This is a genomic window from Streptomyces sp. NPDC002104 (assembly GCF_053593795.1).
The window spans coordinates 221225-266052 of record NZ_JBSFDF010000003.1 but is presented as its reverse complement, the minus strand read 5'-3'; the positions used below and the strand labels follow the sequence as shown (position 1 = coordinate 266052).

The window sequence follows — 44828 nt, the reverse complement described above, 5'->3', positions numbered from 1 at the left end:
CCCGGGCCCCCCTGACCGAACGCCGGTCACCCCGTGTGCGGGCCAGGACACGGGGCGACCGGCGGTTGTCCGGGTCGACCGGGGAGGTCGGCCGGTCAGACCCGGCCGCGGATCGGGCGCCGGCGGCGCATCACGTGGGCACCGGCGCCGAGGGCCGCCGCACCGACGAGGCTCGCGCCGATGGCGGTCTCGGTGGTGGACGGGCCGAGGGAGCCGCCGAGGCCTCCCTGGGCGCCGCGGCCGTCCAGGATCGTGAAGCGGTGCGTGGCGACCAGGCTGTTGTCGTGGCACTTGACCGACAGGGTCTGGTGCCCGGGCGAGGCGTGGTTGAAGATCCGGACCGTCGCGAAGCCGATGGAGCCGGCCGACAGGTTCGTCTGGGGAAAGTTGCCGTGCGAGAAGACGATGCCGCCGTGGCCGCAGCCGGCCGCACTGACCTGCATCGTGGAGCCCTGGTGCACGGAGTACGGGTTGACCGTGACATTGCTCGGCCCGCCGTTGCCTCCCGAGGGCGGACCGCCCGCTGGATTCGCGGCGGCGAAGGGGGCACTGAGGGCGATGGCGGCGCAAGTGGCCGCCGCGGTCACGGTAAGAGCGCGGAGAACACGCATGGTGGAACCTCCAGCGGGAAGCGCCCCGGAGCGGTGGCCCGGGCAGATCGACGAGAACGCCTCCCACCACGAACCCTCGGCTCGGTCCGCAACCAGCGCATTTCCGCCTTTGGGCCGCAAGGTTGAGCGACACGCCGATGCGCGGTCGCGTTTGCTGACGGATCCGCAGGTCACGACCCGTCAGGCATTTATGTGACGATTACCTGGATGGGCGCACCCCTTCCGGCCCCACCACCCGTTCGCCCTTCCCCGATCGCCGTCCCGCACGCGCCGCCTTAGCGTGCGTGAAGTAGGGCGTGAAGGGGTGGGACAAGAACGCGGGTCGGGACCCCCGCGTCGGGAAGGGAGAACCATGCTCGAGGACGAGAGTGAGAGGCCACCGAGGAGACGCTCCCCCTGGGGTGCGATCGCGCTGGTCATGCTCACCGGCCTCGCCATGATGCGCAACGGAGCCGAGGCCGGCGACGGCCCCCCGCAGCCGGCCGCGGCCGCGGCGGTCAGCGCACCGGCCGGGGCGACGGTCGGGCAGCCGGCCGACCAGGCACCCGCCGAACCGTCCACGCCGCCGCCGGACGTGGAGGCGCTGGACCACTCGTCGGTCCAGCGCATCCGGATCCCGTCGATCAGCGTGGACGCACCGGTGATGACGGTCGGGCTGGACGCGCAGGGATGGATCGACGCACCGCCCCCGCAGGACAAGAACCTGGCCGGCTGGTACCTCAACGGCATCTCGCCGGGTCAGCAGGGTTCGGCGGTGATCGTGGGCCACGTGGACAACGCGCAGGGCCCCGCGGTCTTCTACGGGCTGGGTTCGGTCCAGAAGGGCAGCCGCATCGAGGTGGCGCGCTACGACGGGCGCACGGCGGTGTTCGAGGTGTACGGCGTGGAGGTGTTCTCCAAGAGCACCTTCCCGGGATCCCGGGTGTACGGGGACACCGGACAGCCGGAACTCCGGGTGATCACGTGCGGCGGAGGCTACTCGAAGGGGCGCGGCTACGACGGGAACGTCGTCGTGTTCGCGCGGATGGTGGAGGCCCGCTGACGCCGGCCGGCTCGGACCGGCTCCCGCGGACCGGCCCGCGCGGCGGCGGTGGGCGCCGCCGCGCGCGGGGTACGGCCCTCAGCGCGGCGGCAGCTCGGGCAGCGTCATCCGGAACCCCCGTGCGAGCAGGTGCGGCAGGTAGCTCGCCAGCGCCTGCACGCTCTGCGAGCGGTTGCCGCCCGCGTCGTGGTTCAGCACGATCACGCCGGGCGCCGCCTGGCTGAGGACCCGCGACACGATCGCGGTGGTGCCCGGCTCCTTCCAGTCCAGGGTGTCCACGGTCCAGGCGAGCGGTTCCATGCCGAGCTCCGCGCCGATCTCGAAGGCGGCCCGGTTCCAGGCCCCGTAGGGCGCCCGGAACCACAGCGGAGCCGTGCCCACGGCCTGTTGTACGACCTCGCTCGTGCGGCCGATCTCGGAGGCCATGGCGGGCCGGCTGATCTTGGTGAGCTGCGGGTGGGTCCAGGTGTGGTTGCCGATGACGTGGCCCTCGGCCACCATCCTGCGCAGCAGGTCCTGGTTGTCGACCGCCATCTCCCCGCAGACGAAGAACATGGCCCGGACGCTGTGGCGCGCGAGCGTGTCCAGGATGCCCGGGGTGTAGCGGGGGTCGGGGCCGTCGTCGAAGGTGAGGGTCATGGCGTTCGCCGTGCTCGCGCCGGCGGGCAGTTCCAGGATCGGCCGGGTCCGTACGGCGGGCTTCGCCACGGGCACGCGCTCCGGGGCCCCTTCGGAGGTCATCGGTTCGAGCCGGTACGGGGATCCGCGCGGGAACCGCGGCAGCGCGGCGGGGGCTCCGTTGAGGGGACCGGGCCCCGCGGCCCCGCCGGGCGGCGGTCCCGCAGCGGGAGCCCCCGTACCTCCGGCGCCCGGGGTCGGCAGATCGGTTTCGCCGCCCGTGAGCAGTCCCGCGGCGGCGGCGACTCCGAGGAAGACGGCGGAGCGCAGGAGCACGCGTCGCCCTACTGTCGGCTCGTCATTTTTCATTACTCCTACGTATCAACGACATCGCCGCAGATGTCGAGAGGCGCGGACGCACCTCCGCGCGCTCACCCGCTGGGAGTAGTCCTCGCGGTCAGCCCCGCCTCACCAGCGGGAACGGCAGCGTCTCCCGGATCGTCAGACCCGTGAGGAACATGACGAGGCGGTCGACCCCGATGCCCAGGCCGCCCGTGGGCGGCATGGCGTACTCCAGCGCGTCGAGGAAGTCGTTGTCGAGTTCCATCGCCTCCGGATCCCCGCCCGCCGCGAGCAGCGACTGCGCGGTCAGCCGGCGCCGCTGCTCGACGGGGTCGGTCAGCTCGGAGTAGGCGGTGCCCAGTTCGGTGCCGAAGGCCACCAGGTCCCAGCGCTCCGCGAGCCTGGGGTCCTTGCGGTGCTGCCGGGTGAGCGGGGAGACGTCCGTCGGGAAGTCCTTGTAGAAGGTGGGCAGCTTGGTCCGCTCCTCCACGAGCCGCTCGTACATCTCCAGGACCACGTCGCCCCGGGTGTCGTCGGGGGTGTGCGGCACGGCCGCGCGGTCGCACAGCCGGCGCAGGACGTGCTCCTCGGTGTCGGCGTCGACCTCCTCGCCGAGGGCTTCGCTGATCGCCCCGTACATCGTCTTGACCGGCCAGGGTCCGGAGATGTCGTGGACGACGAGCTTTCCGTCGGGTCCGGCCTTGTGCGCGATCGGCGAGCCGAAGGCGGCCGTGGCGGCGCCCTGGATCAGCTCGCGGGTCAGATCGAGCATCACGTCGTAGTCGGCGAAGGCCTGGTAGGCCTCCAGCATCGTGAATTCGGGGTTGTGCTTGTAGGAGACGCCCTCGTTGCGGAAGGTGCGGCCCATTTCGAAGACCTTCTCCATGCCGCCGACGCACAGCCGCTTCAGGTACAGCTCGGGCGCGATGCGCAGGTACAGGTCGAGGTCGTAGGCGTTGATGTGGGTGCGGAACGGCCGGGCGTTGGCCCCGCCGTGGATCTGCTGGAGCATCGGGGTCTCGACCTCCAGGTAGCCCCGGTCCAGCAGCCCCTGCCGCAGGGCCTGCACGGCGCTGGAGCGGGCCCGTACGACATCGCGCGCCTCGGGGCTGGCGACCAGGTCGAGGTAGCGCTGGCGGACCTTGGCCTCCGGGTCGGCGAGGCCCTTGCGCTTGTCGGGCAGCGGGCGCAGGCACTTGCCGGTGAGCTGCCAGGAGCCGACGACCACGGACAGTTCGCCGCTCCTGCTCGCGCCGACCTCTCCGCTCGCGACGACGTGGTCGCCGAAGTCCACCTGCGAGGTGAAGGTGTCGAGCACGGCGGCGCCCGCCTCGTCCCGGGTGAACATCAGCTGGATGTCGCCGGACCAGTCCCGCAGCACCGCGAACACCACGCCGCCGAGGTCGCGCACGACCATGACGCGCCCGGCGAGGGTGACCGGCGAGCCGGTGCGGGCGCCGGGCGGACAGCCGGGGTGAGCGGCTTTCAGTTCGGCGACGGTGTGGGTGCGCTGCGGGATGCCGACGGGGTACGGGTCGGTGCCGGCGGCCCGGATCCGCTCCAGCTTGTCGTGCCGCACCCGGACCTGTTCGGGCTGCCGCTCGGCCCGTGCGGCCTCGGCGTCCTGCTCTCCCACGGAGTCCAGCCCGAGGTCCTCGATGGGCGGCAGGCCGGCGGTGGTGGCGGGGGCGGTGAGTCCGCGCGGGTGGCCGTTGCCCCACAGGGTGCGCATGCTCGGCACGGAGACGAACCCCTCGGCGATGCCGGAGGCGAGGCTGACCCGGGCGAGTGAGCCGGCGTCCTGGAAGCAGAGGAACCGCGGGTACCACTCGGGGCCGTACTTGACGTTCGAGCGGTACAGCGCCTCCAGCTGCCACCAGCGGGAGAAGAAGAGCAGCAGCTTGCGCCACACCTTCAGGACGGGGCCGGCGCCGATCCGGCCGCCCTCCTCGAAGGCGGAGCGGAAGACGGCGAAGTTGAGGGAGATGCGGCGCACGCCGAGGCCGGGTGCGGCCGCGCAGAGCTCGGCGACCATGAACTCCATGACCCCGTTGGGGGCGGCCCGGTCGCGGCGCATCAGGTCGAGGGAGATGCCGTCCTTGCCCCAGGGCACGAAGGAGAGCAGGGCGATCAGCTCTCCCTTGTCGTCGAAGGCCTCCACGAGCAGGCAGTCGCCGTCGGCGGAGTCCCCGAGCCGGTCGAGGGCCATGGAGAAACCGCGTTCGGTCTCGGTGTCGCGCCACTTGTCGGCCCGGTCCACGATGGTCTGCATCTCGTCCTCGGAGAGGGCGGAGTGGCGGCGGATGAGCGTGCTCGCCCCGGTGCGCCGGACACGGTTGACGGCCTGGCGGGTGACGCGCATGTCGCGGCCGTCGAGGTCGAAGTGGGCCACGTGCAGGATGGCCTCGTCGCCGAGCTGGAGGGCGCCGAGCCCGGAGCGGGCGTACGCGGTCGCGCCGTCCTCGGAGGCGCCCATGACGGCGGGCTGCCAGCCGTAGCGCCGGGCCACGGCGAGCCAGGCGTCGATGGCGGGGGTCCAGGCGGCGGGGTCGCCGACGGGGTCGCCGCTGCCGAGGCAGACGCCGGCCTCGACCCGGTAGGTGACGGCGGCCTTGCCGTTCGGGGCGAACACGACGGCCTTGTCGCGGCGGGTGGCGAAGTAGCCGAGGGAGTCGTTGCGCCCGTAGGCGCCCAGCAGGGCGCGGATGCGGGGCTCCTCGTCGCCGTGCAGGGCGGCGGTCAGCCGCTGGGAGCGGAAGAGCGTGGCGGCGGCGTTCAGCAGGGCGAGGGCGCCGAAGAGGCCGAGCAGGAAGTACAGGGGCCTGGCGGGGCGGCCGTCGAACTGCCGGGCCGAGAACAGCCCGCCGAAGACCTGCTTGGCGGACCAGTCCAGCCACTGCCCCTTGGGCAGGGTTCCCGGGAACAGCGCGACCAGGCCCCAGCCGAGGAGGACGGCCGCGAGCAGGCCGAGACCGAGCACGAGCAGGGCCCGCCACAGGGCCCCCGGCCGGGAGGCGGCGTTGAACTCCTTGCGCGCGGCGATCAGGATCGCGAGGGCGGCGACCGCCAGGGCCATGGAGGAGAAGCCCACCCAGTAGTCCTCGGCGGCGATGGTCAGCACGTCGACCAGGAGCAGCAGGGCCAAATAGGTGACGACGATCCACCAGGCGACCTTCTTGCGCATGCCGAGTGCCGCGGCGAGGAGGAAGAGGAAGACGGCGTAGGCGAGGTTCGCGCTGACCGGTACGACGATGAGGTCGAGGAAGCGCACGACCGGACGCAGCAGGCGGCGCAGCGTCGGGGAGAGCGCCAGCAGGGCGCAGAGCAGCCCGAGCGTTCCGAAGAAGGCGCCGAAGGCGTCGGGCACCCGGTTCAGGAAGCGGCTGCGGCTGCCGCGCGTCCCGCGCGTCTCCTCCACGGTGGCACTCATGTTTCGCACTGTAGGGAGGGCCGCGACCCTTCGCGCGGTGAGCGGGTTTAGCCTCGGAAGGGTGACGGAGCATGTGAGTACGGGATTCGAGCGCGGTACGGACGGTCCGAAGGTGATCCTCGCCGGGGTGGACGGTTCGCCGTCCTCGCTCCGCGCGGCCTCCTACGCGGCGGGGCTGGCCAGGCGGCAGAACGCGCTGCTGGCGCTGGTGTACGTCCAGCCGGTGATGCCGGCCGGGGCCTCGCTGGGGGCTCCGGTGGCGGAGGCCACCGAGGAGATCGCGGAGGGGCTGGTGGCGGAGATCCGGGAGTCCGCGGAGCGGCTGAAGGGCGTCTACGACGTCCGCTGGCAGTTCCACACCTTCCGCGGGGACGCGTACGCCGGGCTGGTGAGCGCGGCCGAGGAGCTGTTGGCGGACGCGGTGGTGGTCGGGGCCTCGGAGCAGGCCGGGCACCGGATCGTGGGCTCGGTGGCGATCCGCCTGGTGAAGGCGGGGCGCTGGCCGGTCACGGTGGTTCCGTAGCGGTGGCCGTCGGTGCAGGCCGTCGGCCTACGCCGTAGCGGTGGCCGTCGGTGCCCGCCGCTTCCCCGCCGTCGCCCTGACCTGCGGGAGCGCTTTGCCCATGCAACCTGATCACCGTGGACGGCGGGCTCGGGACTGACGTATCTTCGGGCGACTCGGGCCGCCCGCGGGCCTGCCCGATTCCATGTCACACGTCGCACATTGTCCCGTGGGGGGTCCTCCGTCATGTCCTCGATCGCGCCCGGTCAGCCGCCGCCACCGTCGCCGTATCCGTATGCGTACCCGCCGCCGCAGTCCCTCCGGGTCCTGCGCTCCCCGCAGGGGACCGCGACCGCCGCGATCGTGCTGCTGTCCGTGGGAGCGGGGGGCGCCCTGCTCTCCGCCTGCGGAAAGTTCGCCAAGTGGCAGCAGATGAACGAGGTGCTCGCCACTCCCCCGGGTACCGATCCCGGCAGCGCGCTGGCCGCGACCGACATCATCAACAACCTGATCGGACTCCTCCAGAGCCTGATCGTGCTGGCCACGACCGTGGTCTTCCTCGTGTGGTTCCACCGGGTCCGCTGCAATGCCGGGGTGTTCCGCCCCGACGGCTTCAGCCAGTCCGCCGGCTGGGCCATCGGCGGGTGGTTCATCCCGATCGCCAACATTTTCCTCGTGTACCGGACGGCGCGGGAGACCTGGAACGCCAGCACGCAGAACGCGCCCGACGGCTCCTACCGCTCCGCCTCGGGCGCGCCGGTGGTCATGTGGTGGCTGGCGTGCCTGGCCGCCTGGTTCTTCGACGGGCTCGCCCGGTACAAGGACGGGACGGCGATGGGCGCCGAGGCGGTCCGCGGCGCCTCCGCCCTCGGCGTGGTCGGTGACCTGCTCATCCTCGGGGCCTCCGTGCTGGCCGTCCTCTTCGTGCGCAAGCTGACCGCGCTCCAGGGAATCAAGGCCGCCCAGGGGCCGAACGCCACGACCTGACCGGCCGGCCGCGGCGTCGTACGGAGGCGCGGCGGCGTCCGGACGCCGCGCCTCCGTGCCTGCTTCGCCGTGCCTGCTTCGCCTCCGGGTCTACTTCGCCTCCGTCAGCCCGTCCTTCGCCGCGCCGCGGCCGAGGACGGCCTCGGTGATCTCCTCGCGGGCCTCCTCGTAGTCCTCGCGGCCGGGCGACTGGGCCAGCGCGGCGGGCAGGTTGACGACCCGGCCCGCTCCGAGGTCCATCATCTGCGGCACGAACTCGGCCTTGGTGACCTGCCAGCGCTGCCCGGGGGCGGCCGGCGGGGCGAAGGTGAAGCGGCCGATGGAGCCGTAGTTGCCGCGCATGTCGCGTGCGCCGCTGTGGTTGAACATCTCACCCGCGACCTGGTCGCCCATCCCGTAGACGATCCAGGTCCCGTTGACCTTCTCGTACGCCTGCGGGATGTGGGCGTGCGTGCCGAGGATCATGTCCACGTCGGGGCGGCCGCCGGTCTGCGAGGCGGTCAGAGCCTTGCCGAGCGCGAGCTGCTTCTCGTCCGGTTCGGTCTGCCATTCCGTGCCCCAGTGGAGGCTGACCAGGACCACGTCGGCGCCCGCCTTCCGGGCCGCCCGGGAGTCCGCGACGATCTTCTCCTGCTCCATCAGGTTGACCGCCCAGGGCTGGCCCTCGGGCATCGGGTAGCCGTTGGTGTCGTACGTGTACGCGAGATGGGCGACCTTCGCGGAGCCCGCGGTGTACATCGTCACGGTGCCCGCCTCGGCCTGCGTACGGGCCGAACCCGCGTGCTTCAGGCCGACCTTGTCGAAGCGGTCCAGGGTGCGCTTCAGGCCGTCCGCGCCCCCGTCGAGGGTGTGGTTCGAGGCCGTGGAGCAGCCGTCGTAGCCGGCGTCCTTGAGGCCGTCGGCGACCTCGGGCGGGGACTGGAAGGCGGGGTAGCCGGTGAACGGGCCGCCCTCCGGCCCGTAGATGGTTTCCATGTGGCAGAGGGCCAGGTCGGCGCCCGAGACGATCGGTTTGACCGCGGAGAACATCGGCCGGAAGTCATGGCCGTCTCCGTCCGCGTCGGCGGCGGCCCGCCGGATCACCGACTCGTGGGGCAGCACGTCGCCGCTCGCGACGAGGGTGAAACCCTTCTGGGCGCCGGTGGCGGGGGCGGTGGTCGATCCGGGGGCGCCCGAAGGCGCTTGGGCGGAGGACGGGGAACCGCCGAGGCGGGCCGGCGCGTGGTCCCCGCCGGCCGAGCACCCGGCTACGGCGGACAGCGCCAGGGCGGTCAGGAGGGCGAGGGCGTGGCGGGTGCGTGCGGTCATCTGTCCCGGCTCTCCTTGACTGGCCCGTCCTCGACCAGCTCGATTTGTATGACTACCTGATCTTCAGTCAATCCATAGAAAGAGACGCCACAAGTCAAGGAACGGCTCCGCCTCCCGGCGGCACGCTCACCCCAATGGCCGTTCGGCGCGCCGTTCGACCGTTCACCGCCGCGCGCGGCCGCCCACCGGACGACCCGGGTGCTTGGGCGCACCGTCCGGGCGGGACGGTTCCCGGGCGGCCCGGTGCAGGTCAGGGTGGATCCGTCGACCTCGAACGGACCCCGCACCGCCCCCGCACCGACCCCCGGAAGGAGCCTCCCGTGCCCCTTGCCCCCGCCCTCCGACGCACCGACCCCGAGGCGCTGGCCGAACTCCAGCGCGAACACGGACGCGCCCTGTTCGGTTTCCTGCTGGGCCTCACGGCCGGGGACGCCCAGCGCGCGGAGGACCTCGTACAGGAGACGCTCCTGCGGCTCTGGCAGCATCCCGAGGTCATAGGCGGTGCCTACGAGTCCCTGCGGCCCTGGCTGTTCACGGTGGCCCGGAGGCTCGCCATCGACGCCCGGCGGGCCCGCCTGTCCAGGCCTCTGGAGGTGGACCCGGAGGGGCTGGACCAGGCGCCCGCGCCGGGGGACGCGGTGGCGGGCTCGGTGACGGCCATCGACGTACGGCGCGCCGTGGGCTCCCTGGGGCCGGAGCACCGGGACGTCCTGGTGCAGGTCTACTTCCAGGACCGCTCGGTGGCCGAGGCCGCGGCCGAGCTCGGCATTCCGGCGGGAACGGTCAAGTCCCGTACCTACTACGCCCTGCGCGCCCTGCGGAAGGACCTCCAGGGCTACGGGTACGGACTCGGCGCCTGAGGGCGGGCCGGTGTCCGCGGGGCGTTGTCGGTGCCGGCTGCGTTGTCAGTGCCGGATGCGTTGTCAGTGCCGGATGCGAGACTCGCGGGATGCCGACCTCCACGAACACCGCCGACATCAGCGCCTATTGGGACACGGCCGCCGCCCGCTTCGACGAGGAGCCGGACCACGGGATGCGCGCCCCGGAGACCCGCGACGCGTGGGCGGACCTCCTCGCTTCCTGGCTGCCGGCCGGGCCGCTCGACGTCCTCGACGTGGGCTGCGGCACCGGGTCGCTGTCCCTGCTCGCCGCCGAAGCGGGGCACCGGGTCACCGGCGTGGACCTCTCCCCGCGGATGGTCGCGTGCGCCCGGGCGAAACTGGCCGCCGCCGGGCACATCGGCCGGTTCCTGGTCGGCGACGCCTCCGTACCGCCCACCGGCGACCGGAGCTTCGACGTCCTGCTCTCCCGCCACCTGGTGTGGACCCTGCCCGACCCCGAAGCCGCGCTCGGCGACTGGACCGGCCGGCTGCGCCCGGGCGGCACCCTCGTCCTCGTCGAGGGCCGCTGGCGCGAGGCCGGCGCGAGCGCAGCGCCGTACGTGCCGGGCGCCGAGACCCTGCCCTGGGCGGGCGGCGTCGGCGCCGCCGAACTCGCCGCCGTCGTACGGCCGCTCGTCACCACCCTGCGCATCGAGCCCCTCGTGGACGATCCGGCCCTGTGGGGACGCCCGGTGACCGACGAACGCTACGCGGTGATCGCCACGGTCTGACCGGACCGAGGTGCGGCGAACGCGTCAAAGAATGGCCTGAACACCCGCGAACCGGACAGGAACCGCATCGAAACCGGCATCGCACCGTTCAAGTTGAGTAAACATCCCCCGCTCCGCAAGCCGCGCAAGGAAGGCTCGGCGCAGACGGCGGGAAGACGCGACGCATGCGGGAGAAGGTGGAACGGTGCAGCCCGAGGGTACGAACGGCACCAGTGACGGTGGGCTCGCGGTGCCCATGGCGTGGCTCTACGCGGAGTACATCGCCGACGAACTGCTGCGCACGGGCCGGCTGATCCCGGTCAGCACCCTGGAGTTCCGCGCCGGACGCGACACGCTCGCGCTGACCATCTACCTCTCGGACGCCGCCGGCGAACTCTCCGGGATCCGGGTCGTCTCGCAGCTCGACGAATGGATGTCGCTGACGGCGTACGGTCACCCCTGGCGGGACTGGGTCCACACCCGGTTCCTCGCGCTGGGCGAGGAGGCCCGGGAGCGCGGCCGGGGCGAGGACCCCGACCTGGAACTGGCCCGGGCGGCCTGGCGCTGGCTGGACCGCACGGAGCTGTTCGCCACCAACCTGGACCCGGGCCGCCACGGCCACGCCGAGACCCCGCCGGGCCTGGACGAGAACGCCCGGGTCTGGACTCCGGCCTGGCAACTCGGTCTCCCACTGGGCCACTTGGCGATGCACCTGTTCTGAGCCCGGGCCGTTCCGCACACGGACCGCCCCCGGGTCCGCCCGGCCCCGCTACTCCGGCCGCCGCGGCCCCGGCGGCTCCGTCGGGTCGGTGACCAGCCCGGTGAAGTCGGCCTCGTTGCGCTCGGCCCGGACCACGTACGCGCGGGCCACGCACCACAGCACCGGGTACACCAGCACCCCGAGCACGATCCAGACGAGCGGGCCCGAGGCGACCCGCGGGATCAGGAACAGCAGCGGCAGCAGGCCCACCAGGACGACGAGCGCGGCCAGGGCGGCGAGTCCGGCACGGAGCTGGCTGCGCATGAGGGCCCGTACGTAGGTGGCGCCCAGGGTGGTCTGCTCGGAGATCTCGGACCGGGCCGGCGTGTGCGCGGGGGCCCTCCTGCGACTGCCCCGCGGAACCCCGGTGACGACCTCTCGCCGGGGCTGCTGCGGCTGCTCCTCCTCGGCCATGGGCCGGAGTCTAACCGGGGCCGGTCTACTTCAGGAGCTTCGAGAGCCTGCGGTCGGCGAGGGGCTTGCCGCCGGTCTGGCACGTGGGGCAGTACTGGAGGGAGGAGTCGGCGAAGGAGACCGAGCGGACGGTGTCCCCGCACACCGGGCAGGGCTCGCCCGCGCGGCCGTGGACCCGCATCCCGCTCTTCTTCTCGGCCTTGAGCCGTCCGGCGGCCACCCCGTGCGCCCGCTCGACGGCGGTGCGCAGGGTCTCCTCGACGGCCCCGTACAACTGGTCCACCTGCGCCTCGTCGAAGGAGGCGGCCAGTTTGAAGGGCGAGACCTTCGCGTGGTGGAGGATCTCGTCGCTGTAGGCGTTGCCGATCCCCGCGATGACGCTCTGGTCGCGCAGCACGCCCTTGATCTGCCGCCGTTCCCCGGCGAGCAGTGCGCCGAAGGCCTCGCGGCCGAAGTCCCCGGCGAGCGGGTCCGGGCCGAGCCGGGCGATGCCGGGGACCTCCTGCGGATCGCGGACCACGTACACGGCGAGCCGCTTCTGGGTCCCGGCCTCGGTGAGGTCGAACCCGCCGCCGCCCTCCAGGACGACGCGCAGCGCGAGCGGCCCCTTGCCGGGGCGCGGCGGCCGGTCGGGAACGGTGTCGATCCAGCGCAGCCAGCCGGCCCGGGCGAGGTGGGTGACGAGGTACAGGTCACCGATGCGCAGGGCGAGGAACTTGCCGTACCGGTCCGTGGTCCCGGCCCGCTGTCCTTCGAGCGCGGCCGGCGGCGGGTCGTACGTCTTGAGCACGCTCACGGCGAGCGGGAGGACGCGCTCGACCACCCGCCCGGCCAGGTGCTCGTCGAGGAACCCCCTCAGGGCCTCGACCTCGGGCAGCTCGGGCATGCCCCCAGCCTGCCGTGACCACGGGCCGAGCGCGAGCCGGGACGGGGCGAGGCGGGTCGGAGCGGGTCGGGGCGGGTCGGGGTCGCGGGCGCCGGTCCGCTCCCGCGGTTCCCCCGGGCCGCTCCTCAGCCGGCCGCGACCTGGAGCCTGTAATCCACGCCGTTGGTGAAGGAGCCCGACGCTCCCCTGATGCTCAGCGTGTGGCTGCCGGGTGCCAGGGGTTCCATCTGCACCCAGAGGCCGCAGCCGAGGGTGCCGAAGCGCCCCCCGTCCTGGGTGAGCGGATTGCCGTCGACCGCAGTCACCGTCACGTCCGTCGCCTCGTACCGCTCGGGTTCCAGAGCCCGGGCGTCGAGGACGGCCGTCCCCTTCGCCGAGGCCATGAACTTCGCGCAGTCGCCCTCTTCACCGACCAGGTTCACCAGGGGGAAGGCCACCGGCACCGATGCGGGCACCGTGCACGAGCGCGTCACGGTGCCGCCGAAGGTGCCGGCCAGGAACCAGATGCCGTCGCCCTGGCCCTGGGCGCACAGGTGGCCGTCCCGGTCCGAGACGGGGTTCGACGCGCTGACGCTCGAAGCCGCCCAGGTCCACCAGCTGCTCTGCAGATCGCCGGCGCTCCGCTTGGCTCGCGCGGCGGGAGAACTCGCGGCGGGCGCCACGGACGCGGGCGGCGCGGACGCGGTCACCGAGGGTGCGGTCACCGCACCCGCCGGGGAACCGCCGGCGTTCCCAGAGCGCGGGGCGGACGTCGTGGAGCAGGCACTGACCAGGAGCGATGCGCCGATCAGCAGGGGTATGGATCTTCCGGGATGCATGAGCGCAGCGTACGAGGCGGTGAACTCCGTACGCCCGGAGGGGTCACGGCATGGTGAACTCGCACCACACGCACTTGCCGCTCCCCCGCGATTCCACGCCCCAGACGTCGGCCAGACGGTCCACCAGCATCAGGCCGCGTCCCGAGACCCCGGCGTCGCCCGCTTCGCGCCGGCGCGGCAGGGCGCTGGAGCGGTCCTCGACCTCGACGCGGAGCCGGCGTTCGGGGCCGGTCAGGACCCGCAGGGTCACGATGGCGGGCCCGTCGGTGTGCATGAGGGCGTTGACGATGAGCTCGTCGGCGATCAGCTCGATCTCGTCCGCCCGCTCCCGTGCGCCCCACGCCCGCACCGCCGCGCCGATCATGTGACGGGCCGAGACGAGGGCCTCCGGGTCGCCGGGGGCCACGTGCTGCTGGAGCCGGCCGCCGGCCTGCTGGACGTCGTCGGCCTCGCGGCGCAGGAGCAGCAGCGCCATGTCGTCGTCGCCGCCCCGGTCGTCGACGACCTCGCACAGCCGGTCCGCGAGCAGGGCCAGGTCGGACGGTCCGGTGCGGACGAGGGAGGCGAGGAGCCGGACGCCGTCGTCGAGGTCGGCTCCGGGCTGTTCCACGAGGCCGTCCGTACAGAGGAGAAGCGTTTCTCCGGGTCCGAGTTCGACCGTGGTCACCGGATACTCCAGCAGCCCGAACTCCGCGGACAGCCCCAGCGGCATCCCGCCGTGCAGGGCGAGGCGCTCGCAGTCCCCGTCGCGGGTGCGCAGGAGGGGGTCGATGTGGCCGGCCCGGACCAGTTGCAGCACCCCGGTCGAGAGGTCGGCCTCGGCGTAGGTGCAGGTGGCGAACCGGTCGGTGTCCAGCTCGTGCAGGAAGACGGAGGCCCGGGCCATGACGGTGGCCGGCGAGTGCCCTTCGGCGGCGTAGGCGCGCAGCACGATCCGGAGCTGGCCCATCACGGCCGCCGCGTGGGTGTCGTGGCCCTGGACGTCGCCGATGACCGCGCCGACCCGTCCGCCGGGCAGCGGGATGACGTCGTACCAGTCGCCGCCGATGTCCTGGCCCATCTTGGCCGAGCGGTACCGTACGGCGATCTCGGCGCCCGGCACCGAGGGGATCCGGCGCGGCAGCATCGCCTGCTGGAGCCCTTCCGCCAGATCGTGCTCCTGCTCCAGCAGCATCGCCCGCTGGAGGCTCTGGGCGATGCTGCTGCCGAGCGCGACGAGCAGGTTCCGCTCGTCCTGGGTGAAGCCGTCCTTGTCCTGGTAGAGCAGGCCGATCGCGCCGATCGGGCGGGCCTGGGCGATCAGCGGCAGATAGGCGGCCGCCGAGATGTGCATGGAGGAGATCTTCGCCCAGAGCCCGGGGTACCCGGCGGCGAACTCGGCCGCGGAGTCCAGGAAGCGCGGCTGGAGCGAGCGGACCACCTCGCTCATCGGGTACTGCTCGTCGATGCGGGTGTAGCGGGTGCCGGGGACGAAGCTGCCCGCCGGGCCCTCGGCGACGAGGTGGATCCGGCCGGCTTCGACCAAGCCCATCACCATGCCCATGGAACCGAGCCGCTCCATGCCGTGGGCGTCGCCGAGCACGTCGATGACGTCCTGGACGGTACGGGCGTGCGCGAGCGCGGCGGTGGTGCTCTCGACCACGGAGGTCTGGCGGCGCCGCTCCTCGTCCAGCCCGAGGCGTTCCGCCGAGTGGCTGAGCTCTTCGGTGGCGTCGCGGACGATGCCGATGATCCGGTACGGGCGCCCTCCCGGGCCGCGCATGACCCGTCCCTGGGTGTGCGTCCAGCGCAGGGTGCCGTCGTGGCAGCGGATGCGGAAGTAGGCGCCGTAGCTGTCGACCCCGCTCTTGAGGGCGGATGAGACCAGTGCGTCGAGCCGGACGCTCTCGGCGGGAGGGACGCGCGGCGAGAGCGACTCGGGCCGGCCGTCGTACTCCTCGGCGGTGGTGTCGAAGACCTCTAGGGCGGCCGAGTCCATGTGCATGAGACCGGTGACGAGGTCCCAGTCGAAACTGCCCATGCGGTTCAGCGAGAGCGACCGGTCCGGGTGTGCGGGCCAGTCCTCCGGCAGCGATACGGCGGTCGGCACCGGTCCACCATGACACACGGGCCGGTCAGGCGCTCTCCAGGTACTGGCCGTCACCCGGGGCCGAGGGCTGCTGTTCGGGGACCGAGTAGGGGTCGGGGTTGGAGTACGGGTCCGTGTAGGGGTCGGGGTAGGGGTTCGCGTACGGATCCGCGTACGGGTCGCTCGGCTGCGGCACCCCGTCGGGGCCCACCAGGGTCCCGGGGTCGCTGGGGGTCTGCCCGGGCAGGTCGGAGGGGATGTCGGTGGGCTGGTCGGTGGGCTGGTCGGTGGTGGGCGGCGGGGCGGTGGACGGGCCCGAGGGGATGCCGGACGAGGGCTGGTCGGGGGCCGTCGGGGTGTTCGGGCCGGTCGGGCCGTCGGGAGTGCCGGGAGCCGTCTGCGGGGAGCTCGGCGGGCAGTCCGGGAGGTTCGGGGCGGAGCTGCGGCCGGGGATCGGCGACCCGGTGGACGGCGGCTCGGTGCGGGCGAGGCTGTTGCTCTGCGGGGTCCGGCACGGTTCGGCGGGCGAGGTGCCGGGCGGGGTGGCGGGCCCGTCGGGGATGCCCTCGGCCGGATCGAACGGGGGCGGCGTCTGCGGGGCGCGGTCCTGGGCTCCGTCGTCGCCGACCCTGCGCTCGATCCAGGTGTTGTCGGCGACGTTGACGATGACGAGGTTGTTGATCACCTGCATGGTCGGCTCGATGACCACGACCTGGGCGGGCTGGTAGCCGCTCCAGGGGTCCCCCTTGAGCACCGGTGCGCCCTTGGCGGCGCGCGGGGCGGCCAGCGGGTTCCCGCAGGCGCAGCGGACGCGGGGCATGCCGTGGTCGTCCACGAGGACGGCGGTGCCGGCCTGGAGGACGGACTGGAAGGCGTCGGGCCTGCCGCCGACGAAGCCGTGGTTGGTCACCCGGGTGTCGGCGCGCAGCACGACCGGGGTGAGGCCGCGCAGGAAGTCGGGGATCCGCTCCTGCTCCACCTGGGAGGCCTCGGCGAAGGCGCGGGCCTTGGCGTCGTCGGCGGTCAGGGACTCGACCTGCGCCTCCACGTCGCAGCTGCCGAGGCGCTGGGTTCCGCCGTACAGGCCGGGGGTGGCCGCGTTGACGGTGCGGATGCCCCGGCCGGTCGCGTTGGGCAGCGGGGGCTGGACGGGGGCCGATTCGGCGGTGGCGGAGGAGGAGGTGAAGGGGTCCGGGCCGGCCGAGGCCACGGGCTGGAGGTGGACGTCCTGGCTTTCGGCGGCGGGGCCCTTGGTCTGTCCCTGGTCGGCGGAGGCCCCGCAGGCCGCGGCGAGGAGTCCGAGGACCGCGAAGAGGGCCGCACGGGCCGGTGCGTGACGACGCGGCGCCTGACGAGGTGTCGGTGCGTACACGTTGCATCTCCCTTTTCGCCCCGGTTGCTCCCTCTTGTCTGCCGTATGTACGGGGCGGCCGCAACCGGAGATCACGAACCCGACCCCCTCTTGAACATGTTCAAGAGGGAGTCTAGGCTCAGGATCATGAGTTGAACGCGTTCAATGCGTTCGTTCCGAGGAGGGGGATCCGCGGTGACCGTGCTGGTGAATCTGATCGTCGCCCTGGGCATGCTGTACGTCGCCCCGGCCGGCCTGCGCCTGATCGACCCGGACCGGTTCGGGCGGACGGCCCGGGTCTGGCCGCTGTTCGCGGCCCCCGGGGCGGTCTGCCTGTGGCTGCCCCGGGGAGCCCCGGCCACGGCCCTCGCCGCGGTCTACGCCGCGGCGACGCTGGCCCTGGCGGTACGGGCCCTGGCCGCGGCGGTACGGGTCCCGCCCGGGCGGAGTCCCGGCGGAGGCCGCGCCGGCGGCCCCGCCGGGGTGGCCGTGCTCACCGCGCTCGTGGCGCCCTCGGTCGCCGGGACCGCCCTGGTCGCCGAACGCGCCGGGTACCGGCTCTTCGGCTTCGACCTCGACATCCTGGCCCTGACCGTGCCGCACTTCCACTTCGCCGGCTTCACCGCGGCCCTGGTCGCCGGGCTGGTGTGCCGGGCCTGCGCCGACGGAGCCCTCGCGCGCTGGGCGGCGTACAGCGTCCCGGCCGGGACCGGGCTCGTGCTCCTCGGCTACTTCATCGACGACTGGGCCGAGCTGGTGGGGGCGGTGACGCTGACCGGCGGCATGTGGGCGGTGGCCCTGCTGACCTGGCGGGAGGTCCGCACCGGGGCCGGCGGCCGGGACCGGATCACCGGAGCGCTGCTCGCCGTCTCGGCGGCCGTTCTGGTGGCCACCATGCTGCTCGCCCTGTGGTGGGCGCTCGGCGAGGCCACCGGGATCGTGCACCCGACCCTGACCTGGATGGCCGCCACCCACGGCCTCGGCAGCGCCCTCGGCTTCGGACTGTGCTCGCTGCTGGCCTGGCGCCGCCTGACCCCCGGCCGGCCCGACGCGGCCGCCCCGACCGACCCGGCCGGCCCGCGGGAGCAACCCGCCCCGGCCGGCCCGCCCCGCCTGGCCGGCACGCCCCAACTCGCCGGCCCGCCCCGCCTCGCCGCCCCGCCCCACCTCGCCGGCCTGCCCGCCCGACCCGCCCGTCCCGCCCGAACGGAGATCCCGGCATGACCCGCCTCATCAGCCAGGGCCGCAGCACCTTCAACTACCCGGAGCGGGGCGCCACCGCGGTGCGGCCGCTGCCCGCCGGATACAACATCACCCACCACCGCACCCGTCTCGGGGACGGCCGGGCCGTCCTCGACGCCGCCGCCCTCGCCGTCACCACCTTCCGCGCGCACCGCGACTCGGGGATGCTCGTCACCGCCGGACCGGACCCCGTCCGGCAGGGCGACCGGGTGGTCGTCGGGATGGGCGTCGGCCCGCTGCGGATCGACGCCCCGTGCGAGGTGATCTGGACCGTGTACGAGCCCCGGCGGACCGGATTCGCCTACGGGACGCTGAGCGGGCATCCCGCCCGCGGCGAGGAGTCCTTCGTGGTGGAGATGACGGCGGACGGATCCGTCTGGTTCGAGGTGAACGCCTTCAGCCGCCCGGAACGCTGGTACGCCCGCCTCGGCGGCCCGGCCCTCCCCTTCCTCCAGCAGGCCTACGCCCGCCGTCTCGGCCGGTACGTCCGGCAGCTGGCCACCGGTGACCGGCCGGCCGGATACTGGAGGCGATGGACTGGTTCACGGCGCCCGGATACTGGCTGGGCCGGCTGATCTTCCAGCGGGCCCTGGCCGGTGTCTACCTCCTCGCCTTCGCCGGGGCCGCCCTGCAGTTCCGGGCTCTGATCGGGGCGCACGGCATGCTGCCCGTGCCGCGTCATCTGCGGTACGTGCCCTTCCGGCGCGCCCCGAGCCTGTTCCACCTGCACTACTCGGACCGGTTCTTCGCCGCCTGCGCCTGGACCGGCGCGGCCCTGGCGGCGGCGCTCGCCGCGGGGGCCGGGGACGCGGTTCCGCTGGGCGCCGCCATGGCGATGTGGGCGCTGCTGTGGCTGCTGTACCTGTCGATCGTGAACGTGGGGCAGACCTGGTACTCCTTCGGCTGGGAGTCGCTGCTGCTGGAGGTCGGCTTCCTGGCCGTGTTCCTCGGCAACGCGCGGGCCGGGCCGCCCGTGCTGGTGCTGTGGCTGCTGCGCTGGGTGGTCTTCCGGGTGGAGTTCGGCGCGGGGCTCATCAAGATGCGCGGCGACCCCTGCTGGCGCCGGCTGACCTGTCTGTACTTCCATCACGAGACGCAGCCGATGCCCGGTCCGCTGAGCTGGTTCTTCCACCACCTGCCGAAGCCGCTGCACCGGGTGGAGTGCGCCGCCAACCATGTGACCCAACTCCTCGTGCCCGTCCTGCTGTTCACTCCGCAGCCGGTGGCCTCGTACGCCGCCGCGGTCATCGTGGCGACCCAGCTGTGGCTGGTGGCGTCGGGCAACTTCGCCTGGCTGAACTGGATCACGATCACGGCGGTCCTGCCCGCCTTCGACTTCAGCGGGATCGCGGGCGCGCCGCCGCCGGCCGCCTCCCGGCAGGGGCCGCTCTGGTACGTGGCGCTGGTGTGCGCGGTGACCGTCCTGGTGCTCGTGCTGAGCCGGCATCCGGTGGCCAACATGGTCTCGCGCCGCCAGGTCATGAACCGGTCCTTCGACCCCCTCCATCTGGTGAACACCTACGGGGCGTTCGGCACGGTGGGCCGGATCCGCGAGGAGGTGGTGGTGGAGGGCACCGCGGACCGCCGGCCGCGGGAGGACGGCGCGTGGCGGGAGTACGGGTTCAGGGGCAAGCCGGGTGACGTGCGCCGGATCCCGCGCCAGTTCGCCCCGTACCACCTGCGCCTGGACTGGCTCATGTGGTTCGCGGCGCTCTCCCCCGGCTACGCCCGCGACTGGTTCGGGCCGTTCGTGGAGCGGCTGCTGGCGGGCGACCGGGACACCCTGAGGCTGCTGCGCCACAACCCCTTCCCGGACGCACCGCCGCGCTACGTCCGGGCGCGGCTGTACCGCTACCGGTTCACGACCTGGCGGGAGCTGCGCGAGACCGGGGCGTGGTGGCACCGCACGCTGGTGCGCGAGTACCTGCCGCCGACCCGTCTCGCGGGGGCCGCCTGGCCGGAGCCCCGGCCGAAGCGCCGGCCCGGGCCCCGGTCAGACCCGCGGCCAGACCCGCGGTCGGAGCATCGGTCAGACCCGCGGCCAGAGCATCGGTCAGAGCCCGAGTAGCGCCGCCTCGCGCTCCGCCGATATGCCCTTCATCGGCCGGTCGGCCCGCAGGGGGGCCGCTCCGCCGAGCGACCGGAGCCAGGCCCAGGTGTCGGCGACGGTCTCCTCGACGGGACGGCAGACGAGGCCGGCCTCCAGGGCCTTGGTGACGTTCCCGCCGAACATGAAGTCGTGCAGCTCGCCCTCGGGGAGGTAGATGGGCAGCTCGACCCAGGGCTCGATGCCGGCCTTCTCGATCACCGCCGAGTCGGTCCAGCGCGGGTCGAACGCGGCGCCGGTGGCGGCGGCGCAGGCCTCCAGGAGGCTGTTCATGGTGGCGTGGCCGACCGGGGAGACCAGGTTGTAGGCGCCGCCCAGTCCGGCCGCTGACGCGTCGAGGGTCCAGCGCGCCAGGTCGCGGACGTCGATGTACTGCAGTTGCAGTCCGGGGTGCCCGGGGGCGAGGAGGGGGCCCCCGCGGGCGACGCGGTTCAGCCACCAGGGCAGGCGGCCCACGTTCTCGTACGGGCCGATGATCAGCCCGGCGCGCACCAGCAGGGCGCGGTCGCCGAAGGCGTCCAGGGCGGCGAGTTCGCCGCCGCGCTTGTCCGCGGGGTAGGCGGTGCCCGCCGCGTCGGGCGATCCCTCGACCAGCGGCCCGTCCTCGTCCAGACCGGCGGGGGCGGGGTAGGCGTACACCGAGCGGCTGGAGATGTACGCGTACCGCCCGGCCCGGCCGTGCAGCAGGCGGGCGCTGTCGCGGACGGCCGTGGGGGCGCCGCCCCAGGTGTCGACCACGAGGTCCCACTCCCCCTCGGCGAGGGGGTCCAGGCCTCCGGGGGCGGTGCGGTCCCCGTGCAGGGCCGAGGTCCCCGGCGGGGGCGCGTGGTGTCCGCGGTGGAAGACGGTGACGTCCCATCCGCGGCTCAGGGCGTCTTCGGTGATCGCGCGCCCGACGAATTCGGTCCCACCCAGCATCAGCAGCTTCATGCAGGTCAGCCTGCCCGGGACCGGGGCGTCGCATAACCCTTGATCGCCCAGAGCGATGACGCCCTGGGCGTACGGATCGCGGGAACTCCCGGGCCTCGTCGGGAGTGGTCGAGGCCCCCGGGGCACGGCTCCTGACAGCCCGTCGGGAAACGGCGAGCACCGACCGCCGGCCACCACCCCCGCACACCGCCGCCCGCCGTCCCGGTGCGTCACCGGGACGGCGGGCGGTCCGTGCCGTACGGCTAGTCGATGCCGGGCAGGATGTGCGGCTCCGCGAGGTCGTCCTCGTAGCCGGCGAGACGGATGGGAGCGGACCGGGCCCAGACCTCCAGGTTGCCGAGCGTCTCGGGACGCTTGCTGTTCCGCGATCCCGTCCGTTCCTTCGGCGCCTGCTCGGTCTTCGTCATTTCAGGTGTCACCGCGCACTCCTTTGTGTCGCGTTACCCGGCGTGCGAACCGCGCGCCGGTGCGGGAAGAGAAGGTTTTTCCGGACGCGGTGGCGCCTTGGTGGAGCGAGGGCCCGTGTGGGGCTCTCATGGCGATCAGAGTACACATATGAGCGCACCCCCGCTCGATGGAATAGTAAAATCCACTCCGGACAGCTTGTTTTCGCTACGAGTTCATCACCTTGCACGTCGGCGCGTCGCGTACGGCTGATCTGCTCGACGGCGCCATACGGGTGATACGCGGTCGGGCGACGGAAGGAACGACAGTGGCGAAGTCCGAGGTGCCGGTGGTCGTCGGAAGCGTCGGGGAACTGATGGACCTGCTGCGCAGCGGTCCCGGCCACGGCCACGGGCTGCGGGTCGCCGCGCTGCTGCGCCGCTCGCACCCCTCCGACAAGGAACTGCAGGTCGCGGGGCTTTTGATCGATCATCCGGCGGAGGCGATCCGCCCCCTGCTGGGCGAGCGGGTGGCCCGGCTCGTACGGCTCCACGGGCCCGGGGCCCCGGTTCCCGGGCCCGACCCCGACGCGGAGTCCCTCGGGCACGCGGCGGAGGCGGGCCGCTCCGCGGGCCTGGACGCGGGCGTACTGGAGGACTGGCGGCCCGTGCTGGAGCTGCTCGCGGCGGGGGCCTACGGCCGTACCGCATGAAAAACGGAGCGCCCCCGGCCCCTCTTCCGAGAGGGACCGGGGGCGCTCAGATGAGCAGAGGCCTACCAGTTGGCGGGCGCGTAGTCCTTGAGGAAGACCCCGTAGAGGTCCTCGCCGAGCTCGCCGCGGACGATCGGGTCGTAGACCCGGGCCGCGCCGTCGACCAGGTCGAGCGGGGCGTGGAAGCCCTCCTCGGCGAGGCGGAGCTTGTCGAAGTGCGGGCGCTCGTCCGTGATCCAGCCGGTGTCGACCGAGGTCATCAGGATCCGGTCGGTCTGGAACATCTCCTGGCCGCTGGTCCGGGTCACCATGTTCATCGCGGCCTTGGCGGCGTTGGTGTTCGGGTGCCCCGCACCCTTGTAGCCGCGGCTGAAGACGCCCTCCATCGCCGAGACGTTGACGACGTACGCCCGGCCGTTGGCCGCCTTCCGGGCGGCGTCGGCCATGGCCGGCCGCAGCGCGCTGATCAGGATGAACGGCGACGTGTAGTTGCACAGCTGGGTCTCGAGCAGCTCCACCGGGGAGATCTGGTCGATGGTCTGCACCCACGTGTTGCTGTCGACGACGTCGGGCAGCAGGCCGCCCGCGTCGATGGCGGTGCCGGCGAGGTGCCGCTCCAGGCTGGCGTTGCCGGCGACCAGTGCGAGGTCGGCGACCTTCTGCGCCTCGAGCCCGCTCACGCCGACGGGCAGCGCCGCCAGGCCGTCGACGGCGCCGGAGTTGAAGGCCCCGATGACGTGGTGGGCCGGGAGCTCGCCGGCCGGCAGCGGGGCACTCTCCCCCTCGACCAGCGCCGCGTAGGCACTGGGCAGGCGGCGCACGGTCTGCGTCGCGTTGTTGATCAGGATGTCGAGCGGGCCGGCCGCGGCCACCTGCTCGGCGAGCGCGACCGACTGGGCCGGGTCGCGCAGGTCGATGCCGACGACCTCCAGCCGGTGCATCCAGTCCGCCGAGTCGTCCATCGCCTTGAAGCGGCGGATGGCGTCCTTGGGGAAGCGGGTGGTGATCGTGGTGTGCGCACCGTCGCGCAGCAGCCGCAGCGCGATGTACATGCCGATCTTGGCCCGGCCGCCGGTGAGCAGCGCGCGCTTGCCGGTGAGGTCGGCACGGGCTTCCCGCTTGGTCCGGTTCTCGACGGCGCAGCCCGGGCAGAGCTGGTGGTAGAAGTAGTCGACCTCGACGTATCGCGTCTTGCAGACGTAGCAGGAGCGCGGGCGCTCGAGGATCCCGGCGATCCGGCCGGTCTCCGTGACCGAGGAGGGCAGCAGGCCCTCGGTCTCGTCGTCGATGCGCTCGGCGGAGCCGGTCGCGGTCGCCTCGGTGACGGCCTTGTCGTTGGCGGTCTTGGCGGCGCGGCGGTCCTGGCGGCGGCGCTGCTTGACCGTCCGGTAGACACCGGCGGTGGCGCGGCGCACGGCGATCGCGTCCGGGTGGTCGACGTCGATCTTGTCGAGCTCGTCGAGCACGCTCAGGCAGAGGGCCAGGCGGTCGGGGTCGATGCCGGGCCCGAAGGCGTGGCCCTGCTCCTGGCTGTCTTCGGTCACCGTCATACCCGCTGCGTTCCTTGATCAGTCGTCCGCGTCCGCCGGATGCGGAACTCCCCAAAAGGGCTAGTGTACGGATCGCGCGCGCGGGAAGACAAACGCACTCTCCCGATCCCGGCTACTGCGTTAGGAGTACGCCGCAGGGCGTACCCGTCCCCGCCTCCAGGGGGAGGAATAGCGCTCCCGACTCGGGCATTGTGACTTTTATGAGCGCCCTAGCCTTTTCGGTCCTGCTGTGCCTGGTGTCAGCCGTGGCGTACGCGGCCGGAGCGATCGTCCAGGAGCGCGTCGCGTCCGGTACCACGGGCCGGCGCGCCGGGTCCTACGCACCGGTGCGCAGGCCCGCCTGGTACGCCGCGATCGCGCTGAACGGCCTCGGGGCCCTGCTGCACGTGGTGGCGCTCGCGTACGGACCGCTGAGCCTGGTGCAGCCGCTCGGCGCTCTCACCATCGTCTTCGCGCTCCCGATGGCGGCCGTGTTCGTCGGGCGCCGGGCCGGAGCGGCGGCCTGGCGCGGTGCCGTCCTGGCCACGGCCGGGCTGGCCGGGCTGCTGGCCCTGACCGGCGGGGGCGGGCGGGCCGAACAGTCCCTGTCGGGCGGGGAGCAGAGCCTGTTCCTGGCCGCGACCGGGGCCCTGGTGTCCGTACTGTTCCTGGCCGCGCGCCGGGTGCGGCGGGTCACGGCGCACAGCGTGCTGCTGGCCACGGCGGCCGGGGCCGCCTTCGGGATGGCCTCGGTGTTCACCAAGTCGGTGGCCGAGGGCTTCGCCCCGGACGCGCTGGTCACGCTGTGGCCGGAGCTGACCGCGATCGCCGCACTGGCCACCACCGGACTGCTGCTGTCGCAGGCGGCGTACCGGGGTGCCGGGCTCACCGCCCCGCTGGCCACCGTGACGGTGGCCAACCCGGTGGTCGCGGCGGCGGTCGGCATCGCGCTGTTCGACGAGGGCTTCCGCTACGGGGCGCTCGGCGTCGCCGCGGCGCTGGTGAGCGCGGTGGCGGCGGCGACCGGGCTCGTCCTGCTCACCCTCGCACCCCGGGAGGCGCGGGTGCCCGTACCGTCGGGACCCGCACCGGTCCCGGCTCCGCCCGTGGCCGGGACCCGGTCGGTGGCCCGGCCGGTGGCCGGGACCCCGTCCACGGCCGGGTCTCCGGCTTCCGCCGCGGCTCCGGCCTCGGTTCCGGCCCCGGCCCCGGCCCCGGCTTCAGATGCTGACTCCGTGGGACCGCAGGTACCTCAGCGGGTCGATGTCGGTGCCGTAGCCGGGTCCCGTGCGCATCTCGAAGTGCAGGTGCGGCCCGGTCACGTTGCCCGTCGCCCCGGAACGGCCGATCCGCTGCCCGCCGGAGACCGTCGCACCGGCTTTGACCGAGAGCGCCGAGAGGTGCGCGTACTGGGAGTACCGGCCGTCGGTGTGCCGGATGACGACCTGGTATCCGTACGCACCGGCCCAGCCCGCTGAGACGATCTGCCCGCTGCTGACGGCCTTGACGGTGGTGCCTGTGGCCACCGGGAAGTCGATCCCCGTGTGGTAGCCGCTGGACCACGACGCACCCGCGACGTGGTAACCGGTGCCGAGGCCCGCGTCGACCGGGGCGCTGAAGGCTCCGGAGGGGGTCTGCGGCTTCTCGGCGGGCTTCTGCGGCTTCGCCGGCGGCTTCTCGGCGGGCTTCGTACCGGCCTGCTCCGCGGGCTTCGCCGGCTTCACGGGCTCGGCCGTCCGCGGCGGCTTCTCCGGATTCTGCGCGGGCGGCGCGGCCGTGACGCGCAGGGTGAGCCGCTGCCCGGGGAAGATCAGGTCCGGGTCACCGCCCACGACGGCCCGGTTGGTCGCGTACAGGGACTGCCAGCCGCCGTCGACGTGCTGCTCGGTGGCGATCGCCGACAGCGAGTCCCCGGGAGCGACGACATAGGGGTTCGGCAGGACGGGAGCCCCGGACGGACGGGGCGCCGCGGCCTGGGGAGCGGCCTTCGGGGCCACGTGCGGAGCCGCCTTGGCGGCCGGCGCCGCGACCTTCGGAGCCGTGGCCTTCCCCGGGCCCGTGACCCTGCCCTGGGCGCCGGGCGCGGGCGCCGGGCCGCTGCGGCTCAGGCCCGCCTGCTTCCCGCAGACCGGCCAGGCCTGCGGCCCCTGCCCCTTCAGCACCTTCTCCGCCACGGCGATCTGCTGCGCCTTGGTGGCCAGATCGGCACGGGCGGCGTACGCGGTACCGCCGAAGGCACGCCAGGTGCTCTGGCTGAACTGGAGCCCGCCGTAGTAGCCGTTGCCGGTGTTGATCCGCCAGTTGCTCGTGGATTCGCAGGTGGCGACCTTGTTCCAGGTGTCCACCGACGCGGCGTGCGCCGCGCCCGCTCCGATCAGCGGCAGCGCGATCCCGGCTCCGCCCGCGGTGACGACGAGCGAAGCACGGTTGATGCTGCTCGGCTGATACCGGCGGTGCCGGCCCCGTACACCCATGGGAGCCCCCATCGAAGACATCAGGAACCTCGCAACCTAACGCCACGACCCGAGCATGACAAGGCGCACAACACAACGCGTTCGAGCGGAAGTTGGTTTCGCGCCGAATGTAGGACACCGGTAAGGATCTCCACCGGGGTAGCGTCGGTGTTCCCTGCATTCCTCCGCACATCGGATGCATTGTCGACGCACTCAGGAGCGCACGCACATGACCAGCAGCACGGCCCAGATCGGCGTCACCGGACTCGCGGTGATGGGCAGCAACCTCGCCCGCAACTTCGCCCGCAACGGATTCACCGTCGCCGTCCACAACCGGACCACCGCCAAGACCACGGCGCTGGTGGAGGAGTTCGGGCACGAGGGCTCCTTCGTGGCCGCCGGGAGCGCGAAGGAGTTCGTGGACGCGCTGGAGCGCCCGCGCCGTCTGATCATCATGGTGAAGGCCGGTGAGCCGACCGACGCGGTGATCCGCGAGTTCGCCCCGCTGCTGGAGCCGGGCGATGTGATCATCGACGGCGGGAACGCCCACTTCGAGGACACCCGCCGCCGGGAGAAGGAGCTGCGCGAGCAGGGCCTGCACTTCGTGGGCGTCGGCATCTCGGGCGGCGAGGAGGGCGCGCTGCTCGGCCCGAGCATCATGCCGGGCGGATCCGAGGAGTCGTACGCCTCGCTCGGCCCGCTGCTGGAGAAGATCGCCGCCAAGGCCGAAGACGGCACGCCCTGCACCTCGCACGTGGGGCCCGACGGCGCCGGGCACTTCGTGAAGATGGTGCACAACGGCATCGAATACGCGGACATGCAGCTGATCGCGGAGGCCTACCACCTGCTGCGCGAGGTGGCCGGTTACTCCCCCGCGAAGATCGCCGAGACCTTCCGCGCCTGGAACAGGGGCCGGCTGGACTCGTACCTGATCGAGATCACCGCCGAGGTCCTCGCGCACACGGACGCCGCGACCGGCCGGCCGTTCGTGGACGTGGTGGCCGACGCCGCCGAGCAGAAGGGCACCGGCCGCTGGACCGTGCAGATCGCCCTCGACCTGGGCGTTCCGGTGTCCGGCATCGCCGAGGCGGTCTTCGCCCGCGCGGTGTCGGGCCACGGCGAGCTGCGTACGGCCGCCCGCGGCCTGGCGGGCCCGACGGCCGAGCCGCTCTCCGCCGGGGCGGCGGACGCCTTCGCGGCCCGGGTGGAGCAGGCCCTGTACGCCTCGAAGATCGTCTCCTACACGCAGGGCTTCCACCAGATCCAGGCCGGCAGCGAGGAGTACGGCTGGGGCGTGGACCCGGGCGCCGTGGCCTCGCTGTGGCGCGGCGGCTGCATCATCCGGGCCGCGTTCCTGGACCGGATCCGCGCCGCCTACGACGCCCGTCCGGAGCTGCCGAGCCTGCTGGCGGACGCCGGCTTCGCCGATGAGATCGGCGCCGCGCAGGACGACTGGCGCGAGGTGCTGGTGGCCGCGGTCCGCCAGGGCATCCCGGTACCGGCCTTCGCGGCCTCGCTGGCGTACTACGACGCCCTGCGCTCGGAGCGGCTCCCGGCCGCGCTGACCCAGGGCCAGCGCGACTTCTTCGGGGCGCACACCTACCGGCGCACCGACCGCGAGGGCTCGTACCACACGCTGTGGAGCGGCGACCGCTCCGAAGTCCGTACGGACTGACGCGGCGGGCGGCTCGGCGACCGGTCAGCGCCTGGTCAGCGCCCGGTCAGCTCCACGGCTCGGGCGCGGGCTGCGGCGCGGGGCCGGGCGGCGGCGGAACCGGGTCGGGTTCGGGCACCGGACCCGGTGTCGGCGGCTCGGGCCGGGGCAGCGGGCCCGGGTCCGGGAAGGGATCGGGAACCGGGGCCGGGCCGGGGACGGGAGGCTGTGTCATACCTCCAGGGTCCCCCGGTCCGGGGCCCGGCGCCCGCTGTACTGCTGCGTACTACTGCCTCGGCGCGGACGGCGTCACCAGAGGTCGGAGTCCGAGTCGAGCTGCGCCTTGGCCGCGGCCACCACCCCGGCCGGCGCCTCGGGCGCCTGCTCGGGATGTTTGGCGGCCCAGCTCGCGGCATACGGGCAGAGCGGGACGACGGGCACGCCCTCGTCGGCCGCGATCCCGTAGAAGGTCTTCACGAGGTTCCCGGCGATCCCGCGGCCCTCGTGCCCGGGCTCGACGATGGTGTGCACCGCCACGAGGGCGTGCGGCGTCTCGGCGAGCACGAAGTAGGCGATGTATCCGACCACCGCCCCGTCCTCGACGGCCAGCAGCCGCCCCGACGGGCGGTCGTCCACGATCTTGATCGATTCGCTCGACCCGGTCTGCGCCATCGTCCCGACTCCCCTCAGACAGCCACCGCGTGGGGGCTGCGCTCCTGGTCCGTTCCCGGAACCGGGGCGGACGGATCCACACCCAGTTCGATGATGCGATTGTCCCCGTCGACGTGGACGACCCGCGGCTCGAACACGCGCGCCTCCGCGTCTTCCATCTGCCCGTAGCTGATGAGGATGACCAGGTCACCGGGGTGCACGAGGTGCGCGGCGGCCCCGTTGATCCCGATGACCCCGGATCCGCGCTCGCCCTTGATGACGTACGTCTCCAGCCGCGCCCCGTTGGTGATGTCCACGATGTGCACGAGCTCGCCGGGCAGCAGGTCCGCCGCGTCGAGGAGATCGGCGTCGATGGTCACGGACCCGACGTAGTGCAGGTCGGCCTGGGTGACGGTGGCCCGGTGGATCTTGGACTTGAACATGGTGCGAAGCATTTTGAGCTCCTAGGAGACGGCTCCCTGCCTGCTTTCTGCAGGTCAAGGGCGTCCTGCACTCTACACCGGGAGGCGTCAGATCGGAGATCTGAAGGAAAATCGACTGCTCCTGACGAGAAGGCTCCTGGCCTGCGCTTCCGTGGGCACCAGGCTGTTGCGACGCTGCCGACCAGGCATCGCACCGGACAGCCGCTTCGGAACGGCGGGGGGCTGATGCTGACCAGATGCTGAGTTTTCTGACGGTGGATCATTCAGATCAAAGGCTTCAGGCCGACCGCTTCCCCAGAGAGCACCTCAGACTTGCCCGTCGCGATCAAGCAACCGGTCACCGCAAGCCAGGCCGCACCTTCTGGATCCGGGCCGGTTGCCGTACTGCCATGCCGCAGTTCCACGAGCCTTCACTCGCCGCAGACGGTACTGACTCAGTCGCCCGGTCCCCGAACTGAACCCAGCTCAGCCCCGCGCGCGCCCGGCACCTGCGGGGACGGCGGGCGTTTACAGCCACAGTGACATCGATAGAGTCCGCTCGTGACCTACATAGTGACCCTCACCTCGGCCCAGATGGCCAAGAACGAATCCGACTGGCGCATCACAGAGCGCTTTACGAAGGGGCTACCCACAGGGCTCGACACATCCGACAGCGGTACACGATTAGCGTTTCTGGTGTGCGACAACCGAACTTCTCCCACGAACAACAGCCGCAAGGAGTTCTCCGAACACGGCCGCTTCATCACCTGGGTCGGATCGGTTCAGCGCTTCAACACCGTGGGACCGGTCGACAGCAGCATCACCATCGAGCCCATGCGCAGGTGTCCTCGGCCGGTGCCTCTGGACGGTCCCGACGGGATCTTGGCCTCCCTTTCTTTGACGCATCGATCCCACGTGGAGCAGGCTCTCGCGGGAAGTGCGGGACACTGTGGCAAGACAACCTGGCAGGCTCTTCAGGAAGCACTCCTGAGGCGTCACCCCGAGTTGGCCCCGTACATCGAGTGGCTGCTCGCGAATCTCAACCCGATCCGCTTCGATGTCGAGGACGCAGCGGACCGTGCGTGGCAGGAACAGAGAGACGCGGCTCAGTCCCTCACTCGGGTAACCGATTTCCCTCATTCTGCACTGTCGGCCTGGGGACGCCCCGCCTCACGGGACGCGCCGTACCTCGCTGGGCTCATCCCAGACCCTGTGGAGAACAGCCTCATCGACCACGACGTAAGAGCCGGCCTGGGCAGCGAGGGCCCGCTTTTCGATGACTGGCGAGGCGTCGGTGACCTGCGATGCGACATTCACGTGCTGGAAGACTCCACCGGACGTCGCCTCGAGGTCGTCAACGTCAATGCCACTCCGGTCGAGAGCCGACTGGGCACGGACATGATCTACTACCACCACCCCAGCCACAGCTTCGTCCTCGTCCAGTACAAACGGCTGAGCCCCCGAACCAAGGAATACCGGGTGAACAAGCAACTCCTGGACCAGATGGACCGCTTGGACCGGGTTGCAAAGCTCAGCTCCAAGCCTGCACGCTCCCACGAGTGGCGCCTATCCCAGGACTCATGCTTTCTGAAGTTCGCACACTGGCGGGAGTCAGCAGCACCTACCTCCGAGCTGGCCCACGGCATGTACATTCCCGTCTCGTACGCCCGCGTTCTCCTCAACGACGACTGCACGCTCGGAAGTAGGGGTGGGCGCATTTTCAGCTACGAAAGAGTGGGCCGCCACCTCGTGGGCTCGGAGTTCGCAGATTTGGTGAAGCTCGGCTTGGTCGGAACTGTGGGAACCAGCGTCGAGCAGCTGCGGAACTTCGGGCTGCAGCGTGCCCGCGAGGGGTACAGCGTCGTGTTGGGGTTCGAAACGAGCGATGAGACGCCCCGTGCACGGGCGACACGCGCCCGCAGCCGCAGCACCAAGAAGAGACCGAAGGTGAACTCATACTCCCCACCTACCTCACAGCCGCCTTTGTTCGACGTTCCGGGTTCCTGATCCGCGGCGGATCAACAGCAGCCGCTCACGCTTCCGTTCCCCGAAGCGGCAGCACGGCACTCTCCTCCTGGCTATAGCGGCGGCCACGAACAACGCGGCAAGGCCCGCAACGTCATTGCGCGGGCGGCGAGCTGCTGGCACTGAGCACCTCACGCCCGCCACCCCGCATCATGCACGATCCAAACTCTGGACATCAGCCGATCAAAACCAGCACAGCAGCACGCGTCCGCACAACCTAGGTGGGGCCAGCACAGCCCCAGCCCCACCGGCTGATCAGACCGTGGTGTCGAGTACGCCCAGCGCTGCATGGAAGACCGGCTCGACACGCAGACGTGATCCGTCCCGGTCCAACACCTGGAGCGCCTCCAGGCAGGTGACTGCCCAGCGCGCATCCTCGGAGGAGAGGCCTGCCATCTCGGCCGCGGTAACGAGGTAGGCGTCGTCGTGCCAGTCCGTGCCGAGCTGTTCGACGACCCCGTCGTAGACGGCCTTCAGGCGATCGCTCTCCAGCAGACCCACGGCCTCGACGAACTGTTCGGCGCCACGGATCTGCTGCAGCCACGACGTCAGGTCGCCCAGCACCCGGTCCTGGTCCGGCTCGCCCTTGCGCAACTGCAGGGACAAGTCCAGCAGGTAGGGCCAGCCACCGGTCGCCGCCGCGAGACGGGTCAGTCGCTCCTCCGTCTCACACAGACTGTAGCGCTGCGTCCAGTCCTTCATGCTGCGCATGTCGTGCCGCCGCAGCACCACGACGCTGTCCTGGTCGGCGTCGGGGCCGGTGAGGAGGCCGGACCAGAAGTCGAGCTGTGCCACACCCGACACCAGGACCACGGACCTGGCGGCTTCGGCGACCTCGGGCAGGACCGCCCTGGCCAGGTCGAGTGACTCCCGGCAGGACTTCTCACTGCCCAGCGACAGATCACTGATGAGCAGTCGCCGCTCACCCACGCTGCCCCCGGCGAGTTCCCTGCGGAACGCTTTGGCGCTGCCGATCGGAGGCACCGCCCAGCCCGCCACCCTGCCGGTCACCTCTCGCAAGGTCCGCTCCACATCAGCGACACCGGTCGCCTGCGTACCGAGCACGACACGCACCTGGTTGTGGTCCTCCCCCAGCAAGTAGTCGATCTGGTTCACGGTCAGGGGGGCTGACCCACCGTCATAGAGGTCCGGACGGCTCTCCAGAACAACCGTCTCCTCCAGCCGAGACTCCTTCTCCGCCCGTAGCAGCCGCGCCTCGATCTCCTGGGCCGTGCCGATCATGCGGAGTGCGTTGGGCCCTCGCAGGTGCCAGCCCTGCCCGTCGTGGTTCGGCGCCAGGACGCCGAGCCCGACCATCTCCTGCAGGTAGGCGCGGAATCCCTCACTGTCCAGTTGCTCGAAGCCCCGGGGCCACCAGCCGGCACATTCCTCCCGCAACTCCCGGTCGCTGAGCCGGGTTTCCAGGCCGTTGTCTCGGGCGTGCTGTGCGAGGACGTTTGCGATGACGTGGTAGCGGTCGTCCAGGGCAAGGGTGTCCTTGAACGCCGCGGTGATGTCAGACCGCAACGATGCGTCCTGCTCCACCGCGTCCACATCGCTTTCGCCGATGGTGTAGGGCGGCGGACCCAGCGACGTGCGCGCACGCCTGCCCTGCATGACCTGCACCATCCTGCTACCGAAGATCTGCAGCAGGAACGGCTGGTACGAACAGAAGCCGAGCACGCGGTTGACCAGGTCCACATCGGCGAACTCGAAGCCGAGCGCACGCATGGGATGCACGATGAGGTCGGCCGCGAACTGCGGGGCGAGCGGCCCCACGACCGTCGGGGTCTGCGCCAAGTGGCTGAACGGACCGTTCCTGGCGAGCCGGGTGAAGCGCTGAACCGAGTGCAGGCCGGCGAAGACGACCTTGGCCCGGCCGCGCGAGTCCTCGCCCAGCCCGCGCAGCCGGCGGGTCTCCGTGCATTCGGGCACGTCCGCCTCGAAGAAGCGGTCGCACTCGTCGAGGAGGATGAGCAGCCGCCGGTCGGGGTCCTGGGTAAGCCAACGGTCGATGCCGTCGGTGACCCGCTGCCAGGACTCCTGCTGCGGGCCGCGGCGCCGCGGCTCCTCCAGGACGCCCTCCTTGATCAGCTCCTGGTCCAGCGTGGGCCAGATGGCCTCCGCGCCAAGGGCGGTACCCCGGCCAATCCCGATCTTGTCCAGGTTGAGGTAGAGCTTGCGGTACGCCCCAGGGCGCTGTTCCTCGAACCGGTCACCCGCGTCGGCGAGCAGTGCCGACTTGCCGAGGCCCCGGCCGCCGTAGAGGATCTGCGTCCCAGCCGGGTCGTGGATGCTCTTGCGCTCACGGTCGCGGCCGTAGAACATCTCCCGGCCGATCTGGCCGCGCTTCTCCTTGATGTACGGGTTCACCGCGGAGAACGGCAGCAGCGTCTCGGTCGTGGCGTCCACCCGCCGGTTGCCGTGCGCGACGAGGTAGGCCAGCGCAGCGTCGTCGACGACCATGATCGGCTTGGTGTCCTGTGAGGCGGCGGCCAGTTCGATACGGGTCCTGCTGTCCAGCGTCCCGAAGTGGACGACGAGCAGACTGCTCTCGTCGGGGTCCTGGAGTGCGCGGCTGATGAGCAACTTCGCCGCGGGGCGGCCCCAGATCAGCAGAGCACGCAGTTTACCGCCCCGGTCCTTGATCTGGGATCCAAAGGCCGGTGCCCAGGCGCGGCCGGTGACGTGTACGTCGGCCAGTTCGAAGAACCGATAGTCCTTGCCGCGGGGCAAATCGTCCAGAGGCCGGGCCCGCCGCGCCTCGTATCCGAGCAGGGACAGAGCCGGCGTGAGGCTCTCTCGCGGGTTGATCTTGATGCGGTCCTTGGTCGTGGCGAGCGCGCTCCACAACTCCATTGCCGCGGTGGCACGTTCAGCCTCCTCTTCCGAAAGTCCCGCGTAGTCCAGCACCGCGTGGTCACCGTACCGGCCGCGGGTCCGCACGGCAGTGATCAGCCCGGCGTCCACACCGCCGGGCAGGGCGTCCGGCACCGCGGGGAAGAATGCCTCCAGATGCGAGTCTTCGGACCTGATCTCCGGTACCGGCTCGCCCAGTTCCAGGAAGTAGACGAGCTCGGCCGCGGTGGCCAGGCTGTCGGTATCCAGATTGCGCCGGACTCGTTCGCGGTCCTCCGCGCTCACGTCCGTCAGTGCGTCCAGCCGGGCACGCAGCCGGTCAGCGGCCTCCTTGCGGTAGCGAGGAAGGAGCTCCTCGACCCGATCGAGGTTCCGACGGGCAGAGGCCAGCCCATCCGGCCCGTCGTGCTCCAAGTGCTTGCCGGCGTCTGCCAGCAACTCCTGCAGGCTGACGTCCTGTTCGACTGTGAGTGCCTCATCCGCCTGGGAGCGGCGGAGCCGGGCGGCCAGTTCCCCCTGCTTTCCCGCGAGCGCCGATCGTCGCTCCCTCTCGGTCCCGGTGAGGTCTGCTCGGCGTTCCTCGGTGAGGGTCAGAGTGTGGGCCACCGGGAGGACGCCGAGGTCAGCGAGATCGGTGATCGTTCGGACCACGCCGAACTCGTCGCGAGCGAGCTGGTACGCGATGGCGTCGTCCCAGGTACGGTCCACGGCTCCCAGCAGCCGGTCCACGGTCGGCTTCTCACCGGGTTCGCCCGGCCACGCCTTGTGGAGCTCGGCGTCCATGAACTGCTCGATGTCCGGCTCCGGTCCCGTCTCGACCGGCCTGCTGTCGGCATCGAGTCCGGCGAAGACCTCTGCGAACAGGCCCCGGGCCACGTAAGCGGTGGCTTTGGCCAGCACCGCGGAACTGCGTTCGGCCGAGGCGAGGTCGTCAGCGACCCGTTCGCGCAGCCCAAGGAGGGAAAGGCGCAGCGCGGCCACGGACTCGAACGCCCACACGTTCTCCTCCGCACGGCCGGCTTCGAGGTCGCGTTTGACCGCACGCCACTGCCGCACGGCCTCGCGCACACGTTCCAGGCAGTGGCGGACGTTGTTACGGCCCGATCCCTGGAGGCCACGGCCGCCCGGGCCGCGCAGCACGGAGTCCATCTCATCAATCGCCGCCTCGACCTGCGTACGCCGGGCGAGGCTCTCCAGCAGCTCGTCCGCGCGCGTCGCGGCGTCCGGGGTTCCGGAGACGATCGCGGTCAGCACGCTACCGAGAAGGCCCGTCGGAGTCAGCCAGCGCTGCACCATGGCACTGGCCCGTTGGAAGCGCAAGCGTGGCACGGTGAGCAGGGCCTGGCAGGCCTCCACAGCTGTGCGCAGCTCGCTCTCGGTGTGGGAGACATCGGCGACGACGGCGTGGGGCGGCGCGACGAGCAGTGCGCCCTGCAGGGCCCGCTCCGCCACCGTGGTGGCCACCTCATGCAATGCGTCAGGCAGTTGGGGGGCGAGTGCTCGCAGCTGCGCGCCGACCACGGGCGCGCCCGTCACGAGCGCCGCGCGGACCAGGGTGGGCAGCAAGAGCAGGGACAACACGTCGGTGTCGCTCTCCTTGCGGGCCTCCCACTCGTGCAGCGACTCCTCAATGACCTGAGCCGCGCCACCGGTCCTGGTGCGCAGCAGTGTCGCAGCAGCGGCCAGGCGCAGGACCGCGGACTCCGCGTCCGGACGGTCGGCGGCCTGTGACAGGTGGGCGGCGAGGCCGAAGCGCCTTTCGGCGATGAGGCGGGCGAGGACCGACTCGACGTTCTGCCTCCGGGTCCTGTCAGCGCTCCCCGTTTCGGTACCGGGTGCTGCCGTGGTCGGGGTGAGGTCCGCGATGACCGGCCGGGGCCGTGCGGTCCGTGGTTCTCCACCATCGGTCGTCCCGAACCCGACGGGTCCGGGCTCCTCGGTGCGGCGGACCTGCCGACCCTGCGACGCCGACGCTCCGGTGTCGCCCTCCGTAGCGGTGGCGGCCTCCGGGAAGACGGTGCGGTCTGGGGTCTCCTGCGACGCGGCGGGACCGTCCGCCAGCCGGACGGCCGTGTCGTCGTCGCCGGACCCGCCCTCGGTCACCGTAATCTGCGCGTACAGGACTGCTGCCACGGCGTACGGCGGATGAGCGACCGACAGCTGCTGCTGGAGTTCGATGACTTCCTGCTGCGCGCCTGACTGGTCCTTCATGCCGGCGAGGTGTACTAGCAGCGTGAGGAAGTGCGCGCCGGCATCGTCCTGTTCGTCCCACTCATGCTTCGCGAGCAGCGCGTCCGCACGCTGCCTGGCGTCCGCGAGCACGCCGGCCACGGCGCTGTCCGGGGAGCAACGGAGCGTCGTCACCGTGGCCACCGCGCGACGGGTCTCGGCGTTCCTCTCCTTCCGTTCGGCCCGCGCACGGAGCTCGTCGATCGCCGCGAGGATGTCGTCGAGGCGGTCGGCGACCCCGGCGACGCCGAGCGCGGAAAGCGCGGACCGCGCGCGGGCGAACGCCGGAGGGACCACCGCGAGCCGTGTCAGATCGGTGGCGGCGGGCGGGCACCCGTCCACCAGAGCGACGCGGAGTCGGTCGGCAGCTCCTCGTGCCTCCTCGACGACGCGCTGGAGCTCCTCCTCGACCGCGGCCAGCTCCTCCATGGAGTCCAGGTCGCCCGAGGGGTACTGTCCCTGTTCCGCAGTTGGCTCAGCCGGCTTCGAAGGCTCGGTGTGGCCGGGCAGCCGGGGCCCCGGAACGGCCGTCACCAGCTGCGCCTCCTTGGTCACCGTGTCCTCGGGTGGCGCGGTGGGGTCCCCATGCAGGCCGGTCAGCTGGAAGCCGCTGGTCTCGTCGATCACCCGCTGGGCCGCCTCGAACACCGCGTCCCGGGCCGTCTCGTCCGCGTCCATGCCGAACCAGTCGTGGCCGGCGGCCCATATGAGCAGACGGGCGTCGTACGCCGATGCCTGGATGTGGGAGAACAGTGCCAGGCCGAGCAGGCGTGTCCCCCAGCGGTCGACGAGTCCGGGCGCGGTGCGGTCGGTCCCGAACTCGGCGACCACACGGTCGATGTCGTTCATGATCCGCTCGGTGAGGTGGCGCAGGGGGTGCCGGTGGACTTGCGGCTCCACTCGCTGCAATCGCTTGAGCACCTGCTCGCTGAGTACGCGCCCGAAGCGCCGCGGCTCGACCTTGCGGAAGCCGAGGCCGTGCATGATGGCCTGTCGGTCCTTGGGCTCCAGAGAGTTCAGCGCGAGTTCCGTCTCGCCGACCGTGAGGCCGTCAAGGGCGGTGCCGAGCATCGCTCCGAGGCTGCCCAGCGCTGCGGCAAGTTCCTTGAGCAGGCCGACTGGTGTTCCCTGCGGGGAGAGCGGTGGTGTCGCAACCACGTTATAGCTGGCGGTCATTCAGTCCCGATCTCTTGTGTTCTCTTGGTGCGAATGCGGGGTGTGGCGCGGGCGATCCGGCGCGGCTGCTCAGCGTCGGCGGAAGTGTGCGGTGACGAAGGTGTAGCCGCTCGGCAGTTCCCAGCCGTCTGCCTTTCCGACATGGCGGCAGTGTTCGCGGTAGGCGGCGCGCTGTGCGTCGGTCGGTTCGGAGCCGGAAGGGAGCTTGCGCAGGAAGCCGTGGACGAAGTGCTCGACGTGGCTGTCCTGCGAGGACGCAGCTGCACCCCAGCCCGCCGCCGCCCGTGGCACCACCACGGGGTTCGGCGCGTAGCCGATCAAGGGGATCAGCGGCTCGCCCTCGCGGGCCGGGTGGTGGGGCTCACCGTCCGTGCCACGGCTGCCGGTGGCCGGGTAGAGGTTCCGCTCGGCAAGGAGGTCGTCCACTGCCTGCTCCAGCGCGGTGACCTGGTGCGGAGCCGGAGTGGTGTCGTAGACGCCCCGGGGAAGGGCGCTCCGGTCGAGCAGGGCGTGCCCGTCGAGCGTGAGCCGGCCCAGGCGTCGTACGGCACGCAGTACGAGGTGCCTCGTGTCCAGACTGCGGGAGGAGTCGCCATCACGGCCGCTGCCCGGAGCTCCTTCCCGGATGAGGACCGCGGTGTCGTAGCGGTGTGCGACGAGCTGCCCGTCGATGTCGACGGGGTCCTCCAGCTCTAGGGTATGGAGTCTGAAGACGGTGCCACCGCGCGGCCACTGGAGGTACAGGCACAGGCCGGGGAAGAAGTCGATGGGCCATTGGACGTTCCGGAGCATGCCGGTCTCTTCGGTGAGGTCCAGTACAACCTCTTGCACCTCCTCGGACGCGTCGAGGTCTCCACCGGGATGGCTGATCTCCAGGCGTACGGGGAGGCGGTCCATCCCGAGGTACGCCAGCCCACCCCGGACCAGCCGGTTCAGCGGCAGCCTGTCCTCCATGAGGTGGGCGAGGCGCAGCGGTAGCTGCCAACAGACCTCGCTGTCGTTGATCCGCGCGTAGTTCGGCTGACCGATCCGTTCGCCGTCCCCGAGCGGGGCGTCGGCGGGCTGCGCGTCGGTGTACCACTCCTCCTCCGGCTCCGGCTCCACTTCCGGCTTCTCCTGCTGAACTCGCTGTGGGGGTACGGCGACGTTCGGGGGCGGCGCGGCCGGCTGCTGTGTGTCGTGCCACCCGCGTCCTGCCGGATGCAGCGGATCGCGCTCGCCAGCTTCCTCGGAGCCCGGGTGGTGAGACCGCCAGATGCCGCCGCTCTCGAAGTCGTCGTCCAGGGTGATCCGTACATCGTTCTCGGCGCGCAGGCCGTTGTCCGTGTCGCCGCGGACGAAGTCCGCAACCGCCAGGTTCGCGCGACACACCGAGGCCGCGTACTCCACTCCGCTCAGCAGGGGTTCAGCACCGTCGACTCCGCGCAGCCAGGGGCCGATCGCCGTGTACACGGTGCGAGAGCCTGTCAGGCCGTGACGTCGCCGGGTGACCGGGGCGGCGCTGCGTTCCAGGGAGCCGGCCAGGGCGCGCACATCGGCTCCACCGAGCGGTCCGTCGTGGCGAAGCCCGGCCCCGATGCGGCTACGGGTCAGCGCGTAGTGGCCCCAGCTACGCAGGCTGTCGCTGGTTCGCAGGGCGTGCGCGATGGTATCCCACAACCCGATGAGGGCCTCTTCGAGCCGCTCATGTGCGCTGCTCCCAGCCAGGTGGGCGACGGACACGGGAACGAGGGGGCTCAGCAGTGCTTCACGCTGGTGGGTGAGCAGGTGGTGCACGAAGGCGGCCGAATCGTCGAGCCCGGCTTGCTGTGCTGAGTCGTACCGAGCGTCGACGACGAGGTGTCCGTCCTTGTTGAGCCACTTCTGGCGGGCCCGGAAGCGCCTCAGTTTCGCCTCACCGAGCTGGAGTGCCGGGCCGAAGGCCGTGAGGTCAGGGACCAACAGCTCCTGTCGCACGGGCCGCTGTGCGTCCGGGCGTTCCTGCGGACCCCGCACACCAGCCGGTGCCCCGGACACCCACGCTGGTACGTCGGCGCCCTCCGTGACGCCCGGGTGGCGGCCCTCCCTGTAGACGATCTCCGCGTACAGGGGGTCGGAGCCGGTTTCGATTCGGACGAGCGCTCCGACGGGCAGGGCCGGTACCTCGTCACCCAGCGTCAGGGAGGGGAAGGCGTCGAGGTCGAAGGGGCCGTTGCCGTACCCCTCGCTGCCGAGTTCGTATCCGAAATAGGCCGCGTTGAAGGCGACCGCGGTGTGCACTGGGCACGCCCGGTCGGCGACCACGGCCTCCAGGTAGCGGCGCAGCCGCTCCAACTCTCCGACAGGCGTGCTCCGGTGTCCCTTGGCCATGGCGGGGGTGAGCACGGGCTCGCCGACGTACGGCTGCCATGGGTCCGCTCCGATGGTGATCACCGTGGTCATCGCCCACCGTCCTTCCGTTCCAGTCCGGCTGTCGGCCGGCGGGATTGCTGGTGCCGTGTCGCGCGAACGGCGCGCCAGAGGCCGTCCGGGGTCTCGACAGCGGCGCCGGCGCCGGCCAGCCGTGCGAGGCTCGCACCGACTGCCGCATAGGGAAGGTCGGCCCTGCCGCCGAAGTGACGGCTCTCCCGTATCGCTTTCGGCAGGGGGATCATCTTTCGGCTCTTGGGGTTGTACGAGGATTCGTCGCCGCGCAGCGCGTGCCAGAGGCGGCGTGGGTGCGAGCCTTGCGGCTGGAGCTGCAGCAGCCGGTGGACCTGAAGGTCTACCCGCTGGTTCCGTAGCGAGGTGTCGGTGTCGCCGCCCTCACGGGGACGCGGGCTGCAGAAGGCCTGGGCGATGGCGGGGCGCCGTTCCTCCACCGGCCACTGGCCTGTATCCCAGCAGGCGGAGCAGCGGCAGCGGTCCGTGGTACAGCAGCCGTCGGGCAGATTGGCGACGCCGAAGTAGTCGGCGAAGACGCGTTGGGCACAGACCGTGCTCGCGTTGAAGAAGTCCCGCAGCCTGGCCAGTTCCTCGGCGGACCGGCGGGAGCGCCGGCCGAGCAGCGCGAGGAAGTTGTCTGGCAGGCAGCTGGTGCGGACGATCAATCCGGTGACGAGGCGGCGGCTGGGGGCAGCGGAGACGTCCAGGAGCCCCCTGTCGTGGAGGTCGGCCAGCAGCTCCCAGGTTGCAGCGGGTCCGTGGGCGACCGAACGGTAGCCGGAGACCCGGGCGGCTAGTTCCCGGTCGAGGAGCTGGACATCAACGTGGCCCGGGCTGTCCCAGGACAGAGCGATGTCGATGACCGTCTGCTCCAGCCGCGCGAGCCCGGCCGCCTCCTCCCCGTACTCTTCCGCGGTCGTGCACGGGCGTCCCGTACCGTGGCCCGCCGGCCTGAGGTCGCCGGGTCGTATCGCGCAGTACGGCGGGTGGTCGCCGAGGTCCTCGACGGCCCCGAGGTCGGCAAGCGCGGTAAACGCCCGCATGATGCCGCCCTGGTAACGCTCCTGCGTATGCCGGTCCTCGAGCTCCGCCTCGCTCAGCGCGCCGCTTGCGGCGTCCTCGGCCATGAGTACGTCGGCCAACCGCACCGGATCGAGTGTGCCGTCCCGCTGGGCGAGGACGAGGCCACCCATGCGCCGCAGGAGCGCGGGGGCCAGTTCCTGGCCCGTCATGAAGCGGACCATGCGCAGACCACGGCTCGTCGCGAGGGCGAGACCGCTGTTAACGGGGCCGCCACCGGTCGTCCCGCTCCCCGCGCTATCGCGCCCGGCCCGTCCCAGCTGCTGGTAGAGCGCGGCCAGGTCGGTGGGTGGCGACGCGCACATCACGGTCCGTACGTCGGGCCTGTTGACCCCGAGTCCGAACGCCGACGTGGCGATCACGACGACCGGCACGAAGCCGTCGTCGCCCTCCCGGGGTGCCTCCCGGAACTCGGTCATGACGGCCGCCTTCTCCGCTTCCGTCAGCCTGCCGTGGTACCGCAGCACGCGGACGCCGGCGTCACCGACGTACTCGCGCAGGTGTGTGTAGAGGGTGTTGACCTCTTTGACGGTGAGGCAGTACAGAATGGCGTGACCCTCGAGCGCGTCGACGACGCGCTCGACCAGTCCGGCGACACCCCCCTGGCCAAGCCGGTCGAGGGAGCGGCGGAAAACGGCGAGTTCGGGCCGGATCGGGTTCTCGCGAACGGTCACGAGTCCGTCCACTACACCGGCGTGCTCCGCTTCGGCGGTCGCCCGGGGCGAGCCGGGCTCCGGCACACCGGCGGGCAGCCCGAACACTCCCTCGCGCAGCGCCTCGTGGACGGCTCTGTTGGCCGTGGCGGTCACCGCGGTGACCGCCACCCCGTGATCCCGGCGCAGCTCGTCCAGGAACCGGCTGACCCGGCGCATGCTCGGCCGGAAGTCCTCCCACTGCGCCAGTGTGTGTGCCTCGTCGACGGCGATCCGGGTCACCCGGCCTGCGGCCGCGGCCGCGCGCACGGTCTCCCTGAAGCGCCGCTGGCACAAGCGTTCCGGGCTGACATAGACGAGGCGGATGCCGTGGTCGGCGCGGCCGAGGAGCTGGTCCGACACCTCCGTCTTTCCGGCCCTGCTGCTGGACTCACGCAGTGGGGAGATCAGGGCGCGGACCGCGCCGCCGATGGACCGGTTGAGTTCAAGGGCCTGGTCGTGCATGAGGGCGACGAGCGGGCTGACGACCACCGTGACGCCGGGCAGGACCAGTGCGGGCAACTGGAAGGTGAAGCTCTTACCGAAGCCGGTTGGCAGCAGTCCGAGGACGTTGCGGCCCTCGGCGACGGCGATGATGACGGACTCCTGGGCCGGTTTCAGGTCCACGGGTTCGTCGGCGAGCCGCAGCAGGCCGCCGATGTGGGCGCAGCGGACCCTGACCTCCTCGGCGAGCGAGTTCTGTTCCCGCAGCTTCCGTGTCTCCTCGGTGGTCAGAGCGAGCTCGCGGATCCTGCGGGTGTGAGGCAGGAGGGTGTGCCGTTCGAGGGCTTCGTCCGTGCACAGTGCGGCGGCCCGATCGGCATCCAGCAGTCGGTGTGCCGCCATGAACCGCCAGATGCGGCGCCACCCTTCGGCCATGGTGGTGACGTTGCCGCCGCCCACGTCGCCGGTGTCCGGGTCGGGGCGCTCCAGTCCTCCGTCGAGACTGCCGAGGAAGGCACGCCGGTAGCCACGGCGCAGACTGCTCGCTCCGGCGAGTTTGCGGTCGCTGATGACGACGACGCCCCGGTGCCGGTCGGAGCGGATGAGCCGGCCGACCGCCTGGCGGAGCTGGAGCGCGGCGAGCGGCAGGTAGTAGTGCTCGGTGGCGGCGCCCTCCGGATCGGGGTGGCCGGCGTGCTCGGCGCGTTCGGCGACCGCCGCTCGCCGGGCTTCCACGATCGGCGCGGCGAAAGGCGCGAAAGGCAGTTTGTTGATCCAGACCAGGCGCAGCCGTTCGGCGTCGGAGACATCGACCCCCTGCCAGAGTCCCTTGGTGCCGACGAGGAAACCTCCCCCGTCCCTCCGATCGGTGAACGCCTGGTAGGCCCGGCCGTTGCCAAGGGTGAGCGCCTCGACGACCGGGGTGCCCAGGGCACGGGAGCGCAGCTCTTCGGTGAGGTGGAAGCCGATGCCCGCGGCGGTCGAGCGGGCGGTCGTGAGGATCAAGCCGCCGCCGTCGAACCCCCTCCCGTCGGCGCGTTCGCGTGTCATCTCGGCCGCGAAGCCGGCGACCTGGTGCGCGACGGTCCGCAGCGCACCCTCCTCCTGCTCCGCCCAGGAGGGGAAGTCTGAGAAGCTCACGACCTCGGCCTGGCCACGCAGGTCGAACGGGGAAGGCAGGGCCAGTGCCGGAAGATCGTCCGGCAGTCCCAGCCGGCCTCGGATGAAGTCCCACTGTCCTGAGACCCGGAGGGTCGCCGAGACGTAGTGGACGCGGTCGAAGGACTCCAGGTAGCGCTGCCACTCCGGATCGGCGGGCAGGTCAATGGGGCTAGTGGCGACACGGAAGCGGTAGGAACGCAAGTCGACCCTGGGTTCCGCCAGTTCTTCAAGGTGGATCACGCGTGACGGGAGCGCCTCGTCCAGGGTGACGGCAGGGTCGAGGAAGTCGCGGATGTCGCTCGTGATCCGGTCGAGGGCCTCGGTCAGGGAGTCAATGTGATCCGCGAGCGCGGTCAGGCGCTCATGGACCAGCGCATCGATCCCGACTGCATGCCGAGCAACGTACCGCTCCAGCGTGATGCGGCAGTTCGCGAGTGCCTTGGCGATGCTCTCGAGTACCAGCGCGAGCCGCCGCGTGTTCCGGGTGCCGGAGGTGCCGGTGTACGGGCTGGCGAGCGTGGTCGCCCGGCTGCCGATCCGTACGCCCACACCCTTGGCCTGGGCATCGAAGGCCTGGGCGGCGAGCCGAGGAAGCCGTTCATCGTCAAGCAGGCGTTCGAGGTCGGCGATCGCCGCGCCGGCCTGGTCCCGCGCGGTGCCCGGCTGCGCGGCCGCGAGCCACGCGTAGTACTCCGGCAGCAACGCTTCCAGGTCTTGGTAGTCGGCGGTGACGGTCAGCGCGGAGGTGGCGGCGTTCTCCAGCTCGTGCGCCTCGTCGATCACCAGGAGCACGTCAGACCCAAGGGCACGCAGGTCGTCCAGGTGGGAGAGGACGAGCGCATGGTTGGCGAGGATGAGGCGATGGCCGCCGATAGCCTCTCGGACGGTATCGGTGTGCACGTGCAGCGGGTTGCTCGTGGAGGGTCCGTAATCACCGTCGCGCTGGGACAACAACTCCAGCCACTGTGCCAGGCCCCGGCCCACGTACTCGATGAAGAAGGGCGGTAGGTCGACCGGGTCGACCGATCTCGCCGTCCATGTCTGCGGGGGTTCCTTCGCGGCGAGCAGGCGGAGTACAAGGAAGACGGCGAGTTCGCGGAAGCGACGCTGCCTGGAGAAATGAGCGCGGGGCTCGCTCCCGGAGGGGCGGGGATGAGTAGCTTCGGCGAGGGCCTTCGTAAGAGCGGCCAGGGAGAGCCGGTTGGATTTTCCTTTGACCAGGTCAGCGGCGCCGAGGATGCCGGGCAGGGCCCGCTCCAAGTCCTTTATGTCCTTCGCCAGCTGGCTCTGCAGCTGTTTGGTGTACGTGGCGATGACAGCGGTACGGTTGTCGCCTCCGGCGAGCCAGTCCAGCGCAGAGGCGAGCACCGCGTAGCTCTTGCCGGTGCCCGTGGGTGCTTCCAGCAGGCCGCTGACGCCACGGTCGGTCCAGTCATGCAGTTTCGTCGTCATGGTTTGCTGGGCAGGGCGAGGCTCGACGTGTGCGCCGTGCACGACCCGCGCGAGAGCGGTCGGATCGACCCGTCCGTCGATGCTCCGCAGGACGGCCGGTACGTTCACGACGCCCTTGCCCGGGGCCACTCCGTCAGCGGTGCGGCGTGGCGCGTGCTGCGTGAACTCAGCACTCAGCAGGCGGGCCACGTGCGCATGCGCCCACACGAGCGGCTCACGCTTGGTGGTGGACTCACCCTCGGCCAGTTCCCGCAACAACCGCCACGCGTCGGAGTCGGGGCAAACATCGGAGACTAGAGAACGCAGTTCGGCTGTGCGGGAGGCGAACTCGGAGGCCGCGCGTTCAAGGAGACGGACCAGCAGGACCGCATCACCGTCCGCGGTGTGGGCGCGCAAGCCCGAGCGGGGAACACCGAGCTGGACCGCCAGGTCCTGAAGTCGGTGGGACGCGGCCGTCGGCCAGATGGCGTGGGTGAGGTACAGGGCGTCGACAGT

At 71.7% G+C, this 44828-nt stretch carries 30 protein-coding genes and 1 pseudogene (1 of these 31 cut by a window edge); 13 read left to right on the top strand and 18 right to left on the bottom strand.

The annotated features are described in order from the left end of the window. Positions 1-95: 95 nt before the first annotated feature. A complete protein-coding gene (locus tag ACWCP2_RS04835) occupies positions 96-611 on the bottom strand; it encodes a hypothetical protein (RefSeq protein ID WP_450907146.1) in 516 nt (171 codons plus the stop codon). 352 nt (positions 612-963) lie between these two features. On the opposite strand from ACWCP2_RS04835, the gene ACWCP2_RS04830 reads away from it, so the two are divergent. Continuing rightward, positions 964-1653, top strand: a complete 690-nt coding sequence (locus ACWCP2_RS04830; protein ID WP_450907145.1) for a class F sortase — start codon at positions 964-966, stop codon at positions 1651-1653. 78 nt (positions 1654-1731) lie between these two features. On the opposite strand, the gene ACWCP2_RS04825 is transcribed toward ACWCP2_RS04830, so the two are convergent. Further along, the gene (locus ACWCP2_RS04825; protein WP_450907144.1) at positions 1732-2640 is read right to left on the bottom strand and encodes a polysaccharide deacetylase family protein; all 909 of its coding nucleotides are present in this window, start codon (positions 2638-2640) and stop codon (positions 1732-1734) included. An 88-nt stretch (positions 2641-2728) separates the two neighbouring features. Continuing rightward, complete coding sequence (lysX, locus tag ACWCP2_RS04820; RefSeq protein ID WP_450907143.1) at positions 2729-6043, bottom strand: bifunctional lysylphosphatidylglycerol synthetase/lysine--tRNA ligase LysX; 3315 nt, start codon at positions 6041-6043, stop codon at positions 2729-2731. A 61-nt stretch (positions 6044-6104) separates the two neighbouring features. Here lysX and ACWCP2_RS04815 point away from each other — a divergent pair, with 61 nt between their 5' ends. Then, entirely contained in the window at positions 6105-6566 is a 462-nt protein-coding gene (locus ACWCP2_RS04815; protein WP_450907142.1) for a universal stress protein, read from the top strand. Between the two features lie 225 nt (positions 6567-6791). Beyond that, on the top strand, positions 6792-7532 hold the full coding sequence (locus tag ACWCP2_RS04810) for a DUF4328 domain-containing protein (protein WP_450907141.1): 741 nt from the start codon (positions 6792-6794) through the stop codon (positions 7530-7532). A gap of 90 nt (positions 7533-7622) precedes the next feature. Here ACWCP2_RS04810 and ACWCP2_RS04805 read toward each other — a convergent pair whose 3' ends face one another. Then, positions 7623-8840 carry a CapA family protein gene (locus ACWCP2_RS04805; RefSeq protein WP_450907140.1) on the bottom strand — a complete coding sequence of 406 codons (1218 nt, stop codon included), beginning with the start codon at positions 8838-8840 and terminating at the stop codon, positions 7623-7625. Positions 8841-9160: 320 nt separating this feature from the next. On the opposite strand from ACWCP2_RS04805, the gene ACWCP2_RS04800 reads away from it, so the two are divergent. The 3 genes from ACWCP2_RS04800 to ACWCP2_RS04790 all read left to right on the top strand — a co-directional run bounded on the left by ACWCP2_RS04800 (position 9161) and on the right by ACWCP2_RS04790 (position 11152). After that, entirely contained in the window at positions 9161-9700 is a 540-nt protein-coding gene (locus ACWCP2_RS04800; RefSeq protein WP_450907139.1) for a sigma-70 family RNA polymerase sigma factor, read from the top strand. An 89-nt stretch (positions 9701-9789) separates the two neighbouring features. Beyond that, positions 9790-10452: a class I SAM-dependent methyltransferase gene (locus ACWCP2_RS04795; RefSeq protein ID WP_450907138.1), complete on the top strand. Its 663-nt coding sequence runs from the start codon at positions 9790-9792 to the stop codon at positions 10450-10452. 235 nt (positions 10453-10687) lie between these two features. Then, positions 10688-11152 (top strand): hypothetical protein, encoded by a 465-nt coding sequence (locus tag ACWCP2_RS04790; RefSeq protein ID WP_450907161.1) that lies wholly within the window; start codon positions 10688-10690, stop codon positions 11150-11152. A 48-nt stretch (positions 11153-11200) separates the two neighbouring features. Here the strand turns inward: ACWCP2_RS04790 and ACWCP2_RS04785 are convergent, their stop codons facing one another. From ACWCP2_RS04785 to ACWCP2_RS04765, 5 genes are all read right to left on the bottom strand, one after another. Beyond that, positions 11201-11605 (bottom strand): hypothetical protein, encoded by a 405-nt coding sequence (locus ACWCP2_RS04785; RefSeq protein ID WP_450907137.1) that lies wholly within the window; start codon positions 11603-11605, stop codon positions 11201-11203. Between the two features lie 25 nt (positions 11606-11630). Further along, positions 11631-12491 carry an Fpg/Nei family DNA glycosylase gene (locus ACWCP2_RS04780; protein WP_450907136.1) on the bottom strand — a complete coding sequence of 287 codons (861 nt, stop codon included), beginning with the start codon at positions 12489-12491 and terminating at the stop codon, positions 11631-11633. Positions 12492-12616: 125 nt separating this feature from the next. Further along, positions 12617-13309, bottom strand: a complete 693-nt coding sequence (locus ACWCP2_RS04775; RefSeq protein WP_450907135.1) for a signal protein — start codon at positions 13307-13309, stop codon at positions 12617-12619. Positions 13310-13352: 43 nt separating this feature from the next. Beyond that, a complete protein-coding gene (locus ACWCP2_RS04770; RefSeq protein ID WP_450907134.1) occupies positions 13353-15416 on the bottom strand; it encodes a SpoIIE family protein phosphatase in 2064 nt (687 codons plus the stop codon). A 7-nt stretch (positions 15417-15423) separates the two neighbouring features. Then, positions 15424-16749 carry a DUF6777 domain-containing protein gene (locus ACWCP2_RS04765; RefSeq protein WP_450907133.1) on the bottom strand — a complete coding sequence of 442 codons (1326 nt, stop codon included), beginning with the start codon at positions 16747-16749 and terminating at the stop codon, positions 15424-15426. Positions 16750-16923: 174 nt separating this feature from the next. Between ACWCP2_RS04765 and ACWCP2_RS04760 the strand changes: the two genes are divergently transcribed. Genes ACWCP2_RS04760 through ACWCP2_RS04750 form a run of 3 tightly spaced genes read left to right on the top strand, consistent with a single transcriptional unit; the run spans position 16924 to position 20038 of the window. Then, positions 16924-17952 carry a YndJ family transporter gene (locus ACWCP2_RS04760; RefSeq protein ID WP_450907132.1) on the top strand — a complete coding sequence of 343 codons (1029 nt, stop codon included), beginning with the start codon at positions 16924-16926 and terminating at the stop codon, positions 17950-17952. After that, complete coding sequence (locus tag ACWCP2_RS04755) at positions 17949-18545, top strand: DUF1990 family protein (protein ID WP_450907131.1); 597 nt, start codon at positions 17949-17951, stop codon at positions 18543-18545. The genes ACWCP2_RS04760 and ACWCP2_RS04755 overlap by 4 nt, the downstream gene beginning before the upstream one ends. After that, the gene (locus ACWCP2_RS04750) at positions 18503-20038 is read left to right on the top strand and encodes a lipase maturation factor family protein (RefSeq protein ID WP_450907130.1); all 1536 of its coding nucleotides are present in this window, start codon (positions 18503-18505) and stop codon (positions 20036-20038) included. Before ACWCP2_RS04755 ends, ACWCP2_RS04750 begins: the two co-directional genes overlap by 43 nt. On the opposite strand, the gene ACWCP2_RS04745 is transcribed toward ACWCP2_RS04750, so the two are convergent. Both ACWCP2_RS04745 and ACWCP2_RS04740 read right to left on the bottom strand, forming a co-directional pair. After that, positions 20024-21007 (bottom strand): NAD-dependent epimerase/dehydratase family protein, encoded by a 984-nt coding sequence (locus tag ACWCP2_RS04745; protein WP_450907129.1) that lies wholly within the window; start codon positions 21005-21007, stop codon positions 20024-20026. The two genes, ACWCP2_RS04750 and ACWCP2_RS04745, sit on opposite strands and share 15 nt — an antisense overlap. A gap of 242 nt (positions 21008-21249) precedes the next feature. Continuing rightward, complete coding sequence (locus ACWCP2_RS04740; protein WP_450907128.1) at positions 21250-21426, bottom strand: hypothetical protein; 177 nt, start codon at positions 21424-21426, stop codon at positions 21250-21252. Positions 21427-21767: 341 nt separating this feature from the next. Here ACWCP2_RS04740 and ACWCP2_RS04735 point away from each other — a divergent pair, with 341 nt between their 5' ends. Beyond that, positions 21768-22103 (top strand): hypothetical protein, encoded by a 336-nt coding sequence (locus ACWCP2_RS04735; protein WP_450907160.1) that lies wholly within the window; start codon positions 21768-21770, stop codon positions 22101-22103. A 62-nt stretch (positions 22104-22165) separates the two neighbouring features. On the opposite strand, the gene ACWCP2_RS04730 is transcribed toward ACWCP2_RS04735, so the two are convergent. Beyond that, positions 22166-23653 (bottom strand): SDR family NAD(P)-dependent oxidoreductase, encoded by a 1488-nt coding sequence (locus ACWCP2_RS04730; protein WP_450907127.1) that lies wholly within the window; start codon positions 23651-23653, stop codon positions 22166-22168. A 200-nt stretch (positions 23654-23853) separates the two neighbouring features. Between ACWCP2_RS04730 and ACWCP2_RS04725 the strand changes: the two are divergent. After that, positions 23854-24639, top strand: a pseudogene (locus ACWCP2_RS04725) (DMT family transporter); the annotation flags it as partial. A 213-nt stretch (positions 24640-24852) separates the two neighbouring features. Here the strand turns inward: ACWCP2_RS04725 and ACWCP2_RS04720 are convergent. Continuing rightward, entirely contained in the window at positions 24853-26106 is a 1254-nt protein-coding gene (locus ACWCP2_RS04720; protein WP_450907126.1) for a transglycosylase family protein, read from the bottom strand. Positions 26107-26314: 208 nt separating this feature from the next. On the opposite strand from ACWCP2_RS04720, the gene gndA reads away from it, so the two are divergent. Further along, positions 26315-27760 carry an NADP-dependent phosphogluconate dehydrogenase gene (gndA, locus tag ACWCP2_RS04715; RefSeq protein WP_450907125.1) on the top strand — a complete coding sequence of 482 codons (1446 nt, stop codon included), beginning with the start codon at positions 26315-26317 and terminating at the stop codon, positions 27758-27760. Positions 27761-28048: 288 nt separating this feature from the next. Here gndA and ACWCP2_RS04710 read toward each other — a convergent pair whose 3' ends face one another. Next, a complete protein-coding gene (locus ACWCP2_RS04710) occupies positions 28049-28411 on the bottom strand; it encodes a GNAT family N-acetyltransferase (protein ID WP_450907124.1) in 363 nt (120 codons plus the stop codon). Positions 28412-28425: 14 nt separating this feature from the next. Further along, positions 28426-28845, bottom strand: a complete 420-nt coding sequence (gene panD, locus ACWCP2_RS04705; RefSeq protein WP_383948972.1) for an aspartate 1-decarboxylase — start codon at positions 28843-28845, stop codon at positions 28426-28428. A gap of 528 nt (positions 28846-29373) precedes the next feature. Between panD and ACWCP2_RS04700 the strand changes: the two genes are divergently transcribed. Beyond that, positions 29374-30819, top strand: a complete 1446-nt coding sequence (locus tag ACWCP2_RS04700; protein ID WP_450907123.1) for a hypothetical protein — start codon at positions 29374-29376, stop codon at positions 30817-30819. Positions 30820-31092: 273 nt separating this feature from the next. Here ACWCP2_RS04700 and ACWCP2_RS04695 read toward each other — a convergent pair whose 3' ends face one another. The 3 genes from ACWCP2_RS04695 to ACWCP2_RS04685 form a co-directional block, all read right to left on the bottom strand. Then, complete coding sequence (locus tag ACWCP2_RS04695) at positions 31093-37101, bottom strand: hypothetical protein (RefSeq protein WP_450907122.1); 6009 nt, start codon at positions 37099-37101, stop codon at positions 31093-31095. A 69-nt stretch (positions 37102-37170) separates the two neighbouring features. Then, entirely contained in the window at positions 37171-39522 is a 2352-nt protein-coding gene (locus ACWCP2_RS04690; protein WP_450907121.1) for a hypothetical protein, read from the bottom strand. Then, on the bottom strand, positions 39519-44828 hold the 3' portion of the coding sequence (locus ACWCP2_RS04685; protein WP_450907120.1) for a DEAD/DEAH box helicase. 672 nt of this gene lie beyond the right edge of the window; only the last 5310 of its 5982 coding nucleotides appear in the window; its start codon lies off the right edge, out of view; its stop codon occupies positions 39519-39521. The genes ACWCP2_RS04690 and ACWCP2_RS04685 overlap by 4 nt, the downstream gene beginning before the upstream one ends.

What these genes read in the sequence shown, in the direction of transcription:
- ACWCP2_RS04780 (WP_450907136.1), bottom strand. Translation starts at nt 12,491, where the DNA reads ATGCCCGAGCTGCCCGAGGTCGAGGCCCTGAGGGGGTTCCTCGACGAG.
- ACWCP2_RS04745 (WP_450907129.1), bottom strand. Translation starts at nt 21,007, where the DNA reads ATGAAGCTGCTGATGCTGGGTGGGACCGAATTCGTCGGGCGCGCGATC.
- ACWCP2_RS04825 (WP_450907144.1), bottom strand. Translation starts at nt 2,640, where the DNA reads ATGAAAAATGACGAGCCGACAGTAGGGCGACGCGTGCTCCTGCGCTCC.
- panD (WP_383948972.1), bottom strand. Translation starts at nt 28,845, where the DNA reads ATGCTTCGCACCATGTTCAAGTCCAAGATCCACCGGGCCACCGTCACC.
- ACWCP2_RS04805 (WP_450907140.1), bottom strand. Translation starts at nt 8,840, where the DNA reads ATGACCGCACGCACCCGCCACGCCCTCGCCCTCCTGACCGCCCTGGCG.
- ACWCP2_RS04835 (WP_450907146.1), bottom strand. Translation starts at nt 611, where the DNA reads ATGCGTGTTCTCCGCGCTCTTACCGTGACCGCGGCGGCCACTTGCGCC.
- ACWCP2_RS04790 (WP_450907161.1), top strand. Translation starts at nt 10,688, where the DNA reads ATGGCGTGGCTCTACGCGGAGTACATCGCCGACGAACTGCTGCGCACG.
- ACWCP2_RS04810 (WP_450907141.1), top strand. Translation starts at nt 6,792, where the DNA reads ATGTCCTCGATCGCGCCCGGTCAGCCGCCGCCACCGTCGCCGTATCCG.
- gndA (WP_450907125.1), top strand. Translation starts at nt 26,315, where the DNA reads ATGACCAGCAGCACGGCCCAGATCGGCGTCACCGGACTCGCGGTGATG.
- ACWCP2_RS04690 (WP_450907121.1), bottom strand. Translation starts at nt 39,522, where the DNA reads ATGACCACGGTGATCACCATCGGAGCGGACCCATGGCAGCCGTACGTC.
- ACWCP2_RS04795 (WP_450907138.1), top strand. Translation starts at nt 9,790, where the DNA reads ATGCCGACCTCCACGAACACCGCCGACATCAGCGCCTATTGGGACACG.
- ACWCP2_RS04830 (WP_450907145.1), top strand. Translation starts at nt 964, where the DNA reads ATGCTCGAGGACGAGAGTGAGAGGCCACCGAGGAGACGCTCCCCCTGG.
- ACWCP2_RS04710 (WP_450907124.1), bottom strand. Translation starts at nt 28,411, where the DNA reads ATGGCGCAGACCGGGTCGAGCGAATCGATCAAGATCGTGGACGACCGC.
- ACWCP2_RS04755 (WP_450907131.1), top strand. Translation starts at nt 17,949, where the DNA reads ATGACCCGCCTCATCAGCCAGGGCCGCAGCACCTTCAACTACCCGGAG.
- lysX (WP_450907143.1), bottom strand. Translation starts at nt 6,043, where the DNA reads ATGAGTGCCACCGTGGAGGAGACGCGCGGGACGCGCGGCAGCCGCAGC.
- ACWCP2_RS04750 (WP_450907130.1), top strand. Translation starts at nt 18,503, where the DNA reads ATGGACTGGTTCACGGCGCCCGGATACTGGCTGGGCCGGCTGATCTTC.
- ACWCP2_RS04720 (WP_450907126.1), bottom strand. Translation starts at nt 26,106, where the DNA reads ATGGGTGTACGGGGCCGGCACCGCCGGTATCAGCCGAGCAGCATCAAC.
- ACWCP2_RS04735 (WP_450907160.1), top strand. Translation starts at nt 21,768, where the DNA reads ATGGACCTGCTGCGCAGCGGTCCCGGCCACGGCCACGGGCTGCGGGTC.
- ACWCP2_RS04785 (WP_450907137.1), bottom strand. Translation starts at nt 11,605, where the DNA reads ATGGCCGAGGAGGAGCAGCCGCAGCAGCCCCGGCGAGAGGTCGTCACC.
- ACWCP2_RS04695 (WP_450907122.1), bottom strand. Translation starts at nt 37,101, where the DNA reads ATGACCGCCAGCTATAACGTGGTTGCGACACCACCGCTCTCCCCGCAG.
- ACWCP2_RS04730 (WP_450907127.1), bottom strand. Translation starts at nt 23,653, where the DNA reads ATGACGGTGACCGAAGACAGCCAGGAGCAGGGCCACGCCTTCGGGCCC.
- ACWCP2_RS04775 (WP_450907135.1), bottom strand. Translation starts at nt 13,309, where the DNA reads ATGCATCCCGGAAGATCCATACCCCTGCTGATCGGCGCATCGCTCCTG.